Origin of the sequence: Luteitalea sp., assembly GCA_009377605.1 — a bacterium.
Lineage (GTDB): Bacteria > Acidobacteriota > Vicinamibacteria > Vicinamibacterales > Vicinamibacteraceae > WHTT01.
The window spans coordinates 1-51701 of record WHTT01000044.1; the positions used below are offsets into that span (position 1 = coordinate 1).

Here is a 51701-nt window from a genome sequence, read left to right on the forward strand (position 1 = left end):
CGTTCGGCGAACGCGCCCTACCATCGTGGTAGGAAGGCCTCGCCACACACGTAGGAGATTCGGGCGAGGGGCCAACTTGTCCGCCGAAGCGCGGAGCGCGGAGGCGGAGGCGGAAGGCCCCTCGCTACGTGCCAGATGCGGAGTATCAGCCCTTCAACTGCTTGTTCACTGCGTCCCAGTTGATGGCGTTCCACCAGGCGCCGATGTACTCCGGGCGGCGGTTCTGATACTTCAAGTAGTAGGCATGCTCCCACACGTCCAGGCCAAGGATTGGCTTCTTGCCCTCCATGATTGGGCTGTCCTGGTTTGCCGTGCTGTAGATATCGAGCTTGCCTTTGTCGTCGACCAGCCAGGCCCAGCCGCTGCCGAATCGTCCGATCGCGGCCTTGGTGAAGGTTTCCTTGAACGTGTCGAAGCTTCCGAACGTGCTCGTAATCGCCTCCGCGACGGCACCAGTCGGCGCGCCGCCCTTGTTCGATCCCATGAGCTGCCAGAACAGCGTGTGGTTGGCGTGACCGCCGCCGTTGTTCCGCACCGCTGTGCGGATGTCCTCCGGCACGCTGGACAAAGCAGCGAGCAGCTCGTCCAGGCTCTTCGTCTGTAGCTCGGGATGCTTCTCGAGGGCCGCGTTCAAGTTCTTGACATAGGTTCCGTGGTGCTTGTCGTGATGGATCTGCATCGTCTGCGCATCGATGTGGGGCTCGAGCGCATCGAAACCATAAGGCAAAGGTGGCAGCTCATGCGCCATAACGTCACGTCCTCCTGTAGCGGCGCGGCCGTATACTCACGGCCGCGGCGAGTTGCGAACCCACCCATCTTATCAGCAGCAGCAAGAAGGTGACTTTGCGGCGCGCCCGACCTAAAGGTCGGGCCTACATGTCGCCGATGAGAAGCTGAAATAGCGGACGCCTCGGCGAGGCGTCCCTACCTTCACGCTGTGGTAGGGCGCGTTCGCCGAACGCGCCGTGCTAGTTCCTGTTTCACGGCCGCCACGCGTTGTCTCGTGAGGCCGTACGGGAGGATCATCAGCGAGGCTGCAATGAGGAGCGATGCGGGAAGCTGGCTGAAGAGCAGCGCCAATCGATTGATGGTCGCCGGTGATTGAGCGACTTGCCCAGGTACGAGTGCCGCGAAGGCATCGACCAGTACGCCGGTCGCGAGAATGGCCACGCCGGCAGCGGCCTGTTGCGTGAACGAATAGATGCCAAAGAACGTGCCTTCTCGGCGCCGGCCGGTCGTGAGCTCGTCCTGCTCGGTCACGTCGGCAATCATCGACGGCACAATGACCCAGAGCGCGCTGGCAAAATAGCCGGCGAGCGCGTTGCCCAGGGAAAGGGCGACAACGTTGCCGGTCCCGAGCAGTCGGCCCTCGCCAACCAACCAGTAAGCGGCAGCCATGATGATGCCCGTCACCAGCATCGCAACGCAGTAGACGCGATGCTTGTCCACACGCTTGCTCATCCGCGTCCAGGAGGGCACACCTAGAAGCGCACCGATGTAAAAGGCGACGAAGAACATGCTGAACGATCCGGAGCTCGGAACGGCCGCATAGTAGGTGAGATAGTGAACCGCGAGCGATGCGTTGATCACGGTGGCCAGAAAGAACAGGCCCGCCGAGGTCACGAGGATCCGAAAGGCGCGATCGTTCATCGACGTGATGAACGCCGCGAAGAAACGGAACGGCTCTCTGTCCCCGCGACGATCGTCCGTCTGGCTCTGAGACCGTTTCGACCAGGTGCCAGCGGTGGTGACCAGGGCCGCGGCGGTCATGAAGAGCCCGAACGCGACGCCCATCGCCACGTATCCGGAGGGGTCGAATTGCGAGCCACGGTCAGACTGACCTGGCTGGCCGCCGGGAAAGAAGAGACCAAACGAGGCGCCAGCGGCCAACAACGTCCCAAACAGCGCGCATCCGGCGCGGAATGCAGAGATTGTCGTGCGCTCGTGATAGTCCTGACTCAGCTCCGCCCCGAGCGCGTAATACGGCACCATGAAGAGTGAGTTGCTCGTCCGCAGGCACAAACTGGTAACGAGGAGCCAGCCGAACAGCGTTGCTCCCGAGAGGGTCGCAGGCGGACTGAAGATAGCAAAGAAGCTCGTCCCCATGCCCAGCCCGCCAACCAACATGAGCCCGTGCCGGCGCCCAAGCCGCCATCTCGCACGGTCCGAGGCGAATCCAATCAACGGATCGATGGCCGAGTCCCAAACCAGGCCCAAGGCGGTCGCCACACCAACCAGCGTGCCCGGGAGGCCGAGCACGCTGGTGTAGTAGAAAAGCAGAAAGAGCCCGAACGCGAACGTCTTCACCGACTCGCAGGAGGCACCCACGCCATAAGCGAGCTTCAACCGCAGCGGGAGCACATCCGACACCAGTCGAGCATTGTCGTCGTGTGCCACCTCGCGAGCCGGCGTCGCGGTCAGCACTTGCGGCGCGCTGTGCTGGATGGAGTGAGTCGCGTCGGCCATGTTGTCGCGAGAGGCTCTATTGCGGGACGACTACGGCGTCGCCCTCTTTCAATCCTTGCGTGACCTCGACGTAATCCTCGTCTGACTGACCGAGCGTCACGCGCCGCCGATCGGTCTCTTGACCAGTCCTTACCGTGACCACCGAGTGTCCTTCATTGGATTCAACCGAGTCGGTGGGCACCACCAGCACATCTGCGCGGTCGGCCACGATGATCTCGACGTCCACCGTCAGGCCGAGCGGCCAATCCAGGTCATCGGGCAGCTGGATCGTTGTTTCGATGATCCTGACATCCACCAGCTCGGCAGGATCCTCCGATGAAATCGTCTTGCGACCAACCGCGCCCGCGACGTCCACCACGGTGCCCTTCACCGGTGCATCGGCATACGCGTCAGAGCGAATCATCGCCGCCTGGCCGCGACGGACTCGCCCAACCTCTGTTTCGTCGACCTCGGCCACGACTAGCAGACGGCTTCGGTCGGCCAGCGTGAGAATGGGCTCAGGCCGCTGCAAGACGATCACTTCTCCCGGCTCCATGTAGCGCCGAAGGATCCGGCCGGCGACCGGCGCCCTGACGATGGTCCTCGTCAGGAAGGTTTCAATCTGACGGATCTCCGCGTGGGCGCGCTCGACTTCGGCCAGTGCCACCTGCTTCACCTCCTTGCGAGAGCCGGCTTCGAGCAGCTTCAGCTCTTCGGCCAGGGTGCGCTGCCTCGCCAGCGCGACGTCATGGCGGCCTTCCGCCTCGTCCATCTGCGCGTGTGAGATCAAGCCGTCCTGCACCAACTGTTTGGCCCGGTCATACGCGGCTTGGGCCTCTGTCGTGACGGCGCGTGCTTCTGCAAGCCTGGCCCGAGCCGCTTCGATCTCCTGAACTCGTGCACCCGCAATGACCTCGGCGAGTCGCGCCCGCGACGCGTCGAGGCGCACCCGCGCTTCCGCGAGCCTCGCCCGGAGCTCCTCATCCTCCATCCTGACGAGCGCCTGCCCTGCCCGAACTTCATCCCCTTCCTCGACCAGAATCGCCTCGATGCGACCCAGCATATTGGACGTAATCGCGATATCCGCCTGGGGCTCGACCTTTCCACGCGCGGCCACGAGCCGCTCGATCGATCCCCGCCGAACGATGAACGATCCCTCGGTGCTCGTCGCACCGCGCAGGTGATAGAGCATGCCGCCGGCGAAGACGACGGCTGCGCCCGCCGCAACCGCGACGATCCGCCATCGGCGTCGACGCGGGAGGAGCTCGTCGTCTACCGACACAACGTCGGGACTGCTCTCGTTCAGCTCGGTGTGGACGCTAGCCGGTTCATGCATGGTGTTCACGTCCTCACGAGGAGGCTCAATGCTCCCTCGCTACGGGTAGAGCCACGATGGTAGGGCGCGTTCCCCGACTCGGCGAGCCGTCCCTACCTACGAGAGCGTCATGGCTGGACGCAATCTCGTCTGTCGTCACGCGACCGTCTTCGAGGTTGATCACCTCGTCGGCGAACTCGACGATTCGCGTGTCGTGGGACACGACAATCACCGTGCGGTTCTCCTGGACCGCCGCTCGCTTGAGCAACTCGGCAACGCCACGCCCGCTCGCCGAGTCGAGCTCACCCGTCGGCTCGTCGGCCAGCAGAATCGGCGGGTTGCCAATCAGCGCTCGGGCGATGGCCACGCGCTGCCGCTCGCCGCCGCTCATATCCTTGGGTGAAAAGTTCCAGCGCTCGCCCACCCCCAACGCTTCCAGCAGTCGTCGGGCCCGCCCTTCGGCGTCGCGGCGGTCGCGCCGCAGGCGCAACGTAATGGCGACGTTCTCTGCAGCGGTCAGTGACGACAGCAAGTTGAAATGCTGGAAGATGAATCCGATGCGTCCCCGCCGGATGTGCGGCAGCCGCCGCTCGTCCCACACCACCGGCTCTCCCAGCAGACGCAGCTCCCCCCGCGTCGGGCGCAGGATGCATCCGAGCATGGAGAGCAGGCTGCTCTTGCCGCTGCCCGATGGCCCCATCAGCAGCACGAAGCTCCCGGAGGCAACGCGCAGATCGACACCGCGTACCGCATGGACCGTTACCGGGCCCTCGCGATAGATCTTGTGAAGCCCTCTCGCGTCGACACTGACGTCGCGTGCCATCACCCTCGAAAGACGGTTGCCGGATCAATCTGGAACGCACGGCGAATCGGCAGCACCGAGGCCGTGACACACATCACCAACGTGACACCCAACATGAACAGCTTGAGGCTCGTACTGTTCACGAGAATAAGGCCCAACTGCTCGTACCATCGCTGCGCCAGCACCGCCAGGATCAGCCCGGCTCCATAACCGATGGATGCATTCACGATCGCCTGATAGACGATCACCAACAGCAGATCTCCGTTTGTCGCTCCCAGTGCCTTCAGCGTGCCGAACTCGCGCAGATGCTCCAGCGTCGACGCGTAGATGGTTTGGCCGACGATAATCATGCCGACGAAGAAGCCGAGGAGGGCGGTGACACCGAATCCCAAGCCAACGCCGGTTTGCACGATCCAGTACTTGCGCGTGTTCCACGCGAATGCTTCCTTCGTGTACACGTCGACGCCGGAGATCGTCCGCAGGCGAGCCAAGACCTCCTGCTGGGACGCACCGGCGGCCAGCTTTGCGACAATGAAGGTGACTTCGTCGTTGCCACGAGCCCGATATACGACCGCCAGCCGTTTGGCCGTCTCGTAGCGGGTGAACACGATCGGGTAAGTGGTGAAGGTCCTGACTCCTTCCGAGATCCCCACCACTTCCATACGGGTGTCGAACACCTCGATGCGGTCGCCAACCGCCAGGCCCCCGAGCTTCGCCAGGGCGGACTCGTCGACAATGATGGCGCGCTCGGCACGCAGGTCGCGTACCCTACCTTCGCGGAGCTTCCAGGGCCAGCCGATGCGGCCATCAGGGTCCGACCCCACGACCATGACCGTCTCCGTGGCGCCGTTCCCGAGCTTCATCGACGACCACCCCTTGATGACCGGCTCGGCCCACTCGATCCCTTTCACCTGACGCACTTTCCACAGCTTGCGCTCGGGAAACGGCCGCGCCGCGTCGAAGTTCACGTTGTTCTCGAGCGTGATCCACACGTCCGCGTTGGAGTGATCCACCAGCACGGCGAACGCCTCCACGAATCCGAGATATGCACCCAAATTGAAGAACAACAACACGACGGCGAAGGTGACGCCCATGAGCGTCAGCACGAACCGGGTCGGTTCCTTGACGAGGTTCTTCCAGGCGAGAAAGAACATGCCACTCCTCAACGCCGAGTGCAGTTCGAGCCTCCTAGCGCCTCTCCCCTGCCATCGGCGGATCGAATTCGACGAGGACGATTCGTAGGCGCATATCGCCCGCCTTCGCGCCTCGCGCGTCGGCGCGCAAGCCGCCCTTCTTCGAACTTCCCACCCCTTGCGTCGCGGCCAGATAGCGGCCATCCGGGCTGAACCGGCAAGCAGCCACGATGGCACCCTGACCGAGGTGCTCGGGTGCGCTTGGATCGTTGAAGAACGTCAAGCGCTCCTTGTTGGATCCATCGGCGTTCATCAGGTAGTAGTCGCGCTCACGCTCCTGCAACGCCCAGTTGGCGCTTTCGAAGTCCTGCTTGTACCGGGAATGCTGGTTGGTCATGTAGACGATCTTGCCGTCTGGCGCGACAGCCGACCCCTCTTCCCAGAAGCGTGGCGTTTCGGTCAGGTTCTCCAGCTTCTCGGTGCCGAGGTCGTAGCGATATTGGTCCATGCCGTATTCGTGTTGTCCGTCCGGGTTGCCAGCAATGAGCAACGTGTCTTCATCGATGAAATCCATCGCTGTCACATAGTTGCCCTTGCGAGGCGTGAGCAGCACGCGCTCGTTCTCGAGCTCCGGCACCTCGTCACTCGTCACGAAGTCGGCCGTCATCACACGCCACTCGCCCCAATTGTGGTGGCCTCCAGCCTTGAATCGCTCCGTCCAGATGAACGTCGAGCCGTCGCGAGAGAAGAGCGGGTTCACGACGGCCGTCGCGGGCGTCGGGTCGCGGAGACTCTTCTTGATCGGCGCCTCGGTGAGCTGCCAGAACTGGCTGCCTTCCGGATCGGTTGCCCAGAAATTGGAGAAGAGACCGATGCCCGGATTGCTCAGCGCCTTCATACGCATGCCGAAGTGCTCCGGCTCTTCCGACGCGAAGACAACGAACTTCCCCGACGGATGAAAGATGGCGTTGCCGTTGGCGCGCTGCGCGATGCCCTCGCGTCCCTCCGTCAAGCTGGCGACGAGCTTTCCGGAAAGATCAGAGATGTAGACGTCCCAGAACCCGTCCTCATTCTGTCGGTCGAAGACGAACTGCTTGCCATCCGGCGAGAACCGTGGCCGCGCCCCAGGATCCTGCACGACGCGAATCGCGTGAATGCGCGCAACGCGTGCTACCTGCTCGTCCTTTGCACGACGCTGTACGGATGCATCACCATCGCGCACCAATTGCGCAGACGCACCTGCCAGCGCGCAGAGCAACGTGCAGACGGAGAGACGCGACAGAGAGCTGCTCATGCCAGCACTGAGCCCGGGACGTCCGGCAGCCGGTCTGGCCGGAAGATGGCGGTCCACGTCTGGTGGTTGGGATGCTCGATGTTCAGTCGCCGCACGACGAGACCGGCATCCGCGACGAAACGGGTCAGATCCTCCCAGCGATACGCCACAGGATCCGGATACTGCCAGACCGTGTCCGCATAGCTCGAGCGTCCCTCGAAGAACGTCGCGACGAAGATCCCCTCCGCGGTGAGCACACGGTCCGCCTCCGTCAAGCACCGGCGGATCTGCGACTCCGCCGCATGAGAGAAGACCGAGTGGGCCAGCACGAAGTCGAAGCGCTGGCCGAAGCGCGTCAGCGTGAAGTTGGTGTCGTTGCTGAAGACCGGTCGCTTGAGACGAATCAAGTCCTGCCCCAACTCGTGCTTGATGCCCTCGTCTATCAGCCATTGCTCCGGCTCGATACCGAAGTAGCGGTCAGGCAGGAGATACGGAATGAACAGGCGCCCTGCTCTGAGCGATCCACACCCGAGGTCCAACAGCAAGTGGTGCTCGCGCAGCCCGAGTCGCGCCAGCACCGTGAATTGCAGGGCGGCGACGACATCGTATTTATCCGGCGGACCCACGAACACCCGGTAGTCGGCCAGCGATGTGCCACCTCCTGCTCCGGCCGGTGGGTCCACCGCCATCCAGCTCGCTCTGTTCGTCACAGTGTCATTCCTCTCTGCAAGGGCGGGGCTCACGAGAAGTTGAGCGACGTGCCGTGCGCACGGAGGGGATCATCGGTCCGCCCTTGCTTCGCCAGCCGCTCGGCAATCCAGCCCTCCAGCGCCGATTCCATCTCTGCCGCCAGACTCTCCGCCTCCGCAACGATGTTGCGATGCTCGCCCGGATCCGTGCTCAAGTCGTACAGCTCGCGCTCTGGGCTCCCGTACAGATCCGGCGCTCGCGCCAGAATGAGCTTGTGCTGCGGTGTCCGTAGGCTCCATTTCGCCTGCCACGTGCACTCGCAACTCACCGCCTGCGCCCGGCCACCATCGCGGGCCTGACCCAGGAGGAGCGGCAGCATGCTCTGGCCATCCATCTCCGGAGGCACTGGCGCATTGGCCGCTTCCAGCAGCGTCGGCGCGATATCGTGGTGCTGAATCATCGGCGAGATCGTCGAGCCCGCCGGGATGCGATTGGGCCACCGTGCCATGAAGGGCACACGCAACGTCGGCTCGTACAAACCGTGGTGATCGAAGAAAATGCCATGCTCCACCAGGCTCTCACCGTGGTCGCCGAAGAGGACCACCAAGGTGTTCTCCGCGAGTCCGAAGTCATCGAGCGCCGCCAGCAGCTCGCTCACCCCATCGTCCACATGGCGAATCTCACGGTCGTAGAGCGCCGCGATGTAGTCGGGATCGGTAATCAGGCCGTCCCGCGTGCGCATCCAGGTGTCGCGCGCCACCGCACCCAACGGATGCTGCCACCAGACGTCCAGCGCGTGATTGTTCGGATCGGTTGGATTGCCATCGTAGAAGAGGTGTTGGTATCGTTCTGGAGGCTTGAACGGCCAATGCGGGTCCCAGTAGTGCACCATCATGAAGAACCGCTCATCGGTGTGGCTCTTCAACCAAGGAATGGCGCGCGCGTTCAATTCCTCGCAGGCCACATCGATGAACAACGTGTGTCGCATGCTTGGATCGATGTAGAACTCGAAGCCCCGCCGAAACCAGATGCGGCCCGTCGCCAGATTGTCGAGAGCACACGTCGTGTACCCCGAATCCAGGAGAATCTGCGGCAACGACGGCGCGTCCTTCCCCAGCACGTTGCGCGGACCGTGCGCGACAATACCGTGGGTGATTGGGTGCTGTCCCGTATAGAGCGTCGTGAACGACGGGTGAGTCGGCAGGCCTGCGCAAATGAACTGTTCGGCGCAAGCCCCTTGTCGCGCGAGGGCATCCATCGCAGGGCTCGTGGGCCGGCTGTAGCCGTAGCAGCCCAAGTGGTCGGCACGCAAGCTGTCGATGGCAATCACGAGAACGTTCGGACTGTCCTTCATACGTCACATCCTTTGCAGAGCACCCATCGCACGCATGACCAGCGCCCAAGACGTCATGCGTATTGGGCCTACCAACCTTCGAACGGATCACAGAACCGCGGGGAGAAGCGAGCCTCCTTGATCTTTCCGCCGTCGAGGCGCAGCACCCCTCTGCCAGCGAGGCTGTCGATCCGGAAGAACTGGAGCCGCTTCGACGCGACCACCAGATCTACTGTCACCGCATCTCGATCCGCAGTGATGGAATCGATCCGGAGAATCTGCAGCTCGGCCGCGAAGCGCTCTCGATGCCATTCTTCGATGGCAGCCTTTCCGCTGTAGACACCGGCGACGAAGTGCAACGTGGCCTCGTCTTGATACGCTTCCACACAGCCCGCCAGGTCATGGGCGGCAAACGCATCGAAGTAGCTCTGCACGAACGCCGCCGACTCGCCCTGATCCGCGCTCACGTTCTGTTCAATCGTTGGATCCATGTGTCCTCCTTGTGGCGTCATGTGATCGCACGACGTCAATTGCTTACGGCGGCGCGGCTAAAGCCGCGCCCTACCGTTCGGATCTCCTTGCAGCACACGGCGCATGAGCTGTCCGAAGTAGAAGCGCTCGAACAGCTCTCCCGGCAGGTGCCGGCGAAGGCCGATCACGGCCGCGGCTCGTCGCCCGACGACGTATCGGAGCCGCGGCCGGCGCGCCGTGAGCGCACGATGGACAGCCTCCGCCACGTCTCGAGGTCGAATTGGAGACGAACGAACGAAGTCGTCCGCAAGCTCCTCCGCACGATGGAACCAGGTGAAATACGGGCTCCGTGAATCGTCGGTCCCGCGGCCCACGACGCGATGTACGTTCCAGGCGGTCGTGTTGACAATGCCGGGCTCCACCAAGACGACCTGAATCCCAAACGGTGCCAACTCCAACGCGAGCGATTCACCAAACCCTTCCTGCGCAAATTTGGTCGCACAGTACGCGCCGACGCCGAACGAGCCGATACGTCCCGCCACGGAGGTCATCATCACGATCCGGCCTCGCCGCGCAGCACGCATCGCCGGCAGCACGGCCCGCGTCACGGCCATCGTGCCGAAGACGTTCGTGTCGAACAGCGTGCGCACTTCATCGTCTGCCAAGTCCTCGAAGCATCCGCGGAGCCGCGTGCCCGCGTTGTTGACCAGTCCGCAGATGCCACCGGTCTCCTGCGTCACCGTGTGCACCGCGGCTTCGATGCTCGCTGGGCACGTGATATCGAGCTCCAGGATGCGCACCGAGACGCCGCGCTCGCGCGCGCACTTCTCGAGCATCGACCGCTCCGCGAGATCGAGCATCGACGCGTAGACACGCATGTCGCGCTCAGCCAGATACAACGCGGTCTCCAGCCCCAATCCGCTCGACGCCCCGGTAATCAGCACACTCTTCAATGCTCGCTCCAGACGGGTCGGTGGGCACGTGCACGAGATCCTCGATCAACGTCGCCACCTGATTCGCGCCGCCGCGCTCGCCGAGAGCTCGCGCGAGGCGCTGTGCCGCATCGCGAAAGCGCCGGTCGGTCAGCAACTGCTCTACCGCCGATCTGAGACGCTTTGGCGTGCACCGGCGCGGCGACAGCGCCAGACCGGCGCCGCTCTCGACGACGCGACGCGCGCTTTCCGGCTTGTCCCATTCGGTCGGCACAATCAACAACGGGATCCCGAATCGCAGCGCGGTCAGAACGGTTCCCGCGCCGCCGGTTGTCACCACCAGGTCGGTCGCTGGAAACAGATCCGTGTGCGGGACCCACGGCTCGACGCGGATGTTGGCCGCCAACGGACCGAGGTCCAGGCTCTCGGGATGCCGGTGCGTGCCGGTCGTCATCACGACGTGAAACGGCGCATTCGCCAACGCCTGGGCCGCAGCGTGCAAGACAATGGGCCGCCGTGCATGGACCGTGCCCTCGCAGACGTGCACGACCGGCCGATCTCGCGGCAGCTCGGCCACCCAGGTCGGCGGCGGCGCGTCGTGCGGCTTGTTCCAGATACATGGACCGACGTACTTCACAGACGAGGGCAGATCCCCTCGCTGGTAATCGAGCTCCGGCACGCTCGTCACGACGTAGAGCGCCATGCGGCCAGCCTGCATCGTCGGCGAGACCATGAGCGGGGGCAGGCCGTACTGGCGCCGCACGTCGTTCACCTTGTCTCTGAAGTCGCGCGTCGCCATTTCCAACACCATCCGGGCTGCGCGCGCAAGTCCGCGCGTGCGCCAATTCCGTGGCGGCGGCAGCCCAAATCCTGGCGGGGGCGCGTCCGGTCCAGGCAGAAAGCAACCCATCTGGTATTGCAGGATCACAATGGGCAGCCGCTCGAGGTCGTGCACGACGACATACGGCCCCCACATAGTCGAATCGCACAGCAAGGCGTCGGGCCGCCATGCGCGGACGGCCTCGATCTGATCCGCCACCTGCCCGGGCAGGGTGCCGACCAGCCAATCGCGCATCCGCTGGCGTTGTCCTATCCATCGTTCCCGCCAACCGAGATCATGCGCATCGAAGAACACGCGGTCGAGGGCCGCTTCATCGACGCGCGCGAAGCAGAACACCGGAAATCCCTCGCCCTCTATCAACCGCCGCACCCGGCTCCCGGTATAGAAAGCCACGTCGTGGCCGCGATCGCGCAGTGCGTGCGCCACGGCGAGACTCGGATTCGCGTGCCCCGGAATCGGCCAGGTCGTCAGCAGGAATCTGGCCATGGCGTCGACAGCTACTGCAACGTAAACATCACCGATCGTGCAAAGGACAGGTTTCGCTGTTCGATGTGCGCGAAGCCAGCCAGCTCGAACATCGGCAGCCAAGCTTCCTTGGCCACCGGTTTCTGCTGAGACAGGTCATGCTGCAGGTAATACGCAACCGCCATACCTGGGCGCTTCCGCATGTCCTCCGGCGTCGGCCGGTCGAGCTCGAACACCAGTAGCGGCACACCGGGAAACAGGCGCCTAAAGCTCGTCAAGAAGCCGATGACCACATCGGCTCCTGCCGCAAGGAGCTCATGCAACACGAAGAATGTCGTCGCCACGTCGGCGTCTCTGGCCACGTCTGGCGCCGCGTCCAGCTTCGTCATGTCTCCTGTCATCAGACCGACCCTCTGCCCCAGGTTGTACGAGTCGAGCTTGGTGTGCCCTTCCGCGATCGCTTCGGCAGCGAGGTCGATGCCGCAGCCTTTGATCTGCGGATGGCGCGCGCACAGATACCTGAGGAATGTCCCTTCGCCGCACCCGAGGTCCAACGCCTTCCGGTGGCCGTGCCGGACGATGTAGTCGACGGCGAGCGGAAAGTAGAGCCAGGCTTCCGCGGCGCCGCTGCCGCGCGCGACGAAGTCCGGGCGTCGCCAGATGTCTCGGCCATAGGCGGCCTTCTTTCTCAGCAGTGGCTCGAGCGAGTGCACCACACCCTCGTAGCCGTACACGGCGTCGAACCATCCCCGTCCCACTTCCGCGAGTAGACGGCCATCAGCAGTCAGCCAATAGCCATCCGTCTCCTTCTCGAACAAGCCCAGCGCGAACATCGCGTCGCAGAGCGACCGCAGAAGGTGTGGATCGAGCTCCTTGGTCTCCGCGAACCGTCGAACGTCGATGCTGCCCTGTTCCTGCATCGCATCCAGAAGCCCTACGTTGAAAAGGGTCTGAAGCGCCCGAGTCCCGTAGAACCCATTGAGCAATCCCCCCCATGCCAGGCGCTGTGCCCGTCGGAGCCTGAGCATCCGCCTCAGCCCCACGAGACGCATCGTCTTGACGAGCTCCAGCAGATCGGTCATCAGCGCGCGACTGTCTCCACGAGGGGCCTAGTGGGTGTATCAGGACACTTTGTCATTCCACATAACCCAGTGCTCTGAGACGCTTCATGATCTCCATCTCCGCCTCGGGCCCGAGCTCCGGCCCCGCGGTCACGCTCGCAGGCTGCATGTCTTCGGATTGGGCCGCGTAGCTGACCGGATGCTCCAACAAGACTCCTTCCCTCAGTGTCTCGAATGGCAGCTCTTCGTCCAGCTCGCTCGGAATCGGGAGCCCGAGCCCGTAGAGCACGAGCGGTGCGATGTTCAAAATCGACAGTTGGGGCACACACGCACCCTGACGAAACCGCGGACCGCGCGCAGCAAAGACACCGTTGGGCCGATGCGTGCCGGTCGGCTGCGGGCGCGGCCGAACGACATCCTCGGAGCCGAGAATCGACACCAGCCCGCCATCGGTCAGCTCTAGCGTCAGATCGGGCGCGAGCCCGAGATATGGACCGTCGAAGACGTCCTCTCGCTTCCACACCCGGGCGACCACCTGCTCGCCGCTCGAGGGATCTTCGAGGGCGAGTAGCCCCTCGATTAGTCGTTCGCGGAACGCTTCGTAGTCGTCCTCCGGTACGCCGCCGGGATGATCGCGATCTGCCCGAACGATATGGATGCCGTTACCGCTCGGCATCGGCGCGTAGGCCTTCGTACGCAGCCAGTCCAGCTCGTAGACGTGCTTCGCGAGGCGCCCCATTCCAAGCAGCTGCGTACCGTCGACACGCGGTGCGCGATCGTCGGCCCAGGCGAGACAGCCGCGCTGCTGAAGCCATGCGTTGACGAAGAACGTCCGTATCTGCGACCCAAACCCGTGATCCGACACGACAACGATGTTGGCCTCCTCGCCGGCGAGGAACAGGAGCTCGGCGATGATGGCGTCGACCTCGCGGAAGTAGTCGAGGCAGCGATCTCTGATGTTGCGGTCCCATTCAGACGTGGCGCCAGTTGCCAATGTTGGATCGATGAACCGCCAACACAGATGTTGTAGCTTGTCGACGCCGTCGAACAACACGGCCACGAGCTCCGTCGCATCGTTACGCATCAGGTGCGCCGCCACCTCGGCCCAACGGCGCTCGCGACGAATGTGCAGATCGATCCAGTCGCGGTACTCCTCCTGCCGACATCCCTCGAGGGCCTTCTCCTCGTGCGTCATGTCCATGGCGAGCTCGCGCGGGTTGAACCCTGGCAGCGCCGCGAGGCGGTCGTAGAGACCGGCCGGGTGGCAACCGAGCCGCAACTGGCGCCAGGGCATCCAACCGCCGGCCACCACGTACCCGTCGATCCGCGGCACCGGAAACGTCATCGGGAAGTTGAGCACAGTGGATCGCAGTCCCGCCCGGTCGGCGAGGGTCCAGAGCGTGTCGCAGCCAATATCCGCAGACGTTTGAAATCGGATGTGTTGACTCGTGGGCGAGTCCCGGCGAAAGAAGTCGAAGATCCCATGTCGCCCTGGAGCGCGACCGGTCATCAGCGAGGTCCACGCAGGAGGCGTCAGCGCTGGAACAACCGATTTGAGCTCGGCGCGAACGCCGCTCGCCACGAAGTCCCTGAGACGCGGCATCACGCCACTCTGCATGAGCGGATCCAGGACGGAGAAGGTCGCCCCGTCCAGCCCAATGATGAGAACCTGCGTTCGCATCGATACTCCTTTCGCGCGGCCTGAAGGCCGCGCGCTACGTACTACACGCGCCCGACGGTCACAGGTCTCTCCGCCATGCGGCGCTCAACCATGCGACCGTACAGCGTCTCGAACAGCTCGCCCGGCAGATGGCGCCGCAGCGTCAGCAGGGCGCGCGCCCGGGTTCCGACGATGTAGCGAAGGCGCGGTCGCTTGGCAGTGAGCACTTGACAGACCGTCCGCGCAACGTCGGCCGGCGTGATTCTCGACCGATCGACGAGCGCATCCACTTCGCGCTCTGCACGACGAAACAATTGGTGATAAGGGCTACGCTCGTCGCGAGCCCGCGGCACCACGCCCCGATTTCGGCCAAACAAGTCCGTCGCGATCAGGCCCGGCTCGATGAGGACGACGCGAATGCCGAACGGCGCCACCTCCATGGCCAGCGATTCGCTCCAACCTTCGAGCGCGAATTTGCTGGCGACGTAGGGCGTGACCGCCAGCGATCCGAGCCGGCCACACACAGAGCTCATCATCACCAGCCGGCCACGACCGGCCGCGCGCATCAGCGGCAACACGCGCCGAGTGACGTTCATTGCTCCGAAGAGATTCACGTCGAATACCTGACGAATCTCATCATCGGTCAGATCCTCGAAGTAACCGGCTGCCGTGACACCGGCGTTGTTGACCAGGGCGTCAACGCCGCCCGCTTCAGCAACCACGCGGTGCACCGCTGAATCGATCGCGTCGGGATCCGTGACGTCCAGGGCAATGCTCTGCACGCGGACGCCCCGTGCTCGCGCCGCACCCGAGACCAGCGCCGCGGCGTTGATGTCCCTGATGCCGGCCCACACACGAAAACCCCGCGCCGCCAGCTGGAGCGCCGTCTCGAGGCCCAGACCGCGGGAGGCGCCGGTCACCAGCACGCTGGGAGATGGCTCGATACCCATCGTGAATCCTCTACGCGAAACGTCTCGCAGGCGCGAGGCGAGCCGTCTCTCCAGACTCCAGGGCGACGGCCTCCTGACCATCACCGGTAATCACCCGCTGAAAGAAGGCCCGCATGTTCGTCGCGAGATACTCCGGCTGTTCCAGCGGACCGAAATGCTCTCCTCCCGGCATGAGCCTCGCCGTACAGTTCGGCAGCGTGTCACGTAGGAAGGAAAAGGTACCGAGAAACTGCGACTTCTCGCCGGAGACGAGCAATGTCGGCGTCGTGATCTCTGCGATGCTCTCACGCGTCATGGTCTCCACCTTCTCGTAGTCCTCCACCAATGTGGTGTTGCGTATGAGGTGCAGCAGCGGCTCCCTGCGTCGTGGCAGCCCACGAGCAGGTCCGTAGAACTTCGGCGTCTCGACGCTGAGATTCAGCAGGTAACCCAGGTCTGTTTGCTTGTCTGCCGGCACCTGAAGGCCCACCTCTTGGAGCTTCTCCACCCAGTACTTCCAACCCACCCAGTCACTCGACTTGCGCTCCTCGACGAGCGCGGGCAACGTCGGGTCGATGGCCACGAGCGCCTGCACGCGTTCTGGAGCGAGCAGTGCAAAGTTCAGCGCAATGTCGGCGCCAAAGCTGTGACCGACCAGGAAGGGCCGCTCGATCTCCAGCACGTCCATCAGCCGCTCGAGGTCGCGCGCCATGTCGTCCGTGCTGTAGCCTCTCGACGTCACGTGGCTATAGCCGTGGCCCCGGAGATCGTAGGCGGTGATGCGAAAGTCCTTCCTGAGATCTGGCACGATATTCAGATGCCACACGGCCAAATTGCCGAGCAGGCCGTGCAGCATGACCACATCGGGCCCTGCACCAACGGTGATGTAGTGCAGATCGATCTCGCCAACACGAGTTTTTGGCATGGCTCAATCACGTATCATGCGTTCTCAACGGCGACGTGCCCCTTCACGAACTCGGCCAGCTCACCGACCGACAAGTCACGTCTCTCACGCTGTCCAATGTCCGCGAACAGCTCGGCAAAGGGCATCTCGCGTTGATAGAAGTCCTGGAGCGCCGTGCCCAACACCACGACGTCGAGTGACTGGAAGCCCAACTGCGAAAACAGCAGCGTCTCGTCCGTGATCTCTTCGCTGCGGTCCCAGTCCGATGCCACTTCGCTGAGCATCTGCCGAAGATGGTCGAGGATGGCGTCTCGCGTTGGTGTCATGGGTTCAATTCCTGTCAGTTGTGAGCTCTCATCACTCACAACTACCTTGCTTTCGACGGAGCGCCGACGAAGTTCGACGGCTCCGACAACACGCCGGCCGCATCCTCGGCGCGTACGACATACAGCGATTGCAGCCAGGATGGCGCCATCTCCGAGAACTCGGTGTCGGTCGTGATCGCTGCCAGCTCGTACGGGAGCGGATACGCGTTCGGCAGCGGATCCGTCTCGGCGTTCGTTGCGGCGGCGCCCATCTGTAGGCCATACCGTTTGGCTGCGTCGATCGCCACGCACAGGGACGTGGGCTTCTGATCCTTTCGGGCACAGTAGGAATCGAGCTCCCCGGCGAGGATGCCCGGCAGCGTCGTCTTGATTTCCTTCCCGTCAGGGGTTGGTATCGTCAGCGTCGTTCTCTGTAGCAACTGGTCGACGGGGAGGACGGCCGCTCGATAGACGCGGTACCGCACCGCGTCAGGTGAGGGCGTCCACGACAAGCGAACCACATCGGGCTGCGTGTCCGCTTCCAGGTTCGTCGGCGGCAGCGGCGATTCCTGCGTGGTCCCTACGGCGGCCTTGAAGATTTGAAATCCATCTCGCTGCCGAGCCGTGCCGATGACGAGACCTATCGGCGTTGACTCGAGACTGCGGACGCCGGAGTTATTGGGATCGCCCAATCCGGTCTGCGTGACAACTTCCCAATGGATACCGTCGGCCGTGCGGAATAGGTCGAACCCGTATTGGTGACTGAACAGCTTGTCGAGAGGTTCCATGAATCCGAGCGACGGAAACAGGTACTGAAGTCCGATGCTCCAGTCCCAGGTGCCCAGATAGAGCTGCTCACCGTCGCTCGCCATGCGCCAGAAGTGTCCGTTGAACCAGCTGCCGAAGCCGTTGCCGAAGCCACTGAGCGGCGCCTTGTAGCCGTCAGGGGTGTTGCGCGGCTCACCGACGAGGAGGTCCCAGGTGTCATCGGGCCGGATTCGAATCAGCTCGGTGGGACGGTTCATTCCAACATAGAGATGGCCCTTGAACTCAGCGAAGCTGAGACCGTTGGGAGACCGAAACCTCTTGTCGGATTGATAGCCGCCCTTGGTCACAACCGGTACCCACTCGTAGGGCGGCGCTCCCTGCGCGTCCGTCTTGTACACGCCGTAGCCCTCGGGGCCATCGTCCTCCTCGGCCCCGGTCACTAGCGTCCCCAGGGAGCTGCCAATGCCGGTCGTGCAGTAGAGAGAGCCGGCAAAGGCTATGAGGTTCCATGCCGGGAACTCGTCGCGGGGCGGACTGACCTGCCGCCAGGCGTCGTTGCCGGCCGCCGGATCGGGCGACGCGACGACGACGCCCACACCGACGTAGTCGCCGATGGTGGCAAATAGCTGCCCGTTGTAGCTCACCAGCGATCGGAACGAGCGAAGCTTGGTCTGTTCGTCGACCAGCACGTTGCCGATCTCACCCAAGAACGTGCCGGGCTCCTGCGGGACCGGCGCCCAGCTCACGCCATCGACACTGCGCAAGAGACGCGGCGGCGCGTAGCCATCCGGCTCGAACGGCATCGGCTCGAACACGCTGCCGGACGTCACACCCCCGGCGTACAGCACCTCGGTCCCATCAGGCTCGACGAAGACCTCCATCCCGCGAAAGCCGACATCACGCGCCGTCCGCGCGACGACGCGCCCCTGATCGTCGACCAGCGGAATGGTGTTGGGCGACTTGAACACGCGCACCCACTGATTGGTCTCGGGCGTGTACTGCCAGATCTCTGCGCCGAGTGACCTGACGAGATCTGGGTAGTCTGGACACTGTCCGGTGTTGACGGCAGAGGGATAGACATTCGTGCCGATGCGCACATCGGACGTCAGCACACTCATGCAGAGCGCCTCGCTGGCGGTGCCCACATAGAGCTTGCCCTTGAACCATTTCACCGACCAGGCCCAGGTGCTGTGCTCGCTCCCTCCGAACTCGCTCAAGCCGTTGGTGGCAACTCGATTGAAGATCTGCAGCGTGTTCTCGAGCCCATGGATGCGCGCCCGAATCTTTGTGAAGACCCTGGTTCCCGTATCCGTGTCGAAGTGATGCGTTGGAATCACACCCAGGTCGGTCGCGAACTCGGGCGACAGGCGCGAGCGACCGACCGTGACGAAACCATCGTTGCTCGCGTCGAGGTGCGTCCCGGGCACGAGGTCGCGCAGAAGGCCTCCGGTCACGAGGGTGACGACATTGGTGGTGTGCCTGTTGCCGGTGGTCGTGAAGAAGGGGATGCCGAGCTTCCGCAGGATCGGGTCCGCCAGCTCGCGGAAGCCCTCCATGTTCGACGTTCGCAGGGAATTGACGGCAGGCGTCAACAGGTTGAGCTTCTGCGCGAGCTGCGGGTGCTCGAACGCCCAGTCAGCCAACTCGGTTCCGTGATTGGGAGACGAGATCGTGAAGACCGCACGCACGAGCGCCGCGGTCGCCGGATCGAGCATTGCCGCCTGGATGTCGACACCGCCTTTGGAGTGGCCGATCAGATAGAGCTTCTGAGCGCGGTAGTGACGCAGGATGCGCGGGAGCCGCCACCGCAGCGCCACGGCGTTGACCTCGATGCTTTCGTGATTGGGCGTTCCGTCTGGGCTCAGACTGATAAACGCGGTTCGATAAGCGGCCAGGTACGCCAGTGCGTACATGTCGTTGTTGCGCCACCAGTACCGTGCCGTCCCGCCGAACCCGTGCACGAAGACCAGCACGGGAGCGGTGGTCGCAGTGGGCAACGCACCGCCGTAGAAGACATTCGTATAGATCAGATCTCGGACCGGCTCTGGAATCTCTGCCTGTTGTCCTTGAGCGGCGGCGGATCCTCGCCCGATGACGAGGATGAGCACCAGCCCCACGAGCGGCGTGACACGTCGATGTGGCATCTCGCACCTCACATTGCTGTTTCTTCAGTCTCCCGCGCCTCGACCGCTCTCTGCGAGCTTCGTCGAGGCGGCCTCAGCGAGCCGCGCATCCGGCGCGGCAATCACGATCGCCGTAATGAGATCGTCCTCTCGTCTCGTGAACGCTCGAAGCGGCCCGCCGGACAGCAGCGGCACCCGCTCGGCAAGGTCCGCGCGCGGCTGAATCGTCACCCCGCCGGCATCGGCGTCCACGTCTCGCACGCTGAGTGACAGCAGCCCGTGCGACAGGCCGAGACCGAGGGCTTTGCCCGCCGCCTCCTTCGCGCACCACCCGCGAAGCAGCCACTCGTCGGTCGGTCCCGCAACATTCGTCAGGCGGCCGAGCTCTTCTTGATCGAAGGCGGCCGTCTCGAAACCGTCGTGCCGCCTGCTCACCCGCTCGACATCGATGCCGACGAGCTTGTCTGCATCGAACGTCGCGAGGGCCACGGCGGCTCCTTGCACGTGTGAGATGGAAACAGCGACCGTGCATCCCAGCGCCGCTTGCCAGGAGCCGCTCACACATGGACGGCCGGATTCGGCCGGCAAGACTTCCACATCGGCCGGGCAGAGGTCGACCCCAAAGCGCTCGGCGATGAGCCGCCGAACGGCGTCTTTTGCGACGACCCGCCCCAGCAGCCATTCGCATCGCCGTGCAGGCGCGGCTGGCAGCCCGCGCCAGCGCTCGCGCTCCCGGCGGCTCAAAACCAGGTGCGCCACCACGTTCAGCCAAATCGCACCGTGACCCAGGAGGAGCGTCTCCGGAAGATCGTCGAGGCGACTGCATGCCACTTCGTCTGGAGGAGCAACGCCGTCGATGGACGTCTGCCACGAGCGACTCAGATAGGTGCGCTGCGGGTCGACTTGCAGCGAGACGAGGGGCCGTGGCAGGCGAAATCGCCGATCCTCCCAACCTTCGACTTCGCAGTAAACGGCGCCCGCGGCGTCGACCAGAGCAAAGTCGCAGCGAGTCTGGTCATCGCCAAGGGCGCCGGCACGGAGCCGGCAGGTCATCTGCGAGCCAGACGAAGGAACAGGACCATACAGCCGCAACGAGCTCACTCGATACGGGAACACGTCCACCCCAGTCTCGAGGCGCTCCTTCGCCCAGAACGCCAGCACTTGACCCGCGCCGTCCAGAAGCACCGGATCCATGAGGAAGCGAGGCTCGGGCCGGGAGGCGAACAGCCCGTGGGTCGTGAGCGTCTGCAACGTGGCACTCGCGCCGTCGCTGCCGGCTCGATCCACGGACCGCACAGAACGGAACGCGGGACCATGGAACATTCCGTCGCGATACAGCCGATCCGATGTCCACTCCGACGGCCGCTCGTCGGTCAACGCGAAGGAATCGGCAAGCCTCGGCGCAGGATAGGCATCAGCAAACAGCAGCGTCCCCTCGACGAACACCATTCGACTCGCCTGACGGCCCGCCTCCGGCGGGCCGTCAGGCTCGCTCATGGCAAGCCGTTTCCTGTTTCCCGATTCCTGATCCCCGATCCCTTCGATCTTGGCGTGCACCTCGCCGCGATGTCCCGATGTCGCCTCGGCCGTCACGCGCAGCGTGACAAGACCATCGTCGAGCGCAATCCACCGATATGCTCGGACGTCTCTCATCCCGACGAAGAGCCGGCGGTCTTGAAGGAGCGAGGCCACCTCCGCGAGGATCTCCATGCTGACGGTCAAGGGCACCACGGGCAGCGCGTCCAGCTCCGGGTCGTCGGCAGACACCTGTCGACCCAGAACGTGATCTCGAATCCACCGGTCTTCCGTGGGATCGATCCGCCGCGTGGCAACGACGCGCCGGCCGGGAACGAGCTCCTCGACGTCTCCGATGAACGGAGGGGCGTCAAGGACGGCCATCGGACGTGCCACCGAATTTCCCGAACCGCGGTGCGCAGGGCGTCGTCTCAGATACTTGCCGAGGACATTCGCCTGCAGGCGGAGGAAGCGGTCCATGGTCTCGAGATGCTCGAGCATCGGTGACGAGAGAGAGGGCGAGGGGGTTATAGGCCCCTCGCTACCACGTAACGCTGACGGCGGGCGGGCTGGTGGGACATCGTGTGCCGGCGCAGCGGTCTCCTTCGTACGGGTTGCGAGACCCGGAAGCACGAAGTCCGCGGGAAGGCGAAGCGGCTGCAACCCGGTCTTGAGGCGCAAGCGACGAGACGGTTTCGCTGGACGGACTGGTTTGGCACCCGACGCGAGATCCACCCGCTTCGGATCGCGTCGTGCGTACAGGGCCGCGAGGTCCATCGGCACACCCTGCGCCACCAGCTGACCGAGTAAATGATTGAGCTGGGTAATGCCAGAGCGATGCGCCGTGTTGGACGGAATGGCCATGTACGTGCGACCGCGCAATGTATCCTCGATGAAGCCCGTGAGATTGGACTTCGGCCCGACTTCGACGAAGATGCGGGCACCACGGGCGTACATGGCCTCGACGGTGTCTCGGAAGCGAACGGCGCGAGCCCACTGTGACGCCACCAGCGATCGCACGCCATCGGGATCCGATGGCAGGGGCTGCGCCGTTACACAGGAGTACACTTCGACATCGGACGGCCCTATCCGCACGCGATCGAAATACGCACGCAGCGGCTCGCAAAAGCTTTCGAACCACGGGGTGTGGTAAGCCCGCTGGAAGGGAAGACGCTGACAAATAGCGCGAAGCGCCTGTAGCTCCCGCATGGCTGCCTCCACGCTCGCGTCCGTGCCACAGAGAACGACCTGATGAGGGCAATTGTCAAGCGCGATATGCAAGGAGCCACCGCTCCGCTCGGTCAAGGATTCCAGAACGCTTCGGTCCACGCCGCCGACGGCTACCAGCACGCCACCAGGAATGTCATCGGATAGCTTCAGACGCTCGAATGACGCGTTCACGCCACGAACGTGCTCGATGAGCTCCTCCTCCGAGGCAACGCGAATGATGCCCGACGCGAGCAAGGCGGAGTGCTCGCCGGTGCTATGGCCCGTCATGAACCTGGGACGGATCTGCAGCGCTCCGAGCAGCGCCGCCATCGCCTGGTTGGCCGCGAAGACGGCCTCGGCTCCGGTGTCCATTTCCCACAGGCGGTCGGGTGCCTTTTTCTCGTGTGGAAAGATCACCTCGCTCGGCAAATAGCCGCGCGGATGGTCGATGAACGCCCGATCCATGAAGTCGAACGTCGCACGAACCACCGGAAAATGCAGGCAGAGGTCCGCCAGCATGTTTGGGTACTGCGAGCCCTCACCCGGAAAGACAAAGGCCACACTGCCTTGTTGGGCGAGCGGCTGGTCGAAGAAGTAGACCCCGTTGTTGTCTCGCAGTCGCGTACAACGTGGGTCACGTAGCGCGGCCTCCGCGCGCTCGAGTTTTTGTGCCAGGTCCTGCGTTGTGCCGGCGACGATCGCGAGCCGAACGGGCCCGAGATCGGAACCGACGTTGAGGGTAAAAGCGAGATCCTTCAATGCGACATCGCCCTGCGCGTCGACCAACGCTCGGAGCTCCGCAGCGGACTCGGCAAGGCCCGCTCGTGACGAGGCGGAGAGGATCACCAGCTCCGTTTCCCAGCGATGCGCAAAGCTGAAGGTCTCGGCGCCGGCGGGATGCTCCTCGAGCACGGCATGCGCGTTGATACCGCCAAAGCCGAATGCGTTCACGCCGGCGCGGCGCGGCGTGTCGCGCCGGCCGTGCAGCCACGGTCGAGCCTCGCCGTTGATGTAGAAGCCGCTCGTGGCCAGGTCGAGCGCCGGATTCGGATCGTCGCAGTTGAGCGTGGGCGGCAGCACCTTGTGATGCAGGGCGAGCGCCACCTTGATCAGCGCGGCGATTCCAGACGCCGGCATGAGATGGCCAATCATCGACTTCACCGAGCCGAGTGCCCGCGTCGACCCGTTTGGCGTGCCGAACACTCGCCGCAGCGCTTCGATCTCGACGGCGTCACCCACAACGGTACCCGTGCCGTGGGCTTCGAGCAGACCGATGGTCTGAGGGTCGATACCCGCGCCCTCGTACGCCCGTCGCAGCGCAAGCTCCTCACCTTCGACGCGCGGAGCGAGCGGTCCCAGGGCCCGTCCATCGCTCGCCGTGCCGATCTCCTTCAGCACGGCGTAGATGCGATTGCCGGCCCGCTCGGCATCCTCGAGACGCTTGAGCACGAGCATGCCGACACCTTCACCCAGCAGCGTGCCGTCGGCCGAGCGGTCGAACGGGCGAATCTGGCCCGTCCGTGAAATCGCCTTGAGCTGGCAGAAGATCATCGTGATGACCGGCGGCGTCGACGCATGCACGCCGCCGACCACTGCCAGATCGCAGCGCCCGCTCCGCAGGTCGCGCATCCCCAGATCCACGGCGACCAATGACGAGGCACACGCCGCGTCGACGATGTAGTTCGGTCCCATCAGGTCGAGCCGGTTCGCTATTCGCCCGCTGATGATGTTCGGGACGAGCGCTGGCGCCGTCTCCGCATGAAACGGTGGAAGGCTGGACTTCAGCGCCTGCTTCACCGCCACGAGCTCCTCGCCTGTGTGCTCCGGGTGCAGCTGCTTCAGGATGCGCAGGACCTGATCAACGATGATGCCGTGCTGGATCGCCGTGGTGTTCCCTCGATTGACGTAGGAGCCACGGCCGATGATCACTTCGGACTTGGCGCCCGCGATGTCCGTCGCCAGATAACCGGCGTCCTTCAAGGCTTCATGGGCCGCACGGAGCGCCAGGAAATGATCCGGCTCGCCGCCGTCGACGGCGTTCGGCATCACGCCGTGCTCGAGCGGATCGAACTCGGCCAGGTTGCCGAGATAGCCGCCCCGGCTGCAGTAGATCCGATCGTTGGCGTCGACATCCGGGTCTAGGAAGAGCTCCGCTTCCCAGTCGGCGGGCGGATCGCCAATGGCGCTCACCTTGGCCAGGATGTTCTCCCAGTACTCCTGCACGTTCCGCGCGCCCGGAAAGACGCACGCCATGCCGACGATGGCGACATCCGGAGGCGTCATGCAGTCTTCTCCAACTCGGCCTGCGACAGCCCTGCCCCCTGCTGTGTGGTGCGCAGCCACGGCCCATCGCCAAACGCGACAATCGCATCCGCGCGGTTGGGATTGGTCAACTCCTGGATCGTGGCGTTGGCCCCCTCTTCGATGGCGATTGGCTCGACACCGCGCGCGCGAAACTGAGCGTGAACATCCGGCGACGCCATGCCGGCGCCAGCCCACGGCCCCCAATTCAATGCCACCACGCGCCCCGGCCACCGTGTCGACAGCCGCGCGGCGAACCCGTTGAGGATGCCGTTTGCCGCGGCATAGTCGAACTGTCCACGATTGCCGAACGTCGCGGTCACCGACGACATCAGCGCCAAGGCTCTCAGGCTCTCCGGCCGGAGCAGACGCGACAGGAGAAAGACACTGTCGGCCTTGGTATGCACGACGCGGTCGAATGAGTCGGGTGTCTTGTCGCCAATCAAACGGTCCTCGATGACGCCCGCCCCGTGCACGACGACGTCGAGCCGCCCGTACTGGCGGTAGATCTCGTCGATCACACCTCCGAAGCCCGCTTCGTCGCGCACGTCGACCTGCCGATAGACCACGTGACTGCCGGCGTCGCGCAAGCGCGCGAGGTTCCGCGCAATCTCGCGGCGGCTGAGCAGATCGCGCCAAGCGCGCTGGACGTCGACAGGGCGCACATGGGGATCGCCCGCCCGCAGCGACGCCGCCAGCGCCGTCTTCAACCGCTGAGGATCCTCGATGCTTGCCGTTTCAATGGGCTCGTTGCCGAATGGCTCCGGCGCGCGACCCACCAACACGAGCGTCGGGCGGTAACGGCGCGCCAGCGCGTAGGCGACCTCTGCCGTGATTCCTCTGGCGCCGCCCGTGAGCAGCACGACCCCGTTCGAATCGATGCAGGGCACCGCCGAGATTCCAGACACGTCGAGCGGCGCGGGCACCGGCGCAACGGTGACGCGTCGCCCTGACTCGTAGCCCACCGCCAGCGTGCGGTCATCACTGGCAATCTCGTCGAACACCCGCCGGCTGAGCACCGAGACCGGCTCTCTCGAATCCAGATCGATCGCCTTGCACCGAACAGGCAGCTCCAACGCCAAGGTGCGGATCGTGGCTACGACACCAGCGTGCGTCGGGATGATGGAGGGCGACGGCTTCGTGCCCAGTGCGCCGCCCATGCTCGTGACCGCGGCGAGAAACGTTCCTCCGGTGCCGTCGGGCCGCTCGAGGTCCGGCCGCGCCGCGCGCACGACCGCATACAGGCTGGTGATGTCGTGTCGCACGCGAGCGCGCCATGCCTCGAGGCTCAGCTCTTCCAGCGGCGCCCACGGCGCGAGTGGAAGCAGATGCAGAACTCCACCGATTGGTCCATGGTCTCGGCGGATCTGATCCAGCACGCGAGCCACACACTCGGGATCGGTGACGTCCGTCTCGTAGACCCCGGGCCGAGCCGCCGCCTCCTTCGCGCCTTGGCGCAGCACGACTGGACGCTCGCCGCGAGCGCGCAGCTCGGCCGCAATCTGATGGGCAACGCCGCATTCGTCATCGGTAATCACGGACACGCGTCCGGGCGAGAGTGCGGAAGCCGCGCCGACCAGCGGCGTGTCACACGAGACCAACGTCAAACGCGGCAGGTCGCTGGACGCGAACACCGCGCTCTCATCCGCGGCGCGTTCCGGCTCCTGCGATGCTGGTCCATCTGCCGTTTCGCCGCGCCGGCGTGGCGTCTCGCGGCCCGGTCCTGGCGGCTCCGGTTCGCCATCCCCCGCCCCGGTCAGCTCGCGAGTCAGCTCACGAAGGGTCTTCAATCGCGTCAGCCGATCCATGAGTCCCTGGACGTTGGTCTGCTCCGCCGGCGTCGACTGTCGCTGGAAGGCGCTGAGAATCTCCACCCGTTTGATCGAATCGATGCCGAGGTCCGCCTCCATGTCCAGATCGAGATCGAGCATCTCGATCGGATAGCCGGTCCGATCGCTCACGATCCGGAGAAGCCGCGCGACGACGCTTTCCGCGTGGTCCTCCTCCGCGACCTCTGCAGCGGCGCGTGGTTCCGCTGCAACCGGAGCAGACATGCTCTCCGTGATAGCGGGTTGCGGCGAGGCCGAGGAGACGGCCTCGGAAGATGGGACCGCGTCGTTGGCGGCTCTGAAGGGCTGTCGTACAGGAGGTGAAGCTACCGCGGGTGCAGCGACGGGCCAATCCGCGTCTTGCATGCCCTCCGCGGATCGCCCTTGCAGAAACGCCGTCATGACCGTGGCTTGCGTGTCGAGGAATTGCCGCATGACCTGCTGAAACTGGGCCAGCACTTCTTCTTCGCCGCCGCGCTGAACGGAGGGGCCAGGGACCAGGGGCGAGGGAGGAGGGGCAAGAGGCGACGGGCGAGGGGCGACGGGCGAGGTTTGAGGTTCGAGGTTCGAGGTTCGAGGTTCAGGGGTGGCCGGGGGGTGAGGCTTGGCCATAGCAGGGATCTCCTTCCCACGATCCGTCGCGACGGCCTTGACTTCGGCCGGGCGGGCACGTCCACCATTGACCAACCACAGCGCCGACCCGCGACGTGTGCCATCGGCCCGACCGGTCAGGCGACCGAGGTCGACCCGCTCGGTGACGCGGTCGCTGAACAACGCTTCGAAGTCCACGGGAACGCCGTGTGCCGCCAGCTGGCCGATGGTGTGCAGGAGCTGCACCAAGCCATCGGGGCCCGAGCCATCGATCGAGAGCACCAGGCCGTCGCGTTGGTCGAGGATTTGCCTGGCGAGAGCCGAGAGCGTCGTCCCCGGCCCGACCTCCAAGAAGAGCCGCGCACCGGCGTCGTACATCGCCGTAATTTCATCGACGAAGCGGACGGGCCGTATCAGATGCTCAGCGAGCAGCTGCGCGACCTCTCCCGGATCATCGGGATAGGGCGCTCCCAGAGAATTCGAATAGACCGGTATCCGCGGCCGCTGCCATGCCGTGGCGGACAAGGCGGCCGCCAATCGCACCTGGCTCGCCTGCATGAGCGGCGAGTGAAACGCACAGGCCACCGGGATTGGTTGGCTCTTGAGCCCGGCACCTGCAAGCCGACGGGTGGCTTCTTCAAGAGCAGCCGTACCGCCCGCAATCACGGTCTGGCGCGGTGAGTTGAGATTGGCCAGCCAGACTTCGGCAGGCGCGTCGCCTTGGGCCGCGAGTGCCTGGACGACTTCATCCGCCGCCGCGTAGACGGCGGCCATCGTCCCGGCGTCGCCGCCGAGCGATTCCTTGATCACGCGCCCGCGAATCTCGGAGATCTCGAACAGCGCCGATTCGTCGAGCACACCGGCAGCCCACAATGCGACATACTCGCCGTAGCTGTGACCGGCGGTCATGTCTGGGCGGATGCCGAGCCGTGCCAACAGCTCCGCGGCCCCGACCTCTATGGCGGCCAGCGCCGGCTGCGCCACGTGCGTATCCGTGATCGCCGCGCGCTGCCGTTGGCGAGCCTCATCGTCGAATGCGGGCGCGGGGTAGATATACGCGCTCAACGGATGCGGCAATCGACCGGACAGCAGCCGGTCGGCCCGCTCGACGCTCTCGCGCAGATCCCCGAACCGCACGGCGAGGTCTCGCAGCATGTTGGGGCGCTGGGAGCCTTGGCCAGAGAAGAGGAACGCGATCTTGGCGGACGCGTCCGGACCAACTGATAGATAAACGCCGCGGCGGTTCGCCAGGGGGACCGGACGCTCGACACTTTGGGATCCCGTGAGGAGCCCTCGCGCCTGCGCCAACTTGGCGCGCAGATCCTCCAAGCTGCCGGCGACAATGGCCAGTCGCACTGCCGCCTTCGCGGCTTCGCCGCTTCCGCCTTCGCGCTCCGCGCTTCGGCGGACAGGTCGGTGGGCAAGGCCGCTATGGCCTGAAGAGCCGCAGCATACGGCTGCAGCAAGACCACTGAGGGATTGGCGAGCGCCACGCTCGAGGGATTGGCGAGCGCCACGCTCGAGGGATTGGCGAGCGCCACGCTCGAGCGATTGCTCGAGCGTGGCGAGTGTTGTCTCGAGCGCGGTGGCAGAGTCGGCGCGCCAGAAGAACACCTCCGCGGGCCAGATCGGATCGGCGACGTGCGCGGCGCGATCTCGAAAGTCGCCGCCGTATTCCTCCAGCACGGCGTGGGAGTTCGTGCCGCCGAATCCAAACGCGCTGACTCCGGCGCGGCGGGGCACCCCGTCTGGGCGGGAGATCCATGGTGTGGCGTCGGTGTTGAGGAAGAACGGGCTCTCCGGCTCTTGGAGCTTTGGATTCGGCCGCTCGACGTGGAGCGTTGGTGGGAGCACTTTGTGGTAGAGGGCCAACGCCACTTTGATGAGACCAGCGACGCCGGCCGTGCTCTTCGTGTGCCCGATCATCGACTTGACCGAGCCGAGCGCACAGGTGCCGGTCGATGCGCCGGCCTTTCGAAAGACCTCTGTCAGCGACGCGACCTCCGCAGCATCGCCCACGACGGTTCCCGTGCCATGAGCCTCGATGAGGCCAACGCTGCTCGGCGAGAACCCGGCCTCGGCGTAGGCGCGCTCGAGCACGCGCATCTGCCCTTGCGGCCGAGGGCTCGTCAAGCTCTTGTCCCGCCCGTCGCTCGAGGCCGCAACACCTTTGATCACGGCGTAGATGCGATCGCCGTCCCGCTCGGCGTCGGCCAGTCGCTTGAGCACGACAACCGCGAGCCCCTCGCTGATTGCGATGCCGTCGGCCGTGGCGTCGAAGGCGCGGCAGCGACCGCGCGGTGACAGCGCTTGCGTCTTGCTGAAACAGAGATACCCAAATGGGCTCTGGACGGTATCCACCCCTCCGGCGATCACCAGATCGCTGGATCCAGAGGACAACTCACGCGCGGCGAGGTAGACAGCCGCAAGTGACGAAGCACATGCCGCATCGACCGTGAAGTTCGCACCGCCGAGGTCGAAGCGGTTGGCGACGCGGCCGGCAATGACGTTCAGTAGGATGCCGGGGAAGGAGTCCTCGGTCCACTGCGGCAGCCGTTCGAGGACGTCGGACGAAGAGCCGTCCACGTCCATCATCGGCAGGGTCGCTCTGAAGCCGTACTGAAGGCCGAGATCGCCAAGCCCGCCGCCAGCACCGAGGATGACCGACGCCCGCTCGCGGGCGAACTCGCGATCGAGATAGCCCGCATCCTGCAACGCCTGATGGACGACCTCGAGCGTCAGCAACTGAACCGGATCGATAGACGACAGCGCGTTCGGCGGGATCCCATACTGCACCGGATCGAACGTCACATCGTCCAGAAAGCCGCCCCAGCGCGAGTAGATCTTGTCCGGCCGATGACGGTCGGGGTGGAAATAGCGATCGACGTCGAAGCGCTCCTTCGGCACCTCGGTAATGGCGTCTACCTTGGAGAGGATGTTGTGCCAGAAGGTGGAGGCGTCGGAGGCACGAGGCAAGAGGCATCCGATGCCGACGATGGCCACGTCACAAGGCGCGTGGCGGAATGGTCGCTCCTGCACCCTGGTGTCGACCGACTGGCGATCGAGCAATCGCTCACTGCCCCGCGACACGTCCTCGTGGAGCTCTGCAATGCTGCAGACGCGATTGCGAAGCACGGCGAGTTGGCCGAGCATGTACATGCCGTCGCGTCGCTGCTGCTCCGCACTGACAGCGGTGTAACGGGGCTCGCTGTGGGCGCCGTCATCGGTCGCACGTGTGATGCCCTTCGACGCGACGCGAAGCCGTCCGACATTGAGGCTCTCGAGCTCGTCGCGGATCTCGCCAGCAGGACGCCCTTGGGCAACGAGGTCTCGCTTGGCGCTGTGGAACAGGTCACAGAAAGGAGTCTCGGCGCAACGCGTGGAGTGCCCGGGCCCCGTCTCCAACAACACCGTGCGCGTGCAAGCAATGGCTTGCTCTTGGAAGTCACTGAGAATTGCGCCGGACCGAACGGCTTCTTCGGTGAAGAGGTAGGCCGTTCCCATGAGGATACCGGTGCGCACGCCCGCGGCCGCCAACGGTGCGGCAATGGCCTGCACCATCGCCGCCGATCGGGCGTCGTGGATACCTCCGGCAAACAGCACGTGCAGCTCCTCGGCGTCCACGCCGCCACGGATGGCGTCGAGGAGCAGCTCGACCATCGAGCTCCACAGAACGAAGCTGCTGCGTGGACCCACGTGCCCGCCGCACTCGCGGCCTTCGAAGACGAAGCGGCGGGCGCCCTCGTCCAGAAAGAGGCTGAGGAGCGCCGGCGCAGGCACGTGTAGATATGTCGCGACGCCGCGTGCCTCCAACGCTGCTGCCTGGTCCGGTCGACCTCCAGCAATCAACGCGGCCGGCGGATGGAAATCTTGCACGACATCCAGCTGTTCCTGCCGCAGGTCCGGAGGAACGAAGCCCAGGATGCCGATGCCCCACGGTCGCGTCCCCAGCCGTGCCTGCGTCTCTTCGAGCAGGGTCCGAACCTGGGGTCCTCGCATGAGCGCAAGCGCCAAGAAGGGAAGGCCGCCACCGTCGGCAACCGCTTCTGCGAAAGCCGGCGTGTCACTGACCCGCGTCATCGGGCCTTGCACAATTGGATAGCGAGTTCCGTGCGCCTGCGCGAGCGGAGCGCCTGGGGCGAGCGCTCGCGCCTCCTTGGCCGCGGCGATGTGTGCCCCGCAAGACGCGTGGAGCGCACCAACGATCCCGGCGACGTTCTTGTGCCGTCTGACGAGAGACGCTGCAAACGCGGCCTCTTGGCCCAGCAGCCAGAGGTTGTTCGCCGGATCTCCCCAGCCCACGTGGGCCCGGATGGTGGCGCGCCAGTTGGCCGGCTCGCCGAAGCGCGACCGACCAAGGCCCGGCGCCGCGTGCGGCTGCAACTCGTCGATGATGGGCGCCCCAAGCGATCGATAGACGCGGACCGCGTCTCCGAGCTCAGAGCCCAGACAGATCGTCTCGCTGCCGTCGATGCTTTCGACGATCCGGCGAACCGATTCCGGCAAGCCAGACTCCGGCGTCAACAGGAGCTGGCTCTCCAAAACGACGCCCGCCGCGCCCGCCACGAGACATGCCGGCGCCGTCTGCAGCCCAATGCCGCCCGCCGCCCACACGGGGAGATCGGAGCGCGCCAGCAGCCGCTGCAACAAGATGAAGGTCGTCTCCTCGCCGACGAACCCGCCAGCTTCGTGCCCCTTGGCGATGAGGCCATCAACGCCACAGGCTCGTCCCAGGTCCGCATCCTCGACCGAGGTACACTCCAGCCACACGCGACGGCCGATCGCACGGACAGCCGCCACGAACGTCTCGAGCGTCTGCGCATCCGCGGCACAGGCAATCACGAGATCCACCGCGGCGGGCAGATCATGCAGGATGTCGGTCGAGAGCTCCGGCTCGTCTGGTGCGAGCTTGACGGCCAGCACACCTTTTCCGTATTGCGCCAGACGATGCATCGCACGACGGGCCGCGGCGCGGTCGCGAACGTGGACGAGATTCAGAATGCCAACGCCACCGCTGCGGCTCGCGGCGATAGCGATTCCAGGATCGGGCCAACCCGCAATGGTGCTGGCGGCGATCGTGAAGGACTCCCTCCCCTTGTGTGTGAGCCCAGCGATCATGACCGAGATTTGCTCCGATTCGATCGCGCCGATCAGGCGCGCTGTTCGACCTCGTCGACCGACGAGGCGATTTGCGACGACACGGTCGCGGAAGGCCGCGACGGGAGATATTCCTGCTCGTAGTACTCGCGCACCCAGCGCTGGTTGATCTCGTCGCCGGAGGGGATCGCCGCCTCGGAGCGACACTGCGGACAACGGAGAAGCCCAGGCGTCGACTTCCGTCGGGCCGTGCCGCAGGCGGAGCACAGCCGGGGCGAGTGCTCCACGAGCCCCTGAATCAACCGGAGCCAGGTGTCCACGCGCAGAAACAGCTTCCGCGCATCAGCCACCGACGTCGTCTCTGCCAGGACGCTCGCATCGATCTCGGGCAGCCGGCGACGAAGCAGACAGCGTCCCTCGTCGGTCAGCATCCCGTTGGTCTCCAAGACGTCGTGGCCGAACACCTCCTGTGCCGTGTCGAAGATGTTTCGTTCGGGCATCAAGATGTCGAACTCGTTCTCGCTCTCCATCGTGATCTCGATGAGGTCCAACGACTCGGCTCCAAGATCGTGCAGACCGGCGTCGGGCGTGACCTGCTCGGGATCGATCCGGAGGCTCGTGGCCACGATGGAAGCAAATCGCTCGTAGACCTCTGTGTGTGAGATCGAATTGTTCGACATTTCCAACCGCCTTTCCGATCGGCCAACCACGAAGAACACTCACCACGAAGGACTCTTCTCGGTTCTTCGTAGCTCCCCTACGCTTCCACCTGCCGCAGCGCCAACACCGCGTTCTGCCCGCCGAACGCGAAGGCATTCGCCAATGCCGCCCGAATCTCTGCCGGCCGGCTTCGGTTCGGCACATAGTCGAGATCGCACTCTGGATCTGGCTCATGGTGATTGGCGGTCGGAGGCGCCGCGCACTCGGTCATGGCCTTCGCGGCTGCAATGAGATTGCTCACGCCGGCCGCAGCAATTGTGTGTCCCAGCTGTCCCTTGTTCGACGAGACGAGCAGGCGTGGGGCGTGGGCGCCAAACAGCCGCTTGATGGCTTGGCTCTCGACCGCGTCGTTCTTGCGGGTCGACGTGCCGTGCGCGGCGATGTAGTCAATCGCGTCACTGGACAGCTTGGCGTCGTCGAGGGCGAGCCGCATCGCGTGTGCCTCACAGATGCCGTCGGGCGACGGGTCGGTCAGCGTATGGGCGTTGGTCGTGCTGCCGAAACCGGCGAGCTCGGCATAGATGCGGGCGCCGCGCGCGCGGGCGTGGTCCAAGTTCTCGAGGACGACGGCGCCGCCCGCTTCACCCATGACGAAGCCGTCGCGGCCACGATCGAACGGCCGTGAGGCCTCTGTGGGATCCGGATTCCGACTGAGGGCGCGAAGCACCGAGAAAGCCAGGATCCCGATCGGGTTGATCACGGCCGAGGCGCCGCCGGCGATCATCGCGAGGGCGCTGCCCCGGCGGATGTATCGAAAGGCCTCGCCAATCGCGTGGCCGCTCGCCGCGCAGGCGGTATCGATGGCGACGTTCGGGCCGCGGCAGCCGAGCAGCTTGGCCGGGACCGCCGCTGTGAAGTCGCCAAGACGTCGACTGAAGGCGCTTTCGGGTTGACAGCCGTCTCGCGCGAAGCGCGCGAGGTCGAGCGCTGGCGCGTCATGCCGACGAAACCGGTAGTAGTAGCGGAGGAGGTTGATGTTTACGTAGTTGACGCTCGTCCCGGCCACAATGCCAATCTGCTGCGGGTCGAGGCGAGCGTGCGCCAAGCCGGCGTCCGCGTAGGCTTCCTCGGCACTCATGGTGAAGAGCTTTACGGTGCGTCGCCAGTGCCCTCGCGGCACGGACTCGAGCGCCGGACCGGTCTCTGCGAGGCCGCCGATCTCGGCAGCAACCTTGCAGGCGTATTCCGACGCATCGAAGTACGAGATGACCCGAATCCCGCTGTCACCGGCAAGCAGGCGCGACCACACCGTGCGCACGTTGCGCCCGAGCGCGGTGACCCAGCCGAGCCCCGTGATTGCGACGCGGTGCATTCATCCTCCAACCAGCCGGCACCAACGGGGTCGGCGCCGTAGTGCAAGAGACCCCACCCGCTCACGCGCCACTGACACGCACGCGCCAAGCTGGCGGAGAGGTCCTGCATCTTGTGTGCCGCCGGGGTCGGGCCAGTGGTCAGCCTATATACATTGCCCGTGTGGGGCTCCCGGACTTCAATTGTGTCGCCTGCGCGATCGACGCCCTACTATTCTGCGTCTTCGCAATGAGCATGGGCTCGCGCAGCCATACACTATACGCGTGTATAGTGTCTTGGAGGGCTGCGATTCTAACATCCGCCCCATGGCCGTGCAAGGCCAAACCCCCACCTGCCCGACACGCTGCGAGGAGAAGACGCATGACCGCTGAGCTGCCCGTGATTGTCGTCTCTGGCCTGCCCCGCTCCGGCACATCCATGACCATGGGTATGCTCCAGGCGGGCGGCGTGGCGATCCTCAGTGACGGTGTCCGGACGCCGGACGAGAGCAATCCCAAGGGCTACTTCGAGTTCGAGCCCGTTCAGCGTCTCGCCGTGGCGCCTGATTCCTCGTGGCTCGTCGCAGCCCGAGGCAAAGCCGTCAAGGTCGTCTCCTCGCTCCTTTCTTATCTACCGCACACGTATGAATATCGTGTGATCTTCATGCACCGAGATCTGCGTGAGGTCGTCGCGTCGCAGGACAAGATGATCGCGCAGCGAGGCACGGACGGCGGCGCAGCGAGTGAGGAAGCGCTCGTGCAGCTCTACGATCGCCATCTCCAGCAGGTCAGGCGGATGCTGGTCGAGCGGCCCTGTTTCACGACGCTCGATGTCGAGTATCGGACCGCGCTCGCCAATCCCGCAGAAGAGGCTCACCGCATCAGCGCGTTCCTGGGCGGCACACTGGAAGTCGAAGAAATGCGGCGTACCGTGGATCGGGCCCTGTATCGCAATCGCGCCGAAGAGGAAGGGATCAGGAATCAAGACGCAGTACGTAGGCAACACCAAGGGAGCGGATTGGGTCAGGGATAACGTGATGCGCGAATCCGCCGTCGTGATCACGGGCGTTGGATTGACCGTGCCGCTAGGCCTTTCGGCCAAGGAGGCCAGTCAACGGAGCCGAGATGGTGAGTCGGCGATTGGACCACTGCGCCGGTTCGACGTTGCCGGCCATCCCTGCCGTGCCGCCGCCGAGGTGGCCGACTTCGATATCAGCGATTGGCTCGGGTCACCGAAGAACGCCAAGTTGATGGGCCAGAGCGTCAAGTACGCGCTGAGGGCGGCGAAAGAAGCAGTGGCGAACGCCAGCATCGAGCTCGATCGGTTCGACCCCTATCGTATCGGCCTCTACACCGGATCCGGTCAGACCGGCGTGGATTGCACGATCTTCTTTCCGGCACTCACGGCCGCCTGGGACGGTCGAGACGATCTCGACTTCAGATACCTCGGCGGCCGTCCGTCCCGTCTCGTCGACCGTTATTTCTCGTTGAAGACGCTCGCCAACGCCGGCATTGGCTTCCTGTCGTCCGAGCTCGGCGCGCAGGGGCCGAGCGGCAACTTCGTGCAAGGGGATACGGCGTCGGCTCTCGCCATCATGTCGGCGTTTCACGACCTGGTCGAGGGACGCTGCGACGTCGCCATTGCCGGTGGGTACGAATCGCTGCTCACCTCCTCCACCTATCTCGCGTACGCGCGAGCCGGCCTGCTGTCTGCCACTGCTCCAGACCGCGCGTATCGTCCTTTCGACAGGGAGCGGGACGGCGTCGTGCTCGGCGAGGGCGCCGGTTTCCTCGTGCTGGAGCGTCGCGATGTCGCGGAGGCACGCGGCGCTCCGATCCTCGCGGAGCTGGTGGGCTGCGGCTGCGGCATGGTTGCAGACGACATCCCAGAGCCACGGCGCGCGCTGCAGGCATCACGCGCCGCGGCGGCCGCTGCGCTCGATGGCGCTGACGCGGACGTGGTCATCGCGCACGGCATCGGGACTCTCGCAGGAGATCAGGCGGAGGCGGAGCTGCTGGCGGAGCTCTTCGGACCTACCGTGCCGATTACCGCCTTCAAGAGTCAGACAGGCTACCTCGGCGCGGCTGGGTCTTCTGTCGAGCTGGGACTGTCGGTCCTCGCGCTCCATGAGGGTTGGCTGCCGCCGATTGCGCGCCTGCAGATCCCGGAGCCTGATCTTGGACTCGATTTCGTGCGCCCAGACGCCCGGCGTGTGAAAGATCATCTGACGGCGATCTCCATCGCCTGGTCCTGGGCCGGCCAGGTAACGGCGCTTGCCGTTCGAGGCGTGAAGCCTTGAGAACGCGAAACTTGAGGAGATAGTAGGGCGCGGTCGCCGAGCGCCGTCACGGCCGCCTCGGCGAGGCGGCCCTACCGACACGACGTGAGAAGGCTATGGAAGACGTCTCGGCGGTTGCCATTGGCACATCGGTCGTCGCGCACCTGAAGCAGATCGCTCGCGACGAGCTCAAGCTTCGTCCGGAGGAGATCGACCGGATCGACTCGAGCACCTCGCTCATCGAAGGACTGCAGCTGGACTCGCTGACGCAGGTGGTGCTGCTCAGTGAGCTCGAGACACGGTACGGGATCGTGCTGGACGTTGGCGGTCAGGACCCGCTCGAGCGGATCGAGACCGTGGGCGACCTGGTTGCGCTCATCACACATCGCGTCTCCTCGTCGCAGCGTTCGGAGCTAGCACGTCTGCGCTTTCCACAGCCGTGATGAATCCTCGCTACCAGACCATCCCGGAGACCTTGTTGGCGCTGCAGGACTGCACGAAGTACGGTGCCCGCTTCGCCGACCGAACCGGCAACGCGCAACTGTACCCCTATGGAGACGTCGTCGACCGCGCCATGCGTGTCGCCGGCACGCTGCAGCGGCAGGGGCTTCAGCCGGGCGACCGCGTGGCGATTGTGCTCCCCACGTCGATTCACTTCTTCGATGCGTTCTTGGGGACGATGCTCGCCGGCGGAGTGCCGACGGCGTTGTATCCACCGGTTCGACTCGGCAAGCTAACCGAGTACTTTGCGCGAACCGCACGCGCGCTGCAGCAAATCGGCGCGAGATTCCTTGTCATCGACCCGCAGATCGGCAAGTTGATCGGCCCAGCGGTCGAGAGCCTCCACGGGCTGTCGCATATCTTCGATGCCGGCGACCTGCTGCAGGATGCCGCGTGGCATCCGATTCGGCCTCAGGCGGATGCGCCTGCGTTGCTGCAGTTCTCCTCGGGCACGACGACGCATCCAAAGGCAGTCACGCTGTCGCATCGAAACCTGATGCACAGCCTGGAGATGATCGATGGTTTCGTCTCCTTCCTCGGTAACGGGGAGCGGGAAAATGGAGGCGTCTGCTGGCTGCCGCTGTACCACGACATGGGGCTGATCGGTTGCCTGTTCATGGGGCTCTACCATCCGGCCACGCTGACGTATCTGCGCCCCGAGCAGTTCCTCGCCAAGCCGGCGTTGTGGCTGCAGACGATATCCAGATATGCCGCCGCCGCATCGCCAGCTCCCGACTTCGCCTATGGTCTTTGCCTGAGTCGGATCAGTGACGAGGAGATGGACGGTGTGGACCTTTCGAGCTGGCGTATTGCCTTCAACGGCGCCGAGGCCATTGATCCGAACGTGATGCAGCGCTTCATCGACCGATTCAGCCGGTGGGGACTACGACCCGAGGCGCTCACGCCGGTGTATGGCCTTGCCGAAGCTGGGCTCGCCGTGACCTTTTCCGATCCTGCCGAGCCAGCCGTGATCACCGAGTTCGACCGCGAGGCGCTGACGAGATCGGGCGTCGCCAAGCCGGGATCCGGCCGGCGGCTGCCCTCGGTCGGACGCTCGATGCCTGGTCTCGATGTCGAGGTTCGTGATCAGGAAGCTCGGCTCGATGACGGTTCGATCGGACGCATTTGGGTCCGCGGCCCCTCGATCACAAACGGGTACTACAACGACCCGGAGTCGACCGGGCGCCTGCTTCGTGATGGCTGGCTCGACACGGGCGACCTCGGATTCTTCCATCGCGACAATCTGTACATCTCCGGTCGTGCGAAGGATCTCATCATCATCCGCGGCCGGAATTATGCGCCGCAAGAAATCGAAACGCTCCTCACCGATCTACCGGGGCTTCGGCGTGGTTGCGCCGTGGCCGTCGCGGACTCATCGGCTGAGGGCCGCGAGCGGCTGGTCATCCTCGCCGAGCGTGATCGGCGGAGCCCAAAGCCAGACGACGAGTTGGTCGGCTCCATCCGCAACACCGTGCTGAGCGGCTTGGCGCTGACCCCCGACGTCATCGAGCTGCTGCCTCCCGGCACGCTTCCTCGCACATCGTCTGGAAAGCTGCGCCGCGCCGAGGCCCTCCGCATGTACCAGACGAGACAGCTGCGACCACCCGCGAGAACCACTCGACTGGCATTACTTCGGCACGTGGCGACGTCGCAGCTTGCCTGGGCTCGTCATTGGCTGCGCCGCACGATCAACGGGTCACGCGCCGATCGCCACGCAGATGCTGACGAAAGTCCAGCGGCCGCCTCGGCGAGGTGGCCCTACCGTCGTCCACGGTAGGGCGCGCTCGCCGAGCGCGCCGTGCTCGCGGGAAAGCTATCCGATTCCTCTTTTCGCGCAGTATCACCCGTCCGACCGCAGGGCGACGATGGGGTCGATGCGGGAGGCGCGGCGGGCGGGGAGATACATCGCCAGAAGCGCGACAGCCACGAGGATTACTGATACCGCAGCGTAGGTCGTCGGGTCCAACGGGCTAACGCCAAACAACAGGGCGGACATCAGGCGAGTAAGCAGCATCGCTCCGCCAACGCCGAGCACAACGCCGATCAGCGTCAGCATGAGCCCATGACGCAGAAACAGCCGGCGCACATCGCGAGTCTGCGCGCCGAGCGCCATGCGGATGCCGACCTCGCGAGTCCGCTGCGTTGCGATGTAGGCAATCACCGCGTAGATCCCCACAACGCCGAGCAGAAGCGCGACCGTGGCGGCAATCGTGAGCATGACCAACAGGACACTAGGCGTGCTTGTGTCGACGAGCTCGGTGTAGCAGAGCGTCTTTGCGTGCGGGCTATGGTGGGAGCTGACCGAAGACCTCGAGCTCGCGGAGCGCAACCCCTCGACCAGGAGCGCTCTCCTCAACGAACAGCCCCACGAACCTCGCCCGCGCCGAGAAGCCAACGGCATCGTCGATCCCGCCGTCGTCGGAGCCGACGCGCCGCAAGAGCGCCCAGTCGACGCCATCCTGGGAGGTCCAGAACGAGTAGGCCGCGGCGTGCTGCGTACCCCACTTGAGACGGATGCGCTCGACGGATAGCGGCGTGCCGAGATCGACGAACAGCCACTGTGGGCTTGCGGCTTCGCCGATCCAGGCCGTTCGATCGCTTCCATCCACCGCCATGGCTGGCGGTGCGGAGCTTGCCGAGGAGGCCACCGCGGGATGTCCAACCGCGAGGTTCCCGGTGGCACGATATCGCGCTGTGAGGCGGGTCGGCGCGTCCGGGACAACGAAGAGGTGGTCCGCTTCACCCCCATCGGACCACTCATCGAGCACCAGCCAGACGTCGGCGTTCCCTGGCGCGGGCTGCGATGGAGCGATCACACGCATCTGCCAGCCGGGCCACCCAATGAACGTGAACGGTGCTTGGACCGGGGTCTCGTTGACGTACAACTCTAAGCCAGCTGGGACGCTCGTGACCGTGACGCCAACCCACCGGGGGAAGAGCTTTTGGGTGACGGTAGCGGCGAGCCCCTGCGAGTCCACCGCCGTGAGCTCGATTTCGAGATAGCTATTGGTGGCCCCGGGAAAGTCTTCGGGCGGCGGCGCGACGATTTCAATGCCGTTCCCGATCGTCGGCGGCAAGAAGGGGTGCGTGTGCGATCCATGATGCAAGATCACGCGCCACCTGAGATTGGGTACGAACGTCCCATCTTCACGATCCCACGCCCGGCCGTTCAAAACGACGGTCTGGCCTACACTGAAACGAAAGCCAGGCGCAGGAGAAAGGATGGTCGGTGCCGGTGGCCTGTTGCCCACATCGATGCGCACGCTGGCCCGGCTCTCGTGGCTTGCGTCACGCACCGTGACTTCAGCCGTATAGGTTCTCGCGCTCGTGTAGGTATGAATGAGCCGAGGGCCATACTGCGTCGGCGTGCCGTCGCCGAAGTCCCACGCGAACGAGAGTCGATCGCCGTCTGGATCGCTGCTTCCGGTTGCATCCAGCAGCACGGTGAGCGGCGTCCCACCAGAACGTGGCGTCGCGGTCGCAGCTGCCGTTGGTGCTCGGTTGCCGCTGTCTTCGAAGGTGATGACCCGCACCTCGCCGCCGCCACGGTAGGTGGCATAGTAGAGTCCCAGCCGGCCGCCGACAGGCCCAAACGTCATCGTGACGATGCTGCTCGTGCCAAAGCCGTCTGCGAACGTCGTGGACTGGTAATCTCCGCCGGCTCCCGGCCCGAGCGCGAAGATCTTGCCGCAGTTGAAGTCCGCAAAAAGGTAGGTGCCAACGTATTCGGCAGGCCAGGCGCTCTCCGCCGGCACGAAGGCGCCCCCGGTGATCGACCCGCAGCCGGTCGAGTGCGAATACGCGTGGAGCGGGTTCGTCAGGCCCTGGGGCGGCTGACCACAGTCGTCGCGCGACCCCGCGACACAGGGACCTTCCCGCTCGTTCCAGCCGTAGTCGGCGCCGGGGACACCCAGGTTGATCTCCTCCCACTGGTTCTGCCCGACATCGTTGATGAGCAAGCGCGGTGTCGCTGCATCCGTATCGAACGCGAAACGAAAGGGATTTCGCAGGCCCGATGCAAACGTCTCGCGGCAGGCTAGGCCGGCCTCGGCTCTCCCCGTCAAGCGGCACGGCGCCGTGCCCGGACCTTGGAACGGGTTGGTGGGCGGAATACCTCCATCGCGCGTGATGCGAAGGATCTTGCCGAGCAAGACGTGCGGATCGCGCGCAGCGTTGTTGGCTCCAGCGCAGCCACTATCGAAGAGATAATCGCAGCCGCCATCGCCAACGGCGACGTAGAGATACCCGTCGGGGCCGAAGCGCAGATCGCCCGCATTGTGGTTGCCGCCAGTCGACGGAATGTTGTCGAGGAGGATCAGCTCCGTCTCGGCGTCGACCAGGTTATCGTCGCCGAGCACGACGCGCGACACGCGGTTGACCGGCACGAGGCGCGAGTTGGTCTCGCACGTACCATGCTTGTTGAACGTGTAGTAGAGGTAGATGTAGTGGTTCTCGGCAAACGCCGGGTCGACCGCGACGCCGAGCAAGCCACGCTCGACGTTGCTGCAGATGCGCGACGAGAGATCGACCGCCGGCGTTGGCAGTAGCTCGTCTCCCACCTTGACCAGAAGCCGGCCCGACTGGGTTGCAATGAGCATTCGGCCATCGGGTGTGAAGGCGAGAGCCGTGGGCGGGAGGCCGACGTCGACTGCCAGGCGCTCGTCGAAGCCGTCTGGTACTCGCACCTGAGCCTGGGCCAGCTCTGCTAGCGACGCTGCGCTCACAATCACCACGAGCAAGCACGCGAGACGTCGCCGTGTGCCGATTGTCCGTGTCATTGCTATACCCTAGTATTGATATGTGGCCGATGATACGCCCTGGATGGGAACGAGGCAAATGAACGGCCGCCTCGGCGAAGCGGCCCTACCACGGGGGTAGGACGCGTTCGCCGAACGCGCCGTGAGCGTCAATGGGAACGGCCCGCGGGCGGCGGCCTGCTAGAATGTCGCCCAGGATAGATGTGATGCATGACAACTCGTTTCGAGATCTCGTTCCGGCGGTAATCGAGGCCGCAGCGGCCGCAGGACGATGTATTGAAGGCGTGCGTGCCGAAGGATTGGGGGTCGCGACCAAGTCGGATCTGTCCCCCGTCACCCGTGCAGATCACGAGGCGGACGCGCTGCTCCGCGAGCGCCTGTTGGCGCTCGTGCCGGCTGGCTGGCTGTCCGAGGAGACGGCAGATGCTCCCGAGCGGCTCGCGCAGCAACTGCTGTGGGTGGTAGATCCGCTCGATGGCACCAAGGAATTCATAGGCGGGATTCCCGAATACGCCGTCGCCATCGCGCTGGTCGAGGAAGCCCAACCGGTGCTCTCGCTCGTGCACAACCCAGCACGAGGAGACACCTACTGGGCCGTCCGCGATCACGGCGCGTTTCTCACGCAGGTCCACACAGCTGACGCTAGCCAGGACCATCAGCGTATCCGTGCGGCGGAAGGACGCAACCTCCTGGCGTCACGCTCGGAATGCCGGTCGGGCGAGTTCGCGCCGTTCGAGGCGGCGTGGCAAATCACCTCGATGGGCAGCATTGCCTACAAGCTGGCGCAGGTGGCCTGCGGCAGCGCGGCCGTCACATTCTCGCGTGGCCCCAAGCACGAATGGGATGTCTGCGCAGGGGCCCTCCTCGTTTCCGAAGCGGGAGGACGCGTAAGCGATGTCTTCGGCGCTCCTCTCCAGTTCAACCAGCCGTTTCCAAAGGTCAAGGGGATCCTGGCCGGCGCACCGCATGCTTATGCCAATGCACTGCAAGAGCTGGCACAGATTGGGGCTTCGGCACGAATGAACGAGCTGACGGATCCGCCCGCGTCCCTCCAGCGTTCCTAGAACAGGAACCGGGTACCTTTTCGGTCTTTCGTAACACGAGAACTGCCCCCGTTTTCTACGTAAAAGGAGTAGATGAATACACATGTCCACTGATCACTTGATTGCACCGCACGGCGAGAAGCTGACGGCCCTTGTGGCAGACGCCGAGAGAGCCAACGAGCTGAAGCTCGAGTCGCGCGACTGGCCGTCCTGGGATCTCACGCCGCGGCAGCTCTGTGATCTCGAGCTGCTCCTGAACGGCGGCTTCTCGCCGCTCGCCGGATTCATGGTGCGATCCGACTACGATCGCGTCTGCAGTGAGATGCGCCTTTCTGACGGCACGCTCTGGCCCATGCCGATCACGCTCGACGTGCCGGACGCGGTTGCGCGCGGCCTCCAGCCAGGGGCGCGGCTCGCACTAAGAGACCCGGAGGGCGTCATGTTGGCCGCCCTGACCTGCGAGGACATCTGGCAGCCGGATCGCGAGGCGGAGGCACAAGCGGTCTTCGGCACGGGAGACCGCACACATCCTGGGGTGCGCCATCTCCTCGACTCGACTCATCCGTACTACATCGGCGGCCGCCTCGAAGGGGTGCAGGCTGCCCTGCACTATGACTACCGAGGCCTGCGGCACACGCCGGAGGAGCTCCGAAAGGAGTTCGCTCGTCTTGGGTGGCGCCGCATCGTCGCGTTCCAGACGCGGAACCCGATGCATCGGGCGCATCAGGAGCTGACGTTACGGGCGGCCAAAGACGTGGAAGCCAGCCTGCTGATCCATCCGGTCGTCGGCTTGACCAAGCCGGGCGACGTGGATCACTACACGCGGGTCAGGTGCTACGAAGCGCTGCTTCCCACGTATCCTCACGACACGGTCAAGCTGTCCCTGCTTCCCCTGGCCATGCGCATGGGTGGGCCTCGTGAAGCGGTGTGGCACGCAATCATCCGGAAGAACCACGGCTGCACGCATTTCATCGTGGGACGCGATCATGCGGGGCCGGGCAAGGATGCTTCAGGGAAGCCGTTCTATGGCCCGTACGACGCGCAAGAGCTCTTGAAGACGCATGAGCAAGAGCTGGGCGTCACGATGGTGCCCTTCAAGGAGATGGTGTACGTCGAGGACCTCGATAAGTACGTTCCAAGCGACGAAGTCCCCGAGGGAACCCGAACGCTTTCGATCTCGGGCACTCAGCTCAGATCACGGCTCGCCGAAGGCCGCGACATTCCAGGCTGGTTCACGTTTCCTCAGGTCGTCACAGAGCTTCGGAGGCGCCATCCGCCGCGTCACGCGCAGGGATGCACGATCTTCTTCACGGGGTTGTCCGGGTCCGGAAAATCGACGGTCGCAAACGTGCTTCTGGTGAAGTTCCTCGAAATGGGCGGGCGCCCTGTCACGCTGTTGGACGGCGATCTCGTTCGCAAGCATCTGTCGTCGGAGCTTGGCTTCTCGAAGGAGCACCGCGATATCAACATTCGCCGGATTGGCTTCGTCGCCTCCGAAATCACGAAGAACGGCGGCTTGGCCATCTGCGCGCCGATTGCGCCGTATGACTCCGTGCGGAAGGAAGTCCGGGGCATGATCGAGCCTGTTGGCGGCTTCGTTCTGGTGTACGTCTCTACGCCGCTGGACGTCTGCGAAGGGCGGGATCGAAAGGGGCTCTACGCAAAAGCCCGCGCCGGTATCATCAAGGAGTTCACAGGCGTGTCGGACCCGTACGAGCTGCCCGCCGATGCCGACATCACGATCGATACGACAGAGGTGAGCCCGGAAGAAGCCGCGCAGCAGATCCTTTTACATCTGGAGCGGGAGGGATACGTGGGAGTCGGATAGGTCCTTGGTCCCTGGTCCTTGGTCCCTAGTTCGTGGTCCTTGGTGCGGCGACAGTCGATTAGGGCTATCGGTGCAACGGTTCGGCGCCATCGGTATCGGAGCTCAACGAATGCTCAGGCGCACCAAGGACCAAGGACCAAGGACCTAATGAATCGCCAACATGCGGTCGAGCGCCACCCGCGCCCAATGCTTCGTGGGCTCGGGCACGACGATGTGGTTCTTGACGGTGCCTTGCAGCAGGCTATCGAGGCACCAGAGGAGGTGGTTCGGCGAGACGCGGAACATCGTCGAGCAAAGGCAGCCAAACTGATCGAGGGTGACGACGGTCTGCTCCGGTGCCACTTCCCTGGCGAGGCGGTTGACGAGGTGAATCTCGGTGCCGACGGCCCAAATGGTACCGGCCGGCGCCTGACGCACAGCGTGTAGGATGTGTTCCGTCGATCCGCAGTCGTCTGCCGCCTGGACGACGTCCCAGGTGCACTCTGGATGCACGATCACGCGCGCCTGCGGGTACCGCTTCCGAATGTTCTGAATCTGCGCGACGGTAAACCTCGTGTGAACCGAGCAGTGGCCCTTCCAGAGGAAGAGTCGCGCCCTAGCTGCCTCGTCGCGCGCAAGACCGCCCCAAGGCTCGTTGGGGTCCCACACGACCATCTCGTCGAGCGGCGCCCCCATTTTGTAGGCGGTGTTTCTTCCAAGGTGCTGATCAGGGAGGAACAGGACGCGCGCGGCCTGTTCCCACGCCCAGCGCAACGCCGCGCCCGCATTGCTCGAGGTGCAGATCACGCCGCCGCGCTCACCAACGAACGCCTTGATGGCCGCCGAGGAGTTGATGTACGTGACGGGGACCAGATCGTCGATGCCCAGCTCGCTGAGCTCCCGCCAGCACACCTCGAGCTGGTCGATCTCGGCCATGTCGGCCATCGAGCAGCCGGCAGCAAGATCCGGAAGCGTTACCCGTTGATGCGGCGCCGCCAGGATGTCTGCGCTCTCCGCCATGAAATGCACACCGCAAAAAACGATGAACTCGGCCGCCTGACGGCTGGCGGCTTCGCGCGAGAGCTTGAGAGAATCGCCGGTCACGTCAGCGAACTTGATCACCTCATCTCGCTGATAGTGGTGCCCCAGGATAACGAGACGGTCACCGAGCGCCGCCCTCGCCGCAGCGATGCGGGAGTCCATCTCGGCAGGTGACAGGCTCAGATATTCTTCCGGCAGCGACTGCCGCTCGCGGATCTGCGCGTTCTCGTAATCGGTGAGCAGTTTGACGTCCACCCGACGCTCTCCTGCAATTGCCCACCCCTCCAGCCTCCTTGGCTTAGGGGTCAATCATCCATCTTAACGCCGAGGCGGGTGAAAAGGAACCGGGTACCCTTTTCCCCTTACAATTGGCACACCTACCGGTTGCGAGCGCTTGCCGTCACGGTCTCGGGGCCACCTGCGATCTGACGAGCTTCGGTTTGTCCTTGAAGGAGGATCCGTATGTCACGACACCTCATACTGGTGTGGCTGGCCACTCCGTTGTTCCTGCTCGTGCCTGCAGCAGGGCTGGCACAGCTCGATCAAGGTCGGCTCGTCGGAACCGTCAGAGACACGCAAGGCGCCGTCCTTGCGGGTGTTACCGTCACAGCCACGTCTCCGGCGCTGATCGGGGCACAGGCTACGGTCTCAGAGCTCGATGGGACCTATCGCTTCGCCGCCCTGCCGCCAGGCAGGTATACGGTGGCCTTCGAGCTCTCCGGCTTCACCACTGTTCAACGCGAGAACATCGTGCTGGCGCTTGGCCAGACCTTGACGGTCGATCAGCAGCTCGACGTGGCGTCGCTCGAAGAAACAGTGACCGTGTCGAGCGAATCGCCGGTGGTCGACCTCCAATCCACGAAGGTCGGCGTGGAGTTCACCGCTCAGAAGCTGGCGGCGATTCCCTCGGCAACCGACGTCTGGGCCGTGCTTGGACAGGCGCCGGGCGTACGCATGCTCGGCTTCGACGTGGGCGGCAGCCACAAGAGCCAGCAGCTCGGGTACGAGAGCTTCGGTATCCGCGGCCAGAATCGTGTGGTCACCGAGGGCGTGGACACGACCGAGGGCGACAACGCCGCGGGCTTCTACCAGGACTTCTTCGCGCACGAGGAAATGTCGGTCAGCGCCTCCGGCGCAGACGTCTCCATGAACACGCCAGGCTCGGCCGTCGTGACCAACATCAAGAGCGGCGGCAACACCTTCAGCTCGCTCAATCAGATCACCTACGAGGGGAGGCGGTTCGTCGACAACAACATCGACGACCGGACGCAGGCGCGAGACTTCACGGGGCAACCCAACCTCAAATTCTGGGAGGGACATACCGATCTTGGCGGGCCCATCGAGCGCGATCGCGCGTGGTTCTATGGCGCCTACAACCACTTCACCATCGACAAGGCGATCTCCGGCGTCGAGCCAGAATTCACGGATCTGGCAATCTTCGACAACGTCACCGTGAAAGGAACCTTCCGCGCCAGCCAGAAGGACACGCTCATCGGCTACTACCAGTGGGGCCGCAAGTACAAGCCGACGCGCGGTCTCTCTGCGACCATTGGCCCGGACTCCATCCTGGCGCAGGACAGCCGATCCTGGATGTACAACGGTCAGCATCAACGCGTGTGGACCAATCGCCTGTTCACAGACATCAAGGTCGGCCTGTTCGGCTTCGGCTGGCCGATGGAACCGGCCGTCGACTGGCAGTCGAGCCCGTCTCGCATCGACACGGGCACCAACGTGCAAACTGGCGCGGGCTGGTTGGCGGGTGACCCAGATGGCGCGTTCACCTTCGATCGCGCCAAGCCGCAGGTCACGTTCTCCACGACGTACTATCTTCCCGAGAAGGCAGGCAACCACGACTTCAAAGCCGGCTTCGAGTGGTTGGACGACCGATCCAACCTCGGGAACAACGGCAACTCAGGGCCGATTCTCTATCGCGACAGGAATGGCGCGGTCGACGAAATCCGGTTGGTCGACGTCGGAACATTCGAGACGTTCGGCGACGCGTGGACCAGCGCCGAGGATGGCAATCGGCGCATCGCCTTGTTTCTTCAGGATCGCTGGAGCCCAACGAGCCGGCTCACGATCACGGCGGGGATCCGCTACGAGCGCCAGCAGCCGTATTACGGCGACGGTATCCGGACACCAGTGCTCTCGGACGTCTTCGACGAGCAGGTGGCGCCCGGACGGACGCTGCTGACGAGCAGCAAGCTCGTGCCGCGGCTCGGTGTGAGCTGGGATCCGCTCGGCGATGGCAGGTCCGTCATCAAGGCGTTCTACGGACGCTACTACCACAACTTCGCCGACAACCTGGAGGATGTGAATCCGGGCGGCACGGACCGCCGCGACTATAGGTTCAACGATCTCAACGGCAACCGGCTCTACGATGGGCCGGCAGAGCTCGGTGCACTGGTCGCATCGGCGGGCGGCAGCTCGACGACGCTGGATCCCAATCTCAGAACGCCATACAGCGACGAGGTCAGCGCATCGTTCGAGCGGCAGTTCTGGGGCGAATCATCGCTGAGGGTGGCGTATGTCCGCAAGATGACGCGAGACGCTTTCGACACGATCAACGTCGCACGCGAGGGTCAGTTCGTCATCGAAGTGCCACAAGAGGTCACGCTGCAGAGCTTCGACGGCGGTGTCGAAGGCACGCGGGTCTTCACTGTCCTCGACATCCCCGATGATCTGCAGGGCGAGGTCAACAACGCCATCATGAACATCCCCGCGTCGGTTGGCGGCGGCAATTACGATTACGACACGGTGCAGGTGGCGTTCACGAAGCGGATCTCGCGAGACCTGTTCCTCCAGGGCAGCTTCGACTACCAGTGGCGCGATGAGCTGCGGAACAACGTTGCCAGCAACAATCCGCTCGTCTCCGACCCGCTCGGCATCGATTACTTCCAGAACGTGTCTCCCGAGGTTTCGAACCGGCAGGAGAGCACGAACTGGCAGGGGCGCCTTCTGGGCAACTACGAGCTTCCTCGCGGCATTGGCGTGGCTCTGAACTGGCGTATCCAGAGTGGCTGGGCCTGGTCCCGCCTGATCAACGTGAACCTGCCAAACGCCGGAACGCAGGTGTTCTTCGTCGAAGATATCAGCGACAACCGGTCGGATACCGTATCGTTGATCGATGTACGGCTCGACAAGGCGTTCGACCTTGGGCGCTATCGACTGAAGCTCATGGTGGACCTTTACAATCTCACCAATTCCAACGCGGTCACGAACTTCAATCTGACCAACGGCTCGAACTTCAACAAAATCAACGCCGCTGTCGATCCGCGCACACTGCTGGTCGGAGCGCGGGTGGATTTCTAGTGGCGCTACAATCCTCGTGAGATGTCCGTCGAAGAAGAGCGAGATCGCTTGAGCGAGCAGATTCATCAGTTGGGGGATCTGCTCGGCGACACCATCAAGGAACAAGAGGGAGAGGCGCTCTTCGAGCTGGTCGAAGAGATCCGGCACCTGGCCAAAGCCCATCGGAGCCGTGATGAAGCAGCAGGCCAACGCCTCCTAGCGCTCGTCGATGGCCTCCCTCTCGACCGCGCGCACGGCGTCGTCAAAGCATTCGCGACCTACTTCCAGCTCGTCAACCTCGCGGAAGAGGAAGAGCGGGTTCGTGTGCTGCATCGCCGCGCGCGACACGCGCACGAGCAGAACGAGCCCATGGATGAGACCGTCGCGGAGGCGGTGATGCGATTGCGTGACGCGGGCGTGAGCGAATCCGAGATGCAAGCGCTGCTCCGTGGCCTCCTCATCATGCCGGTGCTCACAGCACACCCCACCGAAGCGGTTCGCCGCGCCGTGCTCGCCAAGCTCGATAGGATCAGCGACATCCTCCGCGACTTCGATTTCGTCCGGCTCACGCCGCACCAGGAGGCACAAGCCTGGACGGCATTGCGGGAAGAGCTCGCGTCCCTGTGGCAGACCGAAGAGACGCGTACAACGAAGCCAACCGTTCTCGACGAAGTCCGTAATGGGCTGTATTACTTCGAAAGCACTCTTTTCGATCAGGTCCCCGAGATCTACGAGAAGCTCGAGCTGGCCCTTGCCGATGCCTGGCCAGACGCCACCTTTGACATCCCCATCTTCCTGCGCTACGGAAGTTGGATCGGCGGCGATCGCGACGGGAATCCCTTCGTCACGCCGGAGGTCACCGAGCAGGCGCTGCGCGAGCACAAGGCCATGGCGCTCAGGCTGTATCGGCGGGCGCTCGATCGCATGCATGGGCACTTCACAGCGTCCAGGCTGCGCTACGAGATCTCACCCGCTCTCAAAGCCAGCCTCGAGGCAGACGCGGCGCTGTTTCCCGAGCGCGCACGCATGGTCGCGGCCCATTATCCAGAACAGCCGTATCGACAGAAGCTCTTCTTCGTCTTCGACCGCCTCGAAGCCACGGCACGCGCCAATACCGAGACCTGGCATGGAGCGCGGGCGCGTGTGCCTGGTGAATACAGCACGGTCGAAGAGTTTCTCAGCGACTTACGGCTGGTCCAGCACAGCCTGCAGCAGCACGCCGGCGGCTGGCGGTTGGCTTCCGGTCGTTTGGCGACGCTCATCCGCCAGGTCGAGATCTTCGGATTCCACCTCGCCACGCTGGACGTCAGACAGCACGCGGCGCGACACACGGCCGCGCTCACGGAGCTCGTCGCGCAGCTCGACCTCGCGAACGACTACGGCTCGCTCGGCGAGTCCGAGAGGATCGCGCTGCTGACGCGGGAGCTGGCGGAGCCCCGGCCGGCTCTTCTCGCCGATGACAAGCTCAGCGAGGCAGCCCGCGAGGTCGTTGCACCATTTCACCTCATCCCCCGCGCGCACGACGAGCTCGGGACGTCCGCCATCGACAGCTACGTCGTCAGCATGACCGCGGACGCCAGCGACGCGCTCGGCGTACTGTGGCTCGCGACGCTGGCCGGTTGCGCCAGCGACGTCGACATCGTGCCGCTGTTCGAAACGGTCGACGCGCTGCACCGCGCACCCAAGATCCTCGCCACCCTGTTTGCGCATCCGGCCTACGCGGCGCATCTCGAGCGCCGCGGCCGAGCCCAACAGGTCATGATTGGGTACAGCGACTCGAACAAGGAGGCCGGTTACCTCTCGGCCAACTGGGAGCTCCACCTCGCCCAGCGGTCGCTCGCGAAGACGTGCGCCGAGCACGACGTCACGCTCACGCTGTTTCACGGGCGCGGTGGATCAGTGGGGCGCGGAGGTGGCCCGGCCAACCGTGCCATTCTCGCGCAGCCCGCCGACTCAGTACGAGGACGCTTGAAGCTCACCGAGCAGGGAGAGGTGATCACCAATCGGTACGCCAATGCCGACATCGCCCATCGACATCTGGAACAGATCGTGAGCGCGGTGCTCCTCACATCGGGCCCGAGGAAAGTGGGGACGCCCCCCAAGCCGCAGCGCGGGCTCGGGCTGCGTTCGCGGGGCGGCGAGTGGGAACAGGCCATGAGCGCCTTGTCACCAATCGCCAAGCAGACGTACTGCGAGCTGGTGGGTGCGGCCGCCCTCTTGCGCTACTTTCACGAGACGACGCCAATCGACGAGATCGGCCGCCTGAACATCGGCAGCCGGCCGCCCCGCCGCCAAGCCACCGAGCGTCTCGAAGACCTCCGCGCGATCCCCTGGGTGTTCGCCTGGATGCAGTGCCGTGTCACGCTGCCCGGCTGGTACGGCCTCGGCACGGCCTTCACCGAATGGGCCGGTGACGATGACACGCGTTGGGCCACGTTGCGTGCGATGTATCGCGAATGGCCGTTCTTTCGTACGACGATCGACAACGCGCAGATGTCGATGCGTAAAGCCGACCTCCTCATTGCCCAGGTCTACGCCAGGCTGGCGGACGAAGCCACGCGCGAGCTGGTGTGGCCGGCGCTTGCCGCAGAATTCCAGCGAACAGAGACTGCGATCCTCCGGCTCACGCGCCAGCGAGACCTGCTCGACAACGAGCGCTGGGTCCAGCGCGCCATCAAGGTCAGAAACCCCTACATCGATCCAATGAACTACATCCAGGTGGCGCTGCTCAGGCGTCTCCGTCGGGTGCGGAACCATGGCGCACCAAGCGCAACGGCACCGCAGCCAGAGGATCCGGAGGCCCTGCGGCGGGTCGTGCTGCTCACCGTGAACGGCATCGCCGCCGGGCTCCGGAATACCGGCTGAGCCTCACCTAAAGAATCTGACAGCGCGCTGTATCGCGAACATCCGATGATCCACGAGATCACTAGTACATCGTCCGATTAGTACTTTATGTTATTCGCAGGCTCGTGTAACGTGGG

At 64.6% G+C, this 51701-nt stretch carries 31 protein-coding genes; 7 read left to right on the forward strand and 24 right to left on the reverse strand.

The window, feature by feature from the left end:
- Window positions 1–145: 145 nt before the first annotated feature.
- The 21 genes from GEV06_15540 to GEV06_15640 all read right to left on the reverse strand — a co-directional run bounded on the left by GEV06_15540 (window position 146) and on the right by GEV06_15640 (window position 34024).
- Window positions 146–748, reverse strand: a complete 603-nt coding sequence (locus GEV06_15540) for a superoxide dismutase (GenBank protein MPZ19307.1) — start codon at window positions 746–748, stop codon at window positions 146–148.
- A 182-nt stretch (window positions 749–930) separates the two neighbouring features.
- Complete coding sequence (locus GEV06_15545; protein MPZ19308.1) at window positions 931–2466, reverse strand: hypothetical protein; 1536 nt, start codon at window positions 2464–2466, stop codon at window positions 931–933.
- Window positions 2467–2482: 16 nt separating this feature from the next.
- Entirely contained in the window at window positions 2483–3781 is a 1299-nt protein-coding gene (locus tag GEV06_15550; protein ID MPZ19309.1) for an efflux RND transporter periplasmic adaptor subunit, read from the reverse strand.
- Between the two features lie 25 nt (window positions 3782–3806).
- Window positions 3807–4583, reverse strand: coding sequence for an ATP-binding cassette domain-containing protein (locus GEV06_15555; GenBank protein MPZ19310.1), 777 nt, complete (start codon window positions 4581–4583; stop codon window positions 3807–3809).
- On the reverse strand, window positions 4583–5899 hold the full coding sequence (locus tag GEV06_15560; protein ID MPZ19311.1) for an FtsX-like permease family protein: 1317 nt from the start codon (window positions 5897–5899) through the stop codon (window positions 4583–4585). The genes GEV06_15555 and GEV06_15560 overlap by 1 nt, the downstream gene beginning before the upstream one ends.
- Complete coding sequence (locus GEV06_15565; GenBank protein ID MPZ19312.1) at window positions 5751–6989, reverse strand: hypothetical protein; 1239 nt, start codon at window positions 6987–6989, stop codon at window positions 5751–5753. The genes GEV06_15560 and GEV06_15565 overlap by 149 nt, the downstream gene beginning before the upstream one ends.
- Window positions 6986–7678, reverse strand: coding sequence for a methyltransferase domain-containing protein (locus GEV06_15570; GenBank protein ID MPZ19313.1), 693 nt, complete (start codon window positions 7676–7678; stop codon window positions 6986–6988). The genes GEV06_15565 and GEV06_15570 overlap by 4 nt, the downstream gene beginning before the upstream one ends.
- 29 nt (window positions 7679–7707) lie before the next feature.
- Window positions 7708–9012 carry a sulfatase-like hydrolase/transferase gene (locus tag GEV06_15575; protein MPZ19314.1) on the reverse strand — a complete coding sequence of 435 codons (1305 nt, stop codon included), beginning with the start codon at window positions 9010–9012 and terminating at the stop codon, window positions 7708–7710.
- A gap of 68 nt (window positions 9013–9080) precedes the next feature.
- Entirely contained in the window at window positions 9081–9503 is a 423-nt protein-coding gene (locus GEV06_15580) for a hypothetical protein (protein MPZ19315.1), read from the reverse strand.
- 36 nt (window positions 9504–9539) lie between these two features.
- Entirely contained in the window at window positions 9540–10427 is an 888-nt protein-coding gene (locus GEV06_15585; protein ID MPZ19316.1) for an SDR family NAD(P)-dependent oxidoreductase, read from the reverse strand.
- Complete coding sequence (locus tag GEV06_15590; GenBank protein ID MPZ19317.1) at window positions 10348–11721, reverse strand: glycosyltransferase; 1374 nt, start codon at window positions 11719–11721, stop codon at window positions 10348–10350. The genes GEV06_15585 and GEV06_15590 overlap by 80 nt, the downstream gene beginning before the upstream one ends.
- Before the next feature lie 11 nt (window positions 11722–11732).
- Window positions 11733–12782, reverse strand: coding sequence for a methyltransferase domain-containing protein (locus tag GEV06_15595; protein ID MPZ19318.1), 1050 nt, complete (start codon window positions 12780–12782; stop codon window positions 11733–11735).
- Between the two features lie 52 nt (window positions 12783–12834).
- Entirely contained in the window at window positions 12835–14442 is a 1608-nt protein-coding gene (locus tag GEV06_15600) for a phosphodiesterase (GenBank protein MPZ19319.1), read from the reverse strand.
- Between the two features lie 41 nt (window positions 14443–14483).
- Entirely contained in the window at window positions 14484–15371 is an 888-nt protein-coding gene (locus GEV06_15605; protein ID MPZ19320.1) for an SDR family NAD(P)-dependent oxidoreductase, read from the reverse strand.
- Window positions 15372–15381: 10 nt separating this feature from the next.
- Window positions 15382–16275 carry an alpha/beta fold hydrolase gene (locus GEV06_15610; protein ID MPZ19321.1) on the reverse strand — a complete coding sequence of 298 codons (894 nt, stop codon included), beginning with the start codon at window positions 16273–16275 and terminating at the stop codon, window positions 15382–15384.
- Window positions 16276–16289: 14 nt separating this feature from the next.
- Window positions 16290–16580, reverse strand: coding sequence for an acyl carrier protein (locus GEV06_15615; GenBank protein ID MPZ19322.1), 291 nt, complete (start codon window positions 16578–16580; stop codon window positions 16290–16292).
- A 41-nt stretch (window positions 16581–16621) separates the two neighbouring features.
- Window positions 16622–19471, reverse strand: a complete 2850-nt coding sequence (locus GEV06_15620) for a hypothetical protein (protein ID MPZ19323.1) — start codon at window positions 19469–19471, stop codon at window positions 16622–16624.
- Between the two features lie 24 nt (window positions 19472–19495).
- Window positions 19496–24457 (reverse strand): acyltransferase domain-containing protein, encoded by a 4962-nt coding sequence (locus GEV06_15625; protein ID MPZ19324.1) that lies wholly within the window; start codon window positions 24455–24457, stop codon window positions 19496–19498.
- Window positions 24454–32013 (reverse strand): SDR family oxidoreductase, encoded by a 7560-nt coding sequence (locus GEV06_15630; protein ID MPZ19325.1) that lies wholly within the window; start codon window positions 32011–32013, stop codon window positions 24454–24456. Before GEV06_15630 ends, GEV06_15625 begins: the two co-directional genes overlap by 4 nt.
- Before the next feature lie 32 nt (window positions 32014–32045).
- Window positions 32046–32672, reverse strand: a complete 627-nt coding sequence (locus GEV06_15635) for a hypothetical protein (protein ID MPZ19326.1) — start codon at window positions 32670–32672, stop codon at window positions 32046–32048.
- A 77-nt stretch (window positions 32673–32749) separates the two neighbouring features.
- The gene (locus GEV06_15640; protein ID MPZ19327.1) at window positions 32750–34024 is read right to left on the reverse strand and encodes a beta-ketoacyl-ACP synthase II; all 1275 of its coding nucleotides are present in this window, start codon (window positions 34022–34024) and stop codon (window positions 32750–32752) included.
- Window positions 34025–34831: 807 nt separating this feature from the next.
- Between GEV06_15640 and GEV06_15645 the strand changes: the two genes are divergently transcribed.
- From GEV06_15645 to GEV06_15655, 3 genes are all read left to right on the forward strand, one after another.
- Complete coding sequence (locus GEV06_15645) at window positions 34832–36301, forward strand: hypothetical protein (GenBank protein ID MPZ19328.1); 1470 nt, start codon at window positions 34832–34834, stop codon at window positions 36299–36301.
- 95 nt (window positions 36302–36396) lie between these two features.
- Window positions 36397–36723, forward strand: coding sequence for a hypothetical protein (locus GEV06_15650; protein MPZ19329.1), 327 nt, complete (start codon window positions 36397–36399; stop codon window positions 36721–36723).
- Complete coding sequence (locus GEV06_15655) at window positions 36720–38558, forward strand: AMP-binding protein (protein MPZ19330.1); 1839 nt, start codon at window positions 36720–36722, stop codon at window positions 38556–38558. Before GEV06_15650 ends, GEV06_15655 begins: the two co-directional genes overlap by 4 nt.
- A 63-nt stretch (window positions 38559–38621) precedes the next feature.
- Here the strand turns inward: GEV06_15655 and GEV06_15660 are convergent, their stop codons facing one another.
- Window positions 38622–39182 carry an FtsX-like permease family protein gene (locus tag GEV06_15660; GenBank protein ID MPZ19331.1) on the reverse strand — a complete coding sequence of 187 codons (561 nt, stop codon included), beginning with the start codon at window positions 39180–39182 and terminating at the stop codon, window positions 38622–38624.
- Complete coding sequence (locus GEV06_15665) at window positions 39067–41559, reverse strand: PKD domain-containing protein (GenBank protein MPZ19332.1); 2493 nt, start codon at window positions 41557–41559, stop codon at window positions 39067–39069. Before GEV06_15665 ends, GEV06_15660 begins: the two co-directional genes overlap by 116 nt.
- Before the next feature lie 131 nt (window positions 41560–41690).
- Here GEV06_15665 and GEV06_15670 point away from each other — a divergent pair, with 131 nt between their 5' ends.
- Together GEV06_15670 and GEV06_15675 are read left to right on the forward strand one after the other, a co-directional pair.
- A complete protein-coding gene (locus GEV06_15670; protein MPZ19333.1) occupies window positions 41691–42602 on the forward strand; it encodes a 3'(2'),5'-bisphosphate nucleotidase CysQ in 912 nt (303 codons plus the stop codon).
- A gap of 82 nt (window positions 42603–42684) precedes the next feature.
- Window positions 42685–44409 (forward strand): bifunctional sulfate adenylyltransferase/adenylylsulfate kinase, encoded by a 1725-nt coding sequence (locus GEV06_15675; GenBank protein ID MPZ19334.1) that lies wholly within the window; start codon window positions 42685–42687, stop codon window positions 44407–44409.
- Window positions 44410–44553: 144 nt separating this feature from the next.
- Here GEV06_15675 and nadA read toward each other — a convergent pair whose 3' ends face one another.
- On the reverse strand, window positions 44554–45591 hold the full coding sequence (gene nadA / locus GEV06_15680) for a quinolinate synthase NadA (protein ID MPZ19335.1): 1038 nt from the start codon (window positions 45589–45591) through the stop codon (window positions 44554–44556).
- A 300-nt stretch (window positions 45592–45891) separates the two neighbouring features.
- On the opposite strand from nadA, the gene GEV06_15685 reads away from it, so the two are divergent.
- Entirely contained in the window at window positions 45892–48741 is a 2850-nt protein-coding gene (locus GEV06_15685) for a hypothetical protein (GenBank protein MPZ19336.1), read from the forward strand.
- Between the two features lie 21 nt (window positions 48742–48762).
- Window positions 48763–51585 (forward strand): phosphoenolpyruvate carboxylase, encoded by a 2823-nt coding sequence (locus GEV06_15690; protein ID MPZ19337.1) that lies wholly within the window; start codon window positions 48763–48765, stop codon window positions 51583–51585.
- Window positions 51586–51701 lie beyond the last annotated feature (116 nt).

Bases quoted from the DNA above. Each gene is read 5' to 3' on its own strand.
- GEV06_15540 (MPZ19307.1), bottom strand. From the start codon at position 748: ATGGCGCATGAGCTGCCACCTTTGCCTTATGGTTTCGATGCGCTCGAG.
- GEV06_15545 (MPZ19308.1), bottom strand. From the start codon at position 2,466: ATGGCCGACGCGACTCACTCCATCCAGCACAGCGCGCCGCAAGTGCTG.
- GEV06_15550 (MPZ19309.1), bottom strand. From the start codon at position 3,781: ATGCATGAACCGGCTAGCGTCCACACCGAGCTGAACGAGAGCAGTCCC.
- GEV06_15555 (MPZ19310.1), bottom strand. From the start codon at position 4,583: ATGGCACGCGACGTCAGTGTCGACGCGAGAGGGCTTCACAAGATCTAT.
- GEV06_15560 (MPZ19311.1), bottom strand. From the start codon at position 5,899: ATGGCCGCTATCTGGCCGCGACGCAAGGGGTGGGAAGTTCGAAGAAGG.
- GEV06_15565 (MPZ19312.1), bottom strand. From the start codon at position 6,989: ATGAGCAGCTCTCTGTCGCGTCTCTCCGTCTGCACGTTGCTCTGCGCG.
- GEV06_15575 (MPZ19314.1), bottom strand. From the start codon at position 9,012: ATGAAGGACAGTCCGAACGTTCTCGTGATTGCCATCGACAGCTTGCGT.
- GEV06_15580 (MPZ19315.1), bottom strand. From the start codon at position 9,503: ATGACGCCACAAGGAGGACACATGGATCCAACGATTGAACAGAACGTG.
- GEV06_15590 (MPZ19317.1), bottom strand. From the start codon at position 11,721: ATGGCCAGATTCCTGCTGACGACCTGGCCGATTCCGGGGCACGCGAAT.
- GEV06_15595 (MPZ19318.1), bottom strand. From the start codon at position 12,782: ATGACCGATCTGCTGGAGCTCGTCAAGACGATGCGTCTCGTGGGGCTG.
- GEV06_15600 (MPZ19319.1), bottom strand. From the start codon at position 14,442: ATGCGAACGCAGGTTCTCATCATTGGGCTGGACGGGGCGACCTTCTCC.
- GEV06_15605 (MPZ19320.1), bottom strand. From the start codon at position 15,371: ATGGGTATCGAGCCATCTCCCAGCGTGCTGGTGACCGGCGCCTCCCGC.
- GEV06_15610 (MPZ19321.1), bottom strand. From the start codon at position 16,275: ATGCCAAAAACTCGTGTTGGCGAGATCGATCTGCACTACATCACCGTT.
- GEV06_15615 (MPZ19322.1), bottom strand. From the start codon at position 16,580: ATGACACCAACGCGAGACGCCATCCTCGACCATCTTCGGCAGATGCTC.
- GEV06_15620 (MPZ19323.1), bottom strand. From the start codon at position 19,471: ATGCCACATCGACGTGTCACGCCGCTCGTGGGGCTGGTGCTCATCCTC.
- GEV06_15625 (MPZ19324.1), bottom strand. From the start codon at position 24,457: ATGACGCCTCCGGATGTCGCCATCGTCGGCATGGCGTGCGTCTTTCCG.
- GEV06_15630 (MPZ19325.1), bottom strand. From the start codon at position 32,013: ATGATCGCTGGGCTCACACACAAGGGGAGGGAGTCCTTCACGATCGCC.
- GEV06_15635 (MPZ19326.1), bottom strand. From the start codon at position 32,672: ATGTCGAACAATTCGATCTCACACACAGAGGTCTACGAGCGATTTGCT.
- GEV06_15640 (MPZ19327.1), bottom strand. From the start codon at position 34,024: ATGCACCGCGTCGCAATCACGGGGCTCGGCTGGGTCACCGCGCTCGGG.
- GEV06_15645 (MPZ19328.1), top strand. From the start codon at position 34,832: ATGTCGAGTATCGGACCGCGCTCGCCAATCCCGCAGAAGAGGCTCACC.
- GEV06_15650 (MPZ19329.1), top strand. From the start codon at position 36,397: ATGGAAGACGTCTCGGCGGTTGCCATTGGCACATCGGTCGTCGCGCAC.
- GEV06_15660 (MPZ19331.1), bottom strand. From the start codon at position 39,182: ATGCCGTTGGCTTCTCGGCGCGGGCGAGGTTCGTGGGGCTGTTCGTTG.
- GEV06_15665 (MPZ19332.1), bottom strand. From the start codon at position 41,559: ATGACACGGACAATCGGCACACGGCGACGTCTCGCGTGCTTGCTCGTG.
- GEV06_15670 (MPZ19333.1), top strand. From the start codon at position 41,691: ATGGGAACGGCCCGCGGGCGGCGGCCTGCTAGAATGTCGCCCAGGATA.
- GEV06_15675 (MPZ19334.1), top strand. From the start codon at position 42,685: ATGTCCACTGATCACTTGATTGCACCGCACGGCGAGAAGCTGACGGCC.
- nadA (MPZ19335.1), bottom strand. From the start codon at position 45,591: ATGGACTCCCGCATCGCTGCGGCGAGGGCGGCGCTCGGTGACCGTCTC.
- GEV06_15685 (MPZ19336.1), top strand. From the start codon at position 45,892: ATGTCACGACACCTCATACTGGTGTGGCTGGCCACTCCGTTGTTCCTG.
- GEV06_15690 (MPZ19337.1), top strand. From the start codon at position 48,763: ATGTCCGTCGAAGAAGAGCGAGATCGCTTGAGCGAGCAGATTCATCAG.